The following is a 57,671-nucleotide window of genomic DNA, read 5'->3' on the forward strand; positions in this document are numbered from 1 at the left end:
AAAAACAACCTAATCTGTCGATTTTCTTAAACCGTTCTTGTCGGCTCCAGAAAGGAGGTGTTCCAGCCACACCTTCCGGTACGGCTACCTTGTTACGACTTAACCCCAGTCACTAGTTTTACCCTAGGCCGCTCCTCTCGGTAACAGACTTCAGGCACCCCCAGCTTCCATGGTTTGACGGGCGGTGTGTACAAGGCCCGGGAACGTATTCACCGCGCCATGGCTGATGCGCGATTACTAGCGAATCCAGCTTCACGGAGTCGAGTTGCAGACTCCGATCCGAACTGAGACCAGTTTTAGAGATTAGCATCCTGTCGCCAGGTAGCTGCCCTTTGTACTGACCATTGTAACACGTGTGTAGCCCTGGACATAAGGGCCGTGCTGATTTGACGTCATCCCCACCTTCCTCTCACCTTACGGTGGCAGTCTCTCTAGAGTCCTCAGCTTAACCTGTTAGCAACTAAAGATAAGGGTTGCGCTCGTTATGGGACTTAACCCGACACCTCACGGCACGAGCTGACGACAACCATGCAGCACCTTGTACGTCGTCCGAAGAAAGGTCTATCTCTAGACCGGTCGCCGTACATTTAAGCCCAGGTAAGGTTCCTCGCGTATCATCGAATTAAACCACATGTTCCTCCGCTTGTGCGGGCCCCCGTCAATTCCTTTGAGTTTCAATCTTGCGATCGTACTCCCCAGGTGGATTACTTAAAACTTTCGCTTAGCCACTGACTGTGTATCGCCAACAGCGAGTAATCATCGTTTACGGCGTGGACTACCAGGGTATCTAATCCTGTTCGCTCCCCACGCTTTCGTACATCAGCGTCAGTTATACCTTAGTAAGCTGCCTTCGCAATCGGTGTTCTGAGTAATATCTAAGCATTTCACCGCTACACTACTCATTCCGCCTACCTCAAGTATACTCAAGTAATACAGTTTCAATGGCAGTTCTACAGTTGAGCTGCAGGATTTCACCACTGACTTATATTACCGCCTACGTACCCTTTAAACCCAATAAATCCGGATAACGCTTACACCCTCCGTATTACCGCGGCTGCTGGCACGGAGTTAGCCGGTGTTTATTCATATGCTACCTTCAGCTACTTTCACGAAAGTAGGTTTATTTGCATATAAAAGAAGTTTACAACCCATAGGGCAGTCATCCTTCACGCGGGATGGCTGGTTCAGACTTGCGTCCATTGACCAATATTCCTCACTGCTGCCTCCCGTAGGAGTCTGGTCCGTGTCTCAGTACCAGTGTGGGGGATCATCCTCTCAGAACCCCTAGACATCGTTGCCTTGGTAAGCCGTTACCTTACCAACTAGCTAATGTCACGCATGTTCATCTTGTACCGCCGGAGCTTTAATTATCGAGCCAGGCGACTCAATAATACTATGAGGTATTAATCCAAATTTCTCTGGGCTATCCCTCTGTACAAGGCAGATTACATACGCGTTACTCACCCGTGCGCCGGTCGTCGTCTGGTAGCAAGCTACCTCCGTTACCCCTCGACTTGCATGTGTTAGGCCTCCCGCTAGCGTTCATCCTGAGCCAGGATCAAACTCTTCGTTGTATAAAAAGTTAATTAATTTAGCTCAACAAAAACTCAAAAATCTATTGATTGACGGTTGCTTTTTTGTACTTGTCATTATCAAAAAAATATCTTCAAAGAACGTTTTGTTCATAAAAAAAATCAACTCAAGTGAATTGATCTTTCATTAAAAGGGCGGCGACCTACTCTCCCACATCTCTGCAGTACCATCGGCGCGATAGGGCTTAACTTCTCTGTTCGGAATGGGAAGAGGTGGAACCCCTATGCAATAACCACCTTAAATTGTTAATACGGTGATTTATACGTGACTAATAATTTTAATAATATTAATCAATATACATAGTTCAATATGATTTTGACATTTCTCCTGGAAGAAGGAATCCTAGAATACAACATACTTTATTCTAATGAAAGTTTCGGGTAATTAGTACTGCTCGGCTTTGGTCTCGCAACCTTTACACCTGCAGCCTATCAACGTCGTAGTCTCCAACGACCCTCTAAGGAAACCTCATCTTGAGTGGAGCTTCGTGCTTAGATGCTTTCAGCACTTATCTCTTCCAAACGTAGCTACTCAGCAATGCACCTGGCGGCACAACTGATACACCAGAGGTTTGTCCACCGCGGTCCTCTCGTACTAGCAGCAGCTTCTCTCAAGTTTCCTGCGCCCACAACAGATAGGGACCGAACTGTCTCACGACGTTCTGAACCCAGCTCGCGTGCCACTTTAATGGGCGAACAGCCCAACCCTTGGGACCTTCTCCAGCCCCAGGATGTGACGAGCCGACATCGAGGTGCCAAACCGCTCCGTCGATATGAGCTCTTGGGAGCGATCAGCCTGTTATCCCCGGAGTACCTTTTATCCTTTGAGCGATGGCCCTTCCATACGGAACCACCGGATCACTATGCTCTACTTTCGTACCTGATCGACTTGTTGGTCTCACAGTCAAGCACCCTTGTGCCATTACACTCTACAGACGGTTACCAATCGTCTTGAGGGTACCTTTAGAAGCCTCCGTTACTCTTTTGGAGGCGACCACCCCAGTCAAACTACCCACCACACAATGTCCTCATCGCTGAGTTAGGTTCCAAACAGGCAAAGGGTCGTATTTCAAGGACGACTCCACAACACCTTGCGATGCCGCTTCATTGTCTCCGACCTATCCTACACATTACATGCCCAGAATCAATGTGAAGTTGCAGTAAAGGTTCACGGGGTCTTTCCGTCCCGTTGCGGGTAATCGGCATCTTCACCGATACTTCAATTTCACCGAGCTCATGGCTGAGACAGTGCCCAGATCGTTGCACCATTCGTGCAGGTCGGAACTTACCCGACAAGGAATTTCGCTACCTTAGGACCGTTATAGTTACGGCCGCCGTTTACCGGGGCTTCATTTCAGCGCTTCTCCGAAGATAACGCCCCCACTTAACCTTCCGGCACCGGGCAGGTGTCAGGCCTTATACATCATCTTTCGATTTAGCAAAGCCCTGTGTTTTTGATAAACAGTCGCCTGGGCCTTTTCACTGCGGCTCCCCTTACGAGGAGCGATCCTTCTCCCGAAGTTACGGATCGATTTTGCCTAGTTCCTTAGCCATGAATCACTCGAGCGCCTCAGGATTCTCTCCTTGACTACCTGTGTCGGTTTGCGGTACGGGTCTGTATAATCTACGTTTAGAGGTTTTTCTTGGAAGCCCTTAGGCACACTATCCAATTGTCCGAAGACGCTTGGTACTATCAGGTTTCAGCTCAATGTGCGGATTTGCCTACACATATCATAACCTAAGCCCTTCAACGTACTATTCCGTCAGTACGCGGTGCTTTCATCACTCCGTCGCCCCATCACAATTATACAAAGTACAGGAATATTAACCTGTTGTCCATCGAGTTCGCCGTTCGGCTTTCCCTTAGGTCCCGACTAACCCTGATCCGATTAGCGTTGATCAGGAAACCTTAGTCTATCGGCGGGGGGGTTTCTCGCCCCCCTTATCGTTACTTATGCCTACATTTGCTTTTCTAACCGCTCCAGCACACCTCACAGTATGCATTCAACGCTGGTTAGAATGCTCCCCTACCACTTAATGGTAGTCCATTAAATCCATAGCTTCGGTGATATGTTTAATGCCCGATTATTATCCATGCCCGATCGCTCGACTAGTGAGCTGTTACGCACTCTTTAAATGAATGGCTGCTTCCAAGCCAACATCCTAGCTGTCTATGCAATCAGACCTCGTTTGTTCAACTTAACATATACTTGGGGACCTTAGCTGATGGTCCGGGTTCTTTCCCTTTCGGACATGGACCTTAGCACCCATGCCCTCACTCCTGGTAATCATATTACAGCATTCGGAGTTTGTCTGGAGTTGATAGGCGGTGAAGCCCTCGCATCCAATCAGTAGCTCTACCTCTGCAATACTATATCCAAGGCTGCACCTAAATGCATTTCGGGGAGTACGAGCTATTTCCGAGTTTGATTGGCCTTTCACCCCTACCCACAGGTCATCCAAGAGCTTTTCAACGCTCCCTGGTTCGGTCCTCCATCTTGTGTTACCAAGACTTCAACCTGCCCATGGGTAGATCACACGGTTTCGCGTCTACCCCCACTGACTTTAGCGCCCTATTCAGACTCGCTTTCGCTTCGGCTCCTAGCCTTAAACTATTAACCTTGCCAGTGAGGAGTAACTCGTAGGCTCATTATGCAAAAGGCACGCCGTCACATGTTAACATGCTCCGACCGCTTGTAAGTGTATGGTTTCAGGTACTTTTTCACTCCCCTGTTCGGGGTACTTTTCACCTTTCCCTCACGGTACTGGTTCACTATCGGTCTCTTAGGAGTATTTAGCCTTACCAGATGGTCCTGGCAGATTCAGACAGGGTTTCACGTGCCCCGCCCTACTCAGGATACTGCTAGATCATATTTGCTTACGTGTACAGGACTTTCACCATCTTTGGTGTAACTTTCCAGTTACTTCCACTTCACGCATAATCTCATATTGCAGTCCTACAACCCCAATTACGCCGAAACGTAATTGGTTTGGGCTAATCCGCGTTCGATCGCCACTACTAACGGAATCACTTTTGTTTTCTCTTCCTCCGGGTACTTAGATGTTTCAGTTCTCCGGGTTTGCCTCTGATATAATCAGATAACCAATAAATTGGCTGGGTTGCCCCATTCAGAAATCTTCGGATCATAGGTTGTTTGCACCTCCCCAAAGCTTATCGCAGCTTATCACGTCTTTCATCGCCTCTAAGAGCCAAGGCATCCACCATACACCCTTACTTACTTTCTATTACATTAACCTTTTCGTTAATCTAAAATATTACTGTTGTATTCTTTTTACAGATTACTTCTTCCAGAATGTCAAAGAACTTATATACACTAATTAGTTAATCAGTATAAATGTGTGGAGAATATCGGAGTCGAACCGATGACCTCCTGCGTGCAAGGCAGGCGCTCTAGCCAACTGAGCTAATCCCCCCAATAACCTGCGTTATCTTAAATGTAGTCCCGCCCAGACTTGAACTGGGGACCTCTACATTATCAGTGTAGCGCTCTAACCAGCTGAGCTACGGGACTATGCTATAAAAACATAACCACCTTAGTATTTCAGCATATCGCTATCACCACGTTGGTCATGTGGGTATATAAGGTTTTTTTGATATGACAAGAAAAAACAACCTAATCTGTCGATTTTCTTAAACCGTTCTTGTCGGCTCCAGAAAGGAGGTGTTCCAGCCACACCTTCCGGTACGGCTACCTTGTTACGACTTAACCCCAGTCACTAGTTTTACCCTAGGCCGCTCCTCTCGGTAACAGACTTCAGGCACCCCCAGCTTCCATGGTTTGACGGGCGGTGTGTACAAGGCCCGGGAACGTATTCACCGCGCCATGGCTGATGCGCGATTACTAGCGAATCCAGCTTCACGGAGTCGAGTTGCAGACTCCGATCCGAACTGAGACCAGTTTTAGAGATTAGCATCCTGTCGCCAGGTAGCTGCCCTTTGTACTGACCATTGTAACACGTGTGTAGCCCTGGACATAAGGGCCGTGCTGATTTGACGTCATCCCCACCTTCCTCTCACCTTACGGTGGCAGTCTCTCTAGAGTCCTCAGCTTAACCTGTTAGCAACTAAAGATAAGGGTTGCGCTCGTTATGGGACTTAACCCGACACCTCACGGCACGAGCTGACGACAACCATGCAGCACCTTGTACGTCGTCCGAAGAAAGGTCTATCTCTAGACCGGTCGCCGTACATTTAAGCCCAGGTAAGGTTCCTCGCGTATCATCGAATTAAACCACATGTTCCTCCGCTTGTGCGGGCCCCCGTCAATTCCTTTGAGTTTCAATCTTGCGATCGTACTCCCCAGGTGGATTACTTAAAACTTTCGCTTAGCCACTGACTGTGTATCGCCAACAGCGAGTAATCATCGTTTACGGCGTGGACTACCAGGGTATCTAATCCTGTTCGCTCCCCACGCTTTCGTACATCAGCGTCAGTTATACCTTAGTAAGCTGCCTTCGCAATCGGTGTTCTGAGTAATATCTAAGCATTTCACCGCTACACTACTCATTCCGCCTACCTCAAGTATACTCAAGTAATACAGTTTCAATGGCAGTTCTACAGTTGAGCTGCAGGATTTCACCACTGACTTATATTACCGCCTACGTACCCTTTAAACCCAATAAATCCGGATAACGCTTACACCCTCCGTATTACCGCGGCTGCTGGCACGGAGTTAGCCGGTGTTTATTCATATGCTACCTTCAGCTACTTTCACGAAAGTAGGTTTATTTGCATATAAAAGAAGTTTACAACCCATAGGGCAGTCATCCTTCACGCGGGATGGCTGGTTCAGACTTGCGTCCATTGACCAATATTCCTCACTGCTGCCTCCCGTAGGAGTCTGGTCCGTGTCTCAGTACCAGTGTGGGGGATCATCCTCTCAGAACCCCTAGACATCGTTGCCTTGGTAAGCCGTTACCTTACCAACTAGCTAATGTCACGCATGTTCATCTTGTACCGCCGGAGCTTTAATTATCGAGCCAGGCGACTCAATAATACTATGAGGTATTAATCCAAATTTCTCTGGGCTATCCCTCTGTACAAGGCAGATTACATACGCGTTACTCACCCGTGCGCCGGTCGTCGTCTGGTAGCAAGCTACCTCCGTTACCCCTCGACTTGCATGTGTTAGGCCTCCCGCTAGCGTTCATCCTGAGCCAGGATCAAACTCTTCGTTGTATAAAAAGTTAATTAATTTAGCTCAACAAAAACTCAAAAATCTATTGATTGACGGTTGCTTTTTTGTACTTGTCATTATCAAAAAAATATCTTCAAAGAACTTATTTCTTATTCATCCATCGTCGCCGTTGCGCCGATGTTTTTGCGGTTGCAAAGATAAATCATTTTATCTTTAAACTCCAAATGTTTTTTCATTTATTTTTCGTCTCCGAAAAACTAAAAAACAATGTTCGCTTTTTTAGAACGTGAGTGCAAAGATAACACTTTACATTTTTAAGATCCAAATAAAAATTGATTTATTTTTTTTCACTTAAAATCACACTCTCAATTATTTCAAAATCTAAAACCTTGTCAATCTTCTGCTCTTCTATCAGCTTCTTATGTCCTCTCTTTCTCATCTCGCTAGAATCAATGGAGTCACACAGCGGAAGGGATAATATTCAGAATCTCTCAATGTTGTCTTAGAACGAAGTGCTTTTGTTGTTAAAAGCGATGCAAAGAAACATCTTTTTAATCCATAATTCCAAATAAAAAGCTAACTTTTTTACAACCAAGAAACACAACGATCTGACTAACAGTAAATAAAATATTAAAAAAGGCATTAATTCCATATAATTAGGAATAAATGCCTTTTTTAATAAAAGTAACAAAGGTAGATAACTACTTCGTTGAAATTACTTCAATCGCCTGATCTAAAGTCTCATCTAACTCTCGAATAATTGGATAAAAACCTTTTTCACCAAGAATATTCCTTGATGTATAGGCCCAAAGTTGGACCTTAAGAATATTACCAGACACTTTCAAATCTTTCGATTTAACTTTCACTCCTTCCTTTCTACAATAGTCTAAGAAAAGCTTAAACTCATGATGGTCAACTAAATAGTTTTTCAATTCTGTCGCCTCTTCAATTTTCTTTAATTCTTCACGATGAGTGTCTGCAAAATCAAAAGAAAATTTAAACAGAAGTCCTTTAGAGAGAACATCGACATAAAGATCTGAGAAACCAGTAGTGTCTGCAGGAACAAAAATATCAGGCATTATACCACCTCCACCATGAACAATTCGACCTGCTTTGGTATAGTATTTTATAGTATCCGTTACAGCAATACTATCTTTTACTTCTAGCTCACCATGTTGTATCCGATTATAAATATCTTTATTATACTCATCAACCCCTTTGTCATAAGGTTTTTGAATACAACGTCCAGATGGGGTATAATAACGTGCAACAGTTAATCTTAAAGCAGAACCATCGCTGAAAGGGACTTGCTCTTGCACTAATCCTTTTCCAAAAGATCTACGTCCAATTATTATAGCTCTGTCGTTATCTTGCATCGCTCCAGCAAAAATCTCACTTGCTGATGCAGAATACTCATCTATCAACACAACCAACTTTTGATCAACATACTTACCATCACGTTTAGCAGTAAACTCTTGATTTGGTTGAGAACGACCTTTGGTATAAACAATCATATCTCCTTTATGAAGAAATTCATTTGCCATTTCTGCAACAATACCAAGTATACCTCCGGGATTTCCTCTTAAATCTACAATAAACTTTTTTGCTCCATCCTCTTTCAATTCATCCAATCCCTTCATAAACTCTTGAAAGGTTGTAATTGCAAATCGACCAACTTTAATATAGCCAGTTGTATCATTCAACATATATGATACATCAACACTATATAGAGGAATTTCTCCTCTTGTTATATCAAAATTAATAGGCTTAGGAACACCCATTCTTTTAATTCCGACCTTAACTTTTGTGCCAATCTTTCCTTTTAACAGTTTCATCACCACCTCATTGGTCACTCCATTTCCTGCAATCGTCGAATCATTCACTGACACGATACGATCTCCACCAAGCACACCCAACTTTTGAGAAGGACCACCTGAGACAACATCTACAATCATCACAGTATCATTCTCAATACGAAACTGCACTCCAACCCCACCAAAGTTACCTTTCATCTCTTCATTGACATTCTTAAAGTCATCTTTCGGAAAATAAGCACAATGAGGATCAAGTTCTTTTAAAATCTGTGGAATAACCTCGTCTTCTAACGTCTTATTATTGACAGTATCCACATACCTTAATTGTATCATATTCATAATAAGTCCCACTTTATTCGGCTTAAGAAGAGGAGACTCATTGGAGGAGGACGGAATTGTCAAAGTCGCATTCTGATATTTCGTTTTATAATAAATATTAAAAAATTCAGCGACAGCAAAAAGCCCTAAAAAAATGAGAAGTATATTAATCTTTTTCATACAAAATAAATAAGTTCAATTACAATAAGAAAAGGCAGGGGACTATAAAATTACTTCATCAAGTGATTCATGCTGCTCCACAGAGATTTTAGCCTTTTCGAGGAGTTCTACACCATCATTTACACGATAAGACTCAAAAAAAACAACTCGATCTATTCCTGCCTGAATAATTAGCTTAGCACATTCAATGCAAGGAGAAGAAGTAACATACATCGTTGCCCCTTCACTACTATTACTCGTTCTTGCAATTTTAGAAATAGCATTTGCCTCAGCATGAAGAACAAATGGTTTAGATTTATTTTGATCATCCTCACAGATGTTTTCAAAACCAGATGGTGTTCCATTGTAACCATCAGATATAATCATCTTATTTTTCACCAATAAAGCGCCTACTTTTCTTCTTTTACAATAAGAATTTTCAGCCCAGATTAGAGCCATCCTTAGATATCTTTTATCTAGACGTATTTGTTTCTCCTTTTGGTCCATTTGGTAGATATTGAAATGAATGTCTATAATAACTATAACTACAAGTGTACAACATTTTTAATAAAAAAGAACAACACAAGGTAAAATCAGATTCTTAAAATATTAATTAAATAACAACAATGTCATAGAACTAATAGTAATAAAAGTACGCATTACTGTTTTTAAACAAACGATAGTATTCCAATAGATCCCTTTTTAAGGGCCAATTCATTCAATGTGTAAAACAGTTAAACTAAACATAAATCGATAATATTAATCCAAATACTTTTTTAAATATGTTGATTTTAAATAAAGTTGAAAGTGAAATTTACGTCCATTAAGAACTAAGGCTAAAGATAAATTATGAATCATGTATACCTGCAATTTGATGCCTTTTAGAACACACAAGCAACCCATAAAAGGATTAAAATTAACACAAAATGCTTGAAAAAATAAAATTATTTTTTCAAGCATAAAAAAACCTTCACATCAAGCACACAGCAACTTTTAAATGGGAAACAACAGTTGTTTTCAAATTATAGATAAAGACTATAAATCCCACAATTAAACATATCTAAATATATAAAAGACAAGCTAAGACATTACATAATATGAACAAATAAAAACATTAATTGTTCTCCTAATACTTTGAACAGCAAACACCCTTACATAAATATGAAAGATATTTTCTTTAACAAGAGACCTTCTTATGCAGAAGTATTAATTAGAGTAACAATTCTAATTTCTATCTTATTTCCTTCATTAGTCTATGGACAGATTCACTGTATAGACTCAAGTAACCCTAATGAAATTACACTTGAAGTAATTGCCAAAGCAGACAAGAAAAAGAGCTTACCTGATCAGGCAAAAAAGGATGCACTAAGAGCGGTGCTAATATTTGGTTGTGATGGTTATCATTCTGCACACCCCTTAACTACTTCTGAAAGTCGGAAGAAAAGGCAGGATCATGTAAACAAAATGATCGAAAGTCGTTTTAATGCATTTGTTTCAAGAATTACAGAACAGACCACTCCTCGAAAGGAGTCTGGTCAATACACATCTTCGTTTCAAGTATCTCTTTATTCAGGAAGTATAATCAGAGAACTTAAAGCATACGATCTTTATGCTGAAACAAACAGGAGTAAAAGAGAAAAAAAGCAAGAAGAGATACAAAACAGACAATTAATGCCAACAATAGCAGTAGTCCCTTACCTTAAAAAAGGAGAAACTTATGCACAGGTATATGAACGTCCAGGTATTAAACCAACCCTTTCTGTCATTACTGGAGAATTTGTAAATGCGAACATCGAAACTCGTAACATATTAGCTACAGCCAAAGCTGCACAAAGAGTTCAACAATATGAGGAGACGGCAACAACATCCATTGACAGAGAGATGCTAATGAGTTCAGGAATGGATGTATATGTGGAAGTCTCACTTGAAATTGAAAAAGAGGGGGATAAAACACGTGCAGGCTTAACTCTCAGTGCTTATGAGACAGCAACAGCAATACAATTAGGATCCGTTCAAGGATGGTCTGGAGCATATCAAACAGACAATATTGGAAGATTAAGTAGCATGATTGCTCAAAGAGAAGTTGAAAAGCTCTTAGATCAAGTCACAAATAGGTGGAATAAGAATATCAGTGATGGGACCTCTGCGATATTGTCGATTACATTCGATGAGATGTCAATGTATGATTCTGATAGTGAGGTTGGTGAAAATGAATACCCTTTAAGAGATGCTATCAGAATATGGGTCAAAGAACATGCTCACCAAGGCATATATCACTCCAAAGGAGTTGTTGGAGAAGCCATAATATATGATAAGGTCATGGTAAGTCCTACGGATTCGAATGGCAATTCGTATGGAATCAATGACTTTGGATTTGACTTTTGGCGATTTCTTAAAAAAGATCTACAGCTTGACTGTTCAAGGAAAATAGAGGGTAATAAACTAATGATCATGATAAAATGAGAAAAAGACTTCTATATATTCTAATGTTCTTTATTACGGGAACGTTATTCGCACAAAAGCCTTATTGGTTAGAGAAAAGGCCTCAAGGAGGAGATCGATTCATTTACGGTATTGGTAGTTCTCCTATTCATGAAAAAGACTATGAAGGAATAGCCAAAAAGCAAGCATTAGTCGATCTAGCATCTCAAATTGAGATAAAACTAAACTCTTCATCCGTTAGTGAATTATTAGCGGAAAATGATGATATCAAGCGAAACTTTAATCAAAATATAAAAACTCAAATTAGTCTTTCGTTATATGGACAGCAACTTATTGGAAGTTACAAAGATGGAAATACTTACTATGTATGCTTTGAATTAAACAAGCAGGAATACTTAAAAGAAAGAAAAAGAAGAATTGAAGAGATAAAAAGAACCACCTATACTCTTTATGAAAAAGGGGTAATGATGGAGAACCAAGGTCGTATAATGGCAGCCGTAGAACAATACATTCGATGTATAAAAAAACTAACTCCGATATTAGACACAGACATGCAATACCAAGGGGAAGATCTATTTGAAAATATCTATAGTAGTCTACGAAATATATGGAATGGTATTGAAATTGGCGTAACTCCTAACGAGTTAACATATAAAGCATATACAACAAGCCGACAAAAAGTATCTATCCAAATATTAAGGAGAGGATCGGCAATTCAGGACATTCCGCTATCTACTCGTTTCGCAAAAGGGACAGGAGAGATAACCACACCAACAAAAACGAATAGCAATGGGCTAAGTTCTTTTGATGTGCTAAGAGTAACAGGAAAAGAGCAAGAAATGTCTTTAACTGTTCAAGTGGCATCAGAATCGCTTCCTTATAAGTCGATGCCTAAATGGTTAAGTAGATCAATTCATAGAGTATGGAGTATTCCAAACACACAACTTCCAATACATGTCGCACCATCCCAAATAAAAGTTTTTATTAAGAACGACACTGGAGTAGATGCGGTAAAACAATTTGTTCGTTCAATGATTTCTCAGAACTATTTTGATCAAGTAGAGGATAAAAGTGATGCTCAAGTAGAGATACGTATAGAGGGCAAAATCGACAAAGGAGAACTCGTTGAAGGTGGTAGCTATAACCTCCAATCTTATTACACAACAGGAAGCATTGAACTATATGATCGATATCACGAAAAGACAATTACCTCTGTATCGCAACAAGGGGTCAAAACACTTCTAAAACAGAATACTCCAAAGTCCAAAGTAGATATTACTGCATGGAAAGGAGTACTAAAGAGACTTAAACCACAGTTCAAGAAAGCCCTTTCTGCTATTGATATTGAAGAAGTTTCAGATGATGCGTTAACTCAACACAATGAAGAGAAGAAACAAGAAGCTTCTATCCCATCAACAGATACAAGTACAGCGAATAAAAGTCCCCAAAACAAAACTCCTAGTAATATCAATATTAGCAGTGGATTGGTAGGTTTTTACTCCTTTGACCAAGAAACGACAGCTAACCTTAAGGGCAAAGAGAACAGTGATGCTGTACCTGCATCAAAGAATACACCAGAACTAAGCAAAGACACTCCTAGCGGCAAGGGGTACTCCCTAAAATTAAATGGAGAAGATTATTTAAAAATACCAAGACTACCCATTCAAGCAGGGCATGATTACAGTGTCTCTGTATGGGTAAAAACAAGCCATGGTGGATCTATTATTGGAGTAGAACAACCAGAAAACAACTTGATAACTCCTGCCATTGGCAGTATAACAGGAGGTAAGTTTTATGTTTTCGCACGAAACGACATATATCTAAGATATCCAACCCTTGATTTCAACCCTAAATTATTACTACTAGATGGTCAATGGCATCATCTAGTAGTCACCTTTGCAATGACAGATGAACGCAATGGCATTGGCAAATTTTATATGGATGGGAAGTTAATGGACACTGAAAAAGGGAGATCTAAGGGGTTGGAATATATCGCAGGATATATAGGTCATACAAAAGGAATTGAGTTAGACTATATAGGATTAATCGACCAGATAAAATTCTATAATAAAACCATTACTCATCAACAAATAACCAATTTATTTAAATCGAAAAATTAGAAATTATGAAAAGACTAATTTATTTAGCAATTACCCTATTTATGGTAGGATGTTCTGCACCAAAACAAGTTGTTCAACAACCCACAACACCAGCTAATGGCATGACCGAAGTGGTTAGTTATTGTAGTGGTTCTAAATACCAATCTTCAGAAGGAATTTTTAGAGCTAGTGGTGATTTTACCAGTAAAGATAGAATGTATGCCGAAACGATGGCTCTACAATCAGCCCAAACAAATCTAGCATCGGAGATTGAAGTGACCGTTAAAAAAGCTATGGAAGCTTATATGGGAGTACATAGTAATGCTGATAATGAAGATGTAATCAGAAGAACACAAGACCTAGTAAAAAACAATATTAACCAAACTCTTCGTGGTGTTGTTACCATTTGTAAGAAAACAATGATGAACAACAATACAGGAAAATACACCTGTTATATTGCTGTAGAGCTAAATGGTGATAACGTACTCAAAGAACTTAACAAAGGTCTTAGTAGTGATGACAAGATGAGAATGGACTACGACTATCAAAAGTTTCGCAAACAAGTTTCATCAGAGATGAGCAATAATAAATAGATCATGAGACACTTTCTTTTTTTGTTAATACTTCTTTTTGGTTGTAGTGTCTATGGACAAGTAACAGATGAAAGTTATGAATCATTTGTCAAAAGATACAATGTGGGAATAGATAGTCTCAAAAATGAGCAGGAAGAGTTTATTAAGAACTATAAAAAAGAGCTTAATGAATTTAGTAAGTCTTATGGAGTATACTTAGATGGAGAAATTCAAACGGACTCTATCATGCTTACAGATGATAAAGAGACAGTTATCCCTAAAGAGATACAGGAAAAGAAAATGTCGAATACTATTGACATAAAGAAAAAAATAAACGAGGATAAAGGCATAAAAAACTGGATTAAAGATACACCCGACTCCATTGTGGTATCCAAGATTTTAGGAATTCCTAATGATGTAAGTAATAAAGAGAAATTAAAACTTCTTCAAATAGTAAACGAAACCGTAGATAACAATAAAAAAGATAAAAGCTTGAAGCAGGAGGAAACTCCGATATCGGAGAAACTTGCGAATAGAGGGTTTAAATTACATCTTGAAGAGGCTACGAATTCTAAAGAGAGAGGCACCAAGCTATCTATTTCATCAGAACTGATAAGTAAGTCGAAATCTGAAATCAGTAAATCTCAAACGACTAAAAAGGACCGCGCAACAAAACTCACGGTTGAGAAAACTCCAGATAAAGGGGTTATCACATCTAAAAAGTCGAATGATATAAAAAGTCGAATGATACCATCTGGCTGTCCTTTACATAGTAAATACAGAGTCTCTTCCCCTTTTGGACCAAGAGTACATCCAGTATATGGAAGTAGAAAACCACACAAAGGCATTGATCTTGCAGCACCTAGAGGCACAAAGATTTATGCACCTATGGATTGTAAGGTTAGCTATGCTGGTCGTGCAAGAGGTTATGGCAACTACATTAAACTAGATGCTCTAAATGGTTATAAATGTGGTTTTGGTCATTTGAATAGGATCCTAGTCAAAAGTGGACAACGTATTAAAAAGGGTGATATCATAGCAGAAGTAGGTAGTACTGGTGTTAGTACAGGGCCACATTTACATTACGAAGTAATTCTTAAAAACCACTTTATCAATCCCGCTCCAACATTTAATGATTAACTAAATAATTAAAACCAAACTTATTATGAGAAAAAATGTAATATTTTCAATCTGTATGACGTTAATAGCTTTTATGGGCTTCGCACAATCACCCCAAAAGACAACAATATTGATTGAGAAAATGCAACTCCCAACAAAGATCGGAGAGAATGCGATTGGTTCAATTAGAACGAATATATTAGAAAGTTTCTCTAAACAAAATCGATTTAAAGTTGTCGACATCACCACCTTAGATTCTTGGAAAAAAGAGATTGAAAGACAAGGATCTAGCGATGCAATGAGTTTATCTAATGACAGCAGAATTAGTGTTGCCACACAGGCTGGAGCTGACTATATTCTTATTCCCAATATCAACTCCGTGACGACAGAGTACAAAAGGGTCGAAAAAGGAGACAACTACTATAGTGGTTCTTTAGATTATTCTCTACAATTAATGTCTGTTATAGATGGAGAGGTTATTTCTGGTAATTATAAAATTGGAGGATTTACCTCAACAGTAGGGTCGACAAAAGAGAAAGCAATTACTCAAATGGCAAAACAAATTGAGTTGCAAGTCACCAAGTTTATCATTACCAATCTTCCAGTTGCATGTAATATCCAAGAACTTATCCCTGACAAGAGAGGAAAATTGACAATGGTAATGCTTGAAGTAGGAAAAGAGATGGGAATCAAGAAATCAGGACGTTTTGAAGCATTTAAAGTGTCAAAATCATCTAAGGGAAGACCTATAAAAAGATCTATATGCAAATTCTCAGTTCAATCTGTTGGAGAAGGTTATTGTGAATGCAAATCACTTAAAAAGAAAGAGATGTCTAAAATAATATCTGCATTTAATCAAGATCCTGCCTCAATAGAGATGAAATATATTGGAGACTCAGGAATCAAAATTTTAGGTAAAGGTACAGCAGGTAATTTATTCTAACACCTCTCCTTTTAAGATGAGTATTTCGGTATCGGAAATACTCATCTTATCTCAATTATGATCAAATTTAAAAATCCGATCAAAGATAACACGATAAACAATAACTCTTAACTATTTGACAAACGAGGTTTTTAAGTTAGGAATCAAAGAACTTCCCCTCCCTTAAACATACTTCTTGGGGAATCATATTATTCCACTGACACTTAGAACCCAAAGTTGATATAAAAACCTAAGTTTAATAATTAGGCAAAACAACCCCAACACAAAAACCAAGTAAAATGGTAGAGGAAAGAAATAACAGAATCACTAGAATTCAGAAAATACTAGACTCTATTGATGCATCATGGAGTGGTCATTTTCAAGGTAATGATGGAGCAGATAAGATTTATCCTAAAGGATATCTAGAGATTCGTAAAAGTTTAAATCGTCTTCTAAAAGCAAAAAGGTTAGGAGCAAATAAGATAGAAGAGACCAAAGACAACTATCAAGAGCTTGTCTGTGTTACGTTATATCACAAGCGATACAAACTTATCCCTCTAACAAAAACCATTCTCTCCATATTAGGATTTATAATACTGTTTTCTCTATTTTTCTATATGAATAGTTATAATCATAAAGAATACACGGTTTCCAATACTTCTGAAGAGGATCTTATAACCATTGTCCCTACCACATTATATCATAGTGATGCACTTTATTCAGGGAGTAAATTCAATCGAATAGTACAAAAGAAAATTGCTGTAGGAACTAAAGTGCTCCCTATTGCGATATCAGGAACGTCTCAGGTTCAAGTAAAAACTCCAGATGGAGATATTGGTTTTATTCCAATAAAAAACTTATCGGGATCAAGGAGTCTTACTCTAGATAAGAAAGTACTCCTATATGCTACCTGGGCTTGTACTACTCCACGTGACACCTTGAAAAAAGGTGAATTTCTTGAGGTTATCAAATGGAATAAGTCAGGACAAACTCTTAAAGTTAGAACAACTACAGGCGAGGAGGGATACTTAAATAGACTTGATATCCGATTTAACTTTATATCAAACCTCCCCCAACTTCAACTAGGCTACAAACTATTTACAGAAGAGCAGAAAGTTAGAAAGAAAGATCTAGGGGTAAAACTTGAAACATTAGAGCAAAGGTATGGACACTGCAGTTCTATTATCACAAACAGAAGTGGAAAATATCTCCATTTTAACCAATTAAAAGCATCTGGTGATTCCTGTATTTATGATCAAGTGTTTTACAAATTAAATACAAATAATATTACAACAGAGGTACTATTTAATCATCCACACGAGGAGAAGATATTTGATAAATTCCCTTTCACGTCAACACTCAGAAAATATAGTAGTTCAATACATCATATCATTCCTTTTTATGGACTAAAGAGTCGTTTTAGCTATGTACACCTTAAAAATAGACCGATACATTGGATAAAGAAAGTGGTTATCGTATTACTTTATTCATATGCACTACTATGGTTTTATTTCCTAATAGGATCTGCACCAATGATACTTCTCGGCCCTATATTAGTTTTAATGAACTATGAAAGGTGGGAAGATAGCTCATTTATTAAGACACTACGTGTACTATTACTTTTTGTTTTCATGTATTCCTATTTTATCCTACTTGCCCCATACATCAATAGTAGTATTGCAACAGTCATTATTATTTCCATCCCTCTAATATATTGGATTCGGAAGTATAGGTTAATTGACACGGATACTGAACTTTCTTGAATTAAAGTATTAAAAAAATCATTTCGTTTAACACAATCAAAGTCCATTCAATAAGAAATGAAGGATGACTTAGTACACTCATACAATCATTCAAAATTTAACAATGTGATATTACAAAGAGTAATCAATTGAAAGAATAGACCTTTGGAGATATGAGATTATTCAATGAATATAGATTAGATAATGGGGGCCAAAAACCAACATCTTCCATTGTATTATCCACTTGCAGAAGGATTAATAGAAATAAATACAATAACCTAGATGTTTTTAACTTAAGAACTCGTATACTTTTCAACCATTGGATACGAGCTCTTAAATTATTAGCCCCCACACTATCACAGGCTAGAATAAGCATCTTGTTACTCTATTCTATACATGCTAGCATAATCAATTGAAGTAAATAAGATTTGCTTATTCCTTTTTTAGTGTGTTTACCTCCTTGCTGGTGCTATTTATAGTTGCAGGCCTAGAGTCTTGAACGGGATTGACATTTATTACATTATCTCCAGATGGTATATAAAAATCTTGTTGCTCAATATCTACTAAAACAGAATCTTTAAAAGTCAATATTGTTGTCAGTACATATCGATTGAAAGTATCATCAACCGGTTCTTTATAATATATTTTAGTTATATGAATATTATCTTGACGATAAATATCACTTTTAAAGGGGTTCCCATATTTTTCAATAACTGAACCGATACTATCACCCAATGTTAATGAACCTAGGGTAAATATTGTTTCCTGGTGAGTAAGGAAACAAGAGGTACACAAACTACAAAATAGTAGGATAACTAATAAGTTTTTCATTTGATCTCAATTATTTTCTTCGAATTCAACATTTCTTTCGATATTCTCATTCTTCGAACAGATCCTCCATTTAAAGGGGTGAGTGTAAGATTCGCATCTGATTCCTCAACATCCACACCGCTCCAAATTCCCTTTATTTCAATTATTTTCCCAGAAGTAAGTCCTCGACAGGTCGCTGTATAGTCTACATCCATATTATATTTAAAGAAAGTTAAGGAAAGATCTGCTCTATAATTGGCAGGTACTTTTACAGGGTAGCTTCGATTAAATAATTCATAAGTCCTTGTTTTAGCGTTAGAATAATATATTGCTTAAAATTAGAAATTATAATTATATGATAAACACAAAACAACTCACTAAATGTTAAATAGTTACATTGCCACAACACAACACTCTCCATATTGTATTATAAGGTTGTTATTGCAAGAAGTACGCAATAACTTAATACTTTTACTTCAATCTTGTCTATTTTTTAATGAAGTAGAATTATTTATTTTATAGTATGCTCCATTTATGGGTCACATTCACGCCTTTCTACTTACGTTGTATGGAGATTATTCCAAATAAGGACTTGTTCTTTTAGAACAAAACCAAAATAATCGTAACATCATACCACCAATGGATACCCCTCTAAGAAATATTACGGATCAGGTGATACTTTAGGAGGACTGATCGGAATATAGATTGCTGAGCCCTTCGAAAAGCTCAGGGACCACTATTCGAAGCACAGGAATCTGACTGAAACAAAGGATCACAGACGTTGTCACAACAAAATTCGACGACATATATACATCAAAAATATGGTATAAACCTATATATTTCAGACATGTTGCTGCAACTGAAGAAACTTAATTTGTCGACTACAAATATCGTAATAACATAGTTAATAAATCATGGCAAACGGTCCAGTCATTATTTTATCAATTTGACTAATCCCCCTAAGATAATGCTTCATCCGATATTACCTGATCAATTAAACGATGTATAAAAGAACTAGTGCAAAACGAAAAAAGCTTCTTCGAATAAATTCGAAGAAGCTTTTGTACCCGGGGCGGGAATCGAACCCGCACGGCATTACTACCACTGGATTTTGAATCCAGCGCGTCTACCAATTCCGCCACCCGGGCGTGCATCGCAGCTATGCTGTTTTCTTGATTGCGATGCAAATATAATAGAATAAATAGGATGTTTGCAATAAAACACGAAAAAAATATTGCAAATAATACCGATACAACCGTAACCATATCATTCTCAATAAGTGAAGTTATGTCACTTTTTTTAGAGGAATGATTGTCTATCTCTACAATGCAATGGATTACCAAATTCCTTCCACAACCGTAGACAATTTGGTTTGAAAATCTGAAGTATATTTTCTAGATACTGGTATCGTTATGTTGGTGTCACATAATTTCAGTTGATACCCATTGGTATTACCTTTGACAGATTTAACAGATTGTAGTATCACCACAATAAATCTATTACTTTAATACACAACCTCCACTTCTAATATGAATTAAAACACAAACAGCAATAAAAACATAAGGCAAAAACCCTTTGTTTAACATTTATGGTTCTTTCCGAAACTTAGTGGGTAAATTAATAGTTATCCTATTATAAAAACATATCTATCATGAAAGATTTATTCACAGCCGCCTTGCATATTGAAAGTCCATTTTATATTGATTATTTAGATTTTGACACAGCCAATAAACGACTAGATGTTCATGTTTCTTTTACAAGAGGATCTAAATTCTGTTATGATGGTGAATGTGATCTAAGTGTACATGATACAAGAGAGAAACGTTGGCAGCATTTGAATTTCTTTGAAAATGAATGTTTCATAATAGCTAAAGTACCAAGAGTAATAACAAGATCTGGTAGAGTTGTCACCTTACCTATGAGCTGGGAGGGAACAGTGAGTGGTTTTACACTACTATTTGAGGCGCTTTTATTACCACTACTTAGTAATATGCCAGTACATAAAGTATCGAAGCTTACAGGTATCTATGATGATAAATTATGGACATTACTGACTAAATATGTTGAGAAATCTAGGTCTACTGAAGATTTTTCTGACCTAGAAGTGGTTGGTATTGACGAGACTTCATGTAAAAAGGGCCATAATTACGTAACACTATTTGTCGATTTAAAGGAACGAAGAACTGTACATGTCTCGGAAGGAAAAGGGTCTGACACGATTGCATCATTTTGTGAGATTATCCCTCATAAGAAAGAAGAGGACATGCCAATAGAATCAGATTGTATCAAACAAGTTAGTTGTGATATGTCACCCTCCTTTATTAGCGGGGTACAAAAGCATCTACCTAAAGCATCTATTACATTTGATAAATTTCATATTATGAAACTTATCAATGAAGCAGTGGATAGTGTTCGACGCACTGAATGTAAGGAAGAAGAGTGTTTAAAAGGTCACCGATATTTGTTTTTAAGTAATCAAGACAATTACACAAAAAAGCAAGAGGAGTCTTTTAATGATCTAAAGATATCTCATAGTAAATTAAAAAGTTTTAGAGCATTACGCATAAGAGAAAGTTTCCAAGATATTTATTCCTATGCTAATACGATTGAAGAGTTCGAATGCTTATTGAAACAATGGTATTATTGGGCAACACACTCAAGATTAGAACCCATTAAGAAGGTGGCTAAAACAATAAAAAATCATTGGAATGGAATCGTTAAGTGGATGGATACTAAACTTAACAATGGAATTTTAGAAGGCCTTAATTCTATTGTCCAATCCGCAAAAAGAAGAGCACGTGGGTTTAGAAAAACAGAGAATTTCATTACGATGATATACTTGATCACAGGCAAATTAGATTTTAGAAAAATCAACAAACATTATCGCTCTTTTTAGGATTACCCACCAAAGTTTGGAAAGAGCCACATTTATTCATACATTTACTAATAATCTAAAATTTAAATCCGAACACATAATCACTAGAAAACTCCTATCAAAGTTGAAACACCACATTTATGGCTATCATATTGAAGCCGACTTATGTTATATTAAAAGGATATTGAGTGTTCTAGAAAAGAAAAAATTATGAATAAAACCACCCTAACCAAACTATTGATTAGTATCCTATTTCTTATGCCCTCCTCTTTGCTCGCGCAATCCATGCTTCAAGGAACCATTACAAGTGAAGAGAAAATAGATGGCTTCAATGCGATTCTCCTCAGCCAAAGAGACAGTGCTATTGTAAAAGGAGGCTTCTTTATGGATAATAAATATCAGATCAGTTGTAAGGAAGGAGCTTATCTGATAAACATAAGTTCTTTTGGGTATCAAGATACCATCGTACCAATACTTATTGATAAACCTAATGTTACAGCTCCTACTATTTCATTAAGGAGATCGTCGATACAACTATCCGAAGTCTCTGTTGTTTCACATCGAAAACTCTACAGTCAAGAGGGAGATCGATATATAATGAATGTAGAAGGAAGTCCTCTTTCGAATACTGGTAGTGCTATTGATGTACTTAATAGATCCGTGAAATTAACGACCGATACCGACAATAACATTCGGGTCTTAGGTAAAGGCAATGCTACGGTTTATCTCAATGGACGCAAAATCCCTTCAAATGAAATTCTATCGATGATCTCTTCGGAAGAGATTCAGAAAGTAGAGATCATAGAAAATCCATCTTCTGAATTTAAAGGCAATGCTGAAGTCGTTGTAAACATTATCACATCAAAAAAGCATGTCTCAAAATCGGCATTGAAGGTTATTAACAGTCTCTATAAACGCACCTATTTTGAGAATAAATCCGCCATTCAGTTTTCCAACAACTCTCCCAAGAATAGTCTTTTTGCAAGCTACTCATTTCAAAATAAGAGACGTCAATACGATAACGAGTATATTCGAACCACAAAAAAGAACGAGTCTCCTGTTGTGGTGATCAACAATGTAGAAAAGCATCTAGACTTAAAGCAAAACCATTATGTACGAATCGCAGATCAATATTCCTTCTCGAAAAATCATAGCATTGATCTTTCATTGAATGGAGGATACTACGATGGATATTACAATAATATTAATAGTAATAGAGTATTTAAAGGCAACGACAAACAACCAATTAGCGATCAGTTTAACTCCTCTTCCAATAGCCCAACTTCAAGAAGTTATTTGAATGGTATTATTCAATATAATTTCACTCCAGAGCCGAATAAGCCATCATTTCAACTTAGTGCAGAGAGTTACTACAACGATAGTAAAAAGAATGATCTAATTGATGAAGGACCCAACAATACGAAAAAGAATGATGTCTCTAATATATTCGATATAAAAGCGTATGATGCTACATTCAAGATACCTTTCACTAAAAAGCTATATATGAAGGGTAGTATCCGATCCACCACGAGTATTAATGATGGAACAAACCTCTTCTCATCGAACCATGTAACCACAGAGAAGGTCTACTACAGCAAAGAGAATGAGCTCTCCACTTATGCATTATTAAAATACAAAACATCACGTTATAAGGTGGGGATAGGTATGAGATGGGAATATTTCAAAAGAGATGCTACTACCAACGACAAAAAGTTGGTAGACACGTCACTCGACTATTGGTTGCCGAGTGTGGACTTCTCCTATAATTTAAGCAAAAATCTTGCGTTTGGTGCAGGTTTCAACAAAAAGCTAAGAAAACCTACTTTCCAAGATCTGAACCCTTCCATATCCTATATCGACTCCTTATCGTACATGACGGGAAATCCAGATCTATTAAATGAAGAGAGCACTAACTGCTATGCCAAATTCAGCTATATGAGATATGCGACGCTATCATTTGGATATAAGCGTGTGGATAATCCAATGGTCTGGTATGTCGATTCACCGCCTAATAGGCCTGATGTATCGATTGCTACACAAAAGAATGTAGACAAGATAGAGATGTATAATGCAGACCTAGTTTTACCCTATCAAACAAAGATGTACACCGTTTATGTGGCATCAGGAGTAAAACAAACCTACAATAGCGATCCTGACTTTTCAGATCTAGATATGCTATGGTGGTATGCAAGTTCGGGACTCGATATCAGAATACCGAAAGGGTGGAGTGCAAATGTCAATGGACTGATATATTCTGATGGAGTAAGTGGTATCTGGAGCTATCAAGGATTGTGGAAGGTCAATGCAAGTATTCAAAAATCATTTAAAAAGGATCGATTTACAGTAGGATTCTTCGTAAATGATATCTTTCGTTCGTCTACCATGAGCACACAAATAGATCTCAACGACAAGAGAATTAAGTATGACTCCAATTACGATAATTTTAGCATGACACTGCGTTTAAGTTATCGTTTCAAAACAGTAAAAAATAATGCGTCGAGCAATTCAATATTAAGAAATAGTAGTAACAGAATAAAATCACAGTTAAAATAAGTATATAGTCAAGAATATTAGCAACAAGAGAGGAAGTACATAAGCAATCCCTCTTGTTGTGAATAAACATATGTTTAAATAAATATTGCTTCTAATTATTTATCAATCAATCTGTGGTTCAACTTTCTGTGCTAAAATAAATTGCATATCCACCACTCATCTATATATTTTATTTTCAACATTACTTTCTATCTTAAGTTATTTGACCAATCTCTTCAACCTTGCTTGATAATACTGTAAATAACTCCTTTTTGTTTTATCACTTAAAAAAGATGCTCTAATTAACTGTTCTACCTTGTTTGAGTTTCCTGTCAATGATCCAAATATCTTATTAACCTGTTCTTCATTTAGATCAGCTTGATTTGCTAGTATATAAAATTGCTTTATTACTGTTCCTTGAGCAAGATTCCTAGGTAACAAACCATCCTCAAGAGCAAAATCGGTATCTGCAACATGAATTCTACTGTTCAGTAAATCATACGCAGGACTCATACGAAAGTCTCCCATGGGAGTTTCCAATAATGAGAAATTCTTAAGATGTGCATCTCCATTAGAAAAAAGATAATTAAACATCAAAAGTTTGAATAATTTCAATGCTTCAATCGGGTAGGCCGGAACGTATTTCTTCATCAAAACAAATAGATCGAGGTAATTTCCTGTGTATTTGTATTGCGAACCGTCAGTTTGAGGTGTTTTTTCTGCTAGTGAAGCAAAATCTTCTTGTGCCCACTTGCTGCCATCATCTTTGATATCAAACCTTTTGGTAATATAAGCTGGCTCTCCATTTTCAAAAAACACTAAAGCATTTTCAGCTATATCAATACCAAATGCTTGACGAGCAATTTGCATTGTCAAATGTTCATTAGCAGGCATTTGATCCACTTTATTTCCATAAGATGGTATAGGTTTTAAAATATAATTCCCTCTCTCCCCCTCATTAGCTAATCGGAGTTTATTCTTCTCAAGTATCACAGAATATTTTTCCTGTACTCCTGAAATTGATATATGTTTTCTACTATCATCAAATAAAGCATCTGAATCCATATTACTAGAAGGAGAACAATACGGTAAGATATGACTCACCTTTCTCCCATTAAAAACCTTTTTCAAACAAGTAATACTATAAGTATCAAAACCCTCTGCCAAAGTTCCAGGGCAATATTTTATTTCAGGTAAACTCATATTTATTAATTAATTCTAATCACTCTTATTGCCCCTATAGTATCATTTCCAGCTGAAGCTAATAACAAACCAAAATCATCCTTATGATCAATCTTTTTCGAACTACATAAAATTTGCTTATTCGCTCCTTCTGGTAACATATTATAAAAAAAGGCAAATAAATATTTCGAATGATATTCCATCTGTTCTTTTGAAAAGGTCAAACTAATTGCGGGTTTTGATTCATTATCGAACCATGTCTTATGATAATGAAAAGAAAAACTCCCATCATCAAACTGAGTTAATACACCAGCTTCTTCGTCCTTGTATAATACATTTGCTCTTCTCATATATTAAAAGATCTTTTTTACTTGTAAAGTAATCTCCAACCCTAATGCTTCAGTTAATTTCATCAATGTTTTCAATGTAGGATTTCCTTTACCACTTTCGAATTGCTTTACCGTTCTAAGAGCTACTCCAGAGATATCAGAAAGCATTTCTTGAGAAACCTGCATTTGTTGTCGTCTTTCTTTAATCAAGTAAATTAATCCATCTAGGTGCATCATAATACTCTTTTTAATACAAATATATGATTTTCTCATAAATATTCATCAAATAGAGCATTATTATGCACTTTTATGTGCTTTTTTAGATTCTTGTCTCCAATCACCTCAATAAAGTGCATCTTATTGCACTTTTAGGCGCCAAAGTATTATCCATATTTTATTCTTTCATTTAATTATAGATATCGATAAAATGGAACTTTAAAATATTGAGTGTGGAACATCCCTAATAGAACCATTATAGAACAACACTTTACAATAAGGTGAATTTAATTTGGCATATAGTCCTTACACTCTTTTCAGGGCGATGCCTACACTCTTTTTCTGACAGTACCCACTCTTTTTCTATACACTCCTTTATTGGATATTTGAAGAGGCTTCAAAGGAATATCGTTTACCAATTGTATAGGGATTCTATACTATTTGGTTACCCAATCGATGGAGAATGGGTAACTGAAGGGTAAAGGAAGGGTATCTGAAGGGTATCTGAAGGGTAAAGGAAATAGGGAGGTGATAAGACAATGAAGTATGCTCAAAAAGGGAGGTGGTGGAGCAGTTTTTAGGGCATAAAAAAAGCTTCTTTGAATAAATCAAAGAAGCTTTGTACCCGGGGCGGGAATCGAACCCGCACGGCATTACTACCACTGGATTTTGAATCCAGCGCGTCTACCAATTCCGCCACCCGGGCGTGCATCGCAGCTATGCTGTTTTCATGATTGCGATGCAAATATAGATGCTTTTTACTAGTATGCAAACAAAAATGTCTCAAAATTCATACTTAAAGACAAATTTGCAACTCTTCATCTACTATTTTTTGGCATCCATTCGTCTCGTTACGATACCATAAATGACTAATAGAATAGCAGATACCGCAGCAATTGCAACAAAAACATACCAGATATAATGAGCATGATCGTATGCAGTTAACTTTTCAGTTTCTGTCAATAAAGAAGGATCTGGACAATATTTTCCAAGAAGGTATCCAGATAGACCAAACCCTAGTATCGAAGAGATAAAAGAGTGAAGATGGCTAAAACCAAGATACATTCCCTCTTCTCCTTTTGGTGCTTGAAGAGAGAAATACTCTAAAAAGCGAGGTGAAATAAATGCTTCTGCCAAACCTTGAAAAACGATACCCACAATCATCATAAATGCAACAGGATGCATTCCTAAAATAGGAGCAGATCCCATTAAATTTCCTGAAGCCATACAGAAAGCAGAAATTGGCATAATAAACATACCCACAGTCATCGAAGTCAGAGCTGATTTGTTTTTCATTAAGGCAGTTATAGCTCCAACAGTAAGGAATACGACAAGAGGATTTACATTGGCATACCAAGACGGAGAAGCCCCCTCTCCTGCCATACGTAGCACATATTTAGGCATGGTTGCATAAAGCTGGTGTTGTACCATCCAAAATCCTGTGATAATAAGAATCAAAGTAATCAAGCGTCCATTGGTTAACACATTCACTAATGCTCTTGAAATCTCTCTTATCGATTTTCCTTCGCCCTCCTTATGAGAGGAATCAAACATGAAATAGACAAGAACAATAGCCAAACAAGTTGCTGCAGCAGAGAAGAAATTTAGATATACAAGACCTTCATCTCCCATAGACTCTCTAAGAGGTTTCACAATAGTCTTACCAGAGAAAGCCCCAATATTTACCATTGCATAAAAGATAGAAAATCCTTTCGCTCTATTCTCCACGGTAGTCTCTTTTGAAACAGTGGCAGTAATTACCGATTTAATGAAAGAACCTCCTATGATAATAAGAGAGACAATAGGAATAATCGCCCATTTCACATTACTCTCGCGTAAACCTGTAAAGTGTGTATGTTGACCATAGTCGACCAAACCTATAGACTCAAGGATGGTAGGAAGTGCCCCTAGACCAAAATATCCAAGCGTCAAAAGTGAGAATGCTAACATTAGGGCTTTCTTAAACCCAATTTTATCAGCATAAGCACCACTGAAAGTAGGAAGAAAATATAGTAATCCCGAGAAAACACCAGCTATGGAGGCTGCTTGCATATCTGTAAATCCTAAAATACGTGATAGGTATAGAGTGATAACAATAAATACCCCATAATAGGCAGCTCTTTCAAGAAGTTCGACCGTATTGGCAACCCAAAAGGCGCGAGTAAAAGCGGATTGTTGTTTCATAAAAAAAGAAATAACATTGGTTTATATTAATAAATAGTTGTGAATAAACTGTTTCCCATATATATCTCAAAAATAGTAGATTTTAAAAATAATAGCCCATTATCGTATCAAAAAAATATTTTTTATGATATTGAATTAAGTCAGCTCTATCCCATTGTTCAAATTAAAAGAGATATTTCACACATAAAAGACAGAAATCATTCTAGGGTTCAAACTGTTACACAGCACAACTCCATAATATTTTTATGTAAAAATTCGTATAAAACAGCTTTAAATTCCTACATTTAAGAAACCCCCCTTATAGAACGTGATCTGATTATGAAACGAACAATGATTTCCTCATTTTTTAAATTTCCAAAAGTTCCAATAGCCTCTTTACAAGTTGTCTTCTATGAAAATTTTCAGGACTACTACAGTTACGCATATTCCAAGTGTTACAGTGTTCAAATGTCATGTGATATCATCACCCAACTTTTTCTACAGGTAAGTATAAACCATAAGGATATCATTAATTATTGGAAAGATAAAAAAAGCATTTATTTCCAAATTGATGAGCGAATTCAAAAATTAGAACGGATACACAAAGAGATTGATTTAGATCAAATCGAACATCTTGAATATAAAAGAAAAGCACAACTAAAAAGAATCATAACAGTTCTTACACCAAAACAAAAGAAGGTTATCATCTCTTATCAAAATATGCACACAAACCGATGGTATAAAGTAAAGAAGCTTCGATCTTTTTATTGTGAATTTGGAAAAATACTTCAACTATTAGATAGTCTCCCGACTCCACAATTAAAGATTAAGCCCCATATGGAAATTAGTAAAGAGAACATATAACAATACAAGAGATGACACAAAAGAACAACGATCAGAACGATTCGAACTATTGGGAATTGTTAAGTAAATATATTTATGAAGGAATTCATGTAGATGCGATACCTCAAAAGCACAAGCACCACTTATACCCCCAATTCACAAAACACAAAGAAGGATTTGAACAACTATGTACTGAATTTAGGGAAGATCAAGATATGGGAAAGAAAGCATGGAGAAATATTGAGGAGGAGCTATTAACTAGTGGAAAACGAAGGTCCAAAAAGATTACTATATTCTGTATCGTATGCCTCTTTTGGTCTATCCTTATTGTCTTTGTTTTATACCTTTTATTGAGATAAACATGCTATGTAACAACTTTTGACTGTCACTTTTATGTAAACAATACTGAATAAAAGATGTTCTATACATAGCCATTTTATTCATACTTATAATTCTTGTTTATATGAAGTTACATGAATACCAAGCAAAAGAGATATTTAGAAATTTTCTCATTCACACCCCAAAGGAGAAACTATGTCTCAACACCAAAGAAGCAATTATTGCATTTAGAGAGATAAATAAAAAGGTTGTCGTCAAAGCACAAGTGCACACAGGAGGACGAGGGAAAGCAGGTGGAATAAAACTTGCATCCAACGAGAAAGAGCTCCAAATGGCAACCAACACGATTCTCGGCATGGATATCAAAGGACACACTGTAGAGAAATTACTTATCTCTGAAGCAGTAGACATACAGAAAGAGTATTATGTCGGGATTACAATTGATCGTAGCAGTCACTCTATCCTACTAATGATAAGCGCCGAGGGGGGTGTAGAGATTGAAGAGGTTGCAGCTAAGACCCCTGAGAAGATTCATAAGTATCATCTTCCTATCACACCGACCCTTCCCTCATATAGGGCTAGAGAAATTGCATTTGATTTCTTTCAAGACATCTCTCTCGTAAGACAGTTTGCGGACACGATTGAGAAGATGTATTTGGTTTTTGTAGAAAAGGATGCCTCTCTAGTAGAGATTAACCCTCTTGTTATCACAAGTAAGGATCGTATGATCGCATTGGATGCAAAGATGAGTATTGACGAAAATGCGATGTATCGACACCATGAACTTGAGAGCTATCGGGATAGTGATGAGAACGAACAGCTAGAACAAGAGGCAAAACAACATGGGTTAAGCTACATCAAACTAGACGGTAGCATAGGCTGTATGGTGAATGGAGCTGGTCTAGCTATGGCCACCATGGATATGATTAAATTGTATGGAGGAACCCCAGCTAATTTCCTAGACATTGGAGGTAGTTCGAATCCGAATAAGGTGAAGCAAGCCATGCACTATTTGACTCAAGATCCGAATGTGAAAGCGATTATGATTAACATCTTTGGAGGAATTACAAGATGTGATGATGTGGCCCATGGGCTATTACAAGCATTTGAAGAGATTGAGGTGAACCTACCCATAGTGGTTCGACTATCCGGAACGAATGCCAAAGAGGGGTTAGCAATCTTGTCTTCATCCACCAAGATAGATACAGTGTCCTCTATGAGTGAAGCGGCAAAACGTGCAATATCCTATCTTTCTTAACCCTAAAGTTTTATCAAAAAAATCGGATTATGAGTATTTTAATAGATAAAAAGACACGAGTAATCGTTCAGGGGATCACTGGACGAGATGGTGCTTTCCATACCCAAAAGATGCGCAGTTATGGGACCAATATTGTTGCTGGAGTTTCCCCAGGGAAAGGAGGAACAGAGGTAGATGGAATCCCTGTTTTCAACACAATGAAGGAGGCTGTGAAAGAGACCTCTGCAGATACCTCTATCATATTTGTTCCTGCACGGTTTGCTCCTGACGCCATGATTGAAGCTTCTGAAGCAGGAATTAAATTAGTTATTGCCATCTCGGAAGGAGTTCCTGTTATCGATATGCTAAGAGTAAAAAAAGCACTTAAAAAGAATGACACCCATTTGATTGGACCAAACTGTCCAGGATTGATCTCACCAGGTAGATCGATGATAGGGATTTTGCCAACCAACATATTTAAAGAGGGGCGCGTTGGTCTTATCAGTCGTAGTGGAACACTTACTTATGAGATGGTAGATCAACTTACAAGAAATGATATTGGTCAGAGTACCTGTATTGGTATCGGAGGAGACCCTATTGCAGGTCTCTATTATGAAGAACTGCTAGAGATGTTTGAGAAAGACCCAGAGACCGATCTTGTCGTACTTATAGGTGAGATTGGAGGGGATGCAGAAGAGCGTGCTGCTAGTTATATCAAATCGAATATGACGAAACCAGTGGTTGCCTTCTTTGCTGGACAGACAGCACCTGTAGGGAAACAGATGGGACATGCTGGAGCGATTATTTCGAGTGGAAGTGGAACGGCACAAGATAAGATCAAATGTTTTGAAAAGCATCTTATCCCCGTAGCCAAAGAGCCAGAAGAGATACCAATGTTGGTAAAGAAGATATTACAATCATAAACAGATATAAAGATCGCCGAATGTTATTCATTCGGCGATTTTATTTTCTAAAATTCCACCATAATACCGATGGTTGGAATCATGTTTCCAGAAGAGGTATCTAGGTATTTAAGTTGGTATCGAGTAGGATCGTTTGGATCTGTCAAAGGGACTCCATTTTCATCCGTACTTTGAACTAAAACCTCTGGGGTATCTGTAGCAGAGGCTAAAACATTCTGGATATCAACGTATAACATTAAAGTCCATTTATTATAGTACCAAGCCTTATCCACACGTAGGTCTAACTGAGAAAATGCATCTAATCTATTAGTGTTGAATGCAGCATAATCTAAGTACCCTTGCCCTTGTACATCCCAAGCCTCCTTTAACGAAGATTTTTGCAAGTTGTATGGGGTATAAGGAGCCCCGCCTTGATAACGATATTTCATACCAATAGACCACTCTTTGGGAAGATTCTTTAACACAGTTAAAGCGAGAATATGTCTCACATCCCAAGAGGATGCTATATAATCTAACTTATAGTCTTGAAATTCGGAATAGAAGAATGTATAGGAAGCAGTCACATTAAATCCAAAGAGATCGCTATTACGATAAAGAGCTTCCATTCCATAGGCACGACCTTTAGAGTCAGAGGTGACCTCTTCTGTTCCGACCACACCATAATCTCCTCCTTGGCTGGCAGTGGATATGGAATCTTCTACTGAAAATGGGTATTTGTCGTAATACTTAAGGAACCCTTCTAATGAAAAGAGGGTATTTTCATCGGGACGTACAACAATACCTGCACCGATCTGGTCAGAATGGATATATTGTATCTTATTCTCTCTATTCACTAAATTGTCATCTAGATCTTTATAACCTAGGGTAGTGTTTACAGGGAGCATATATAGTCGAGACAAATATCCATTCAAACTCCATTTATCGGAAACATTATATTTTACAGCGAACCTCGGAGCAAACTGTTTCAATGGATTGTTCATATAGGATGCATAGGTAGATCCATCTATACGCAAACCTAAAGACAGCTCTAACTGTTGGTCAAAAAACTTATCATTTAACTGAGCAAAGAGGCCATATTTCCAATAATTTAGATTGGTCTTATAGACATAGTCTACCACTTGGTCACCCAAATATTCTCTTTGAAAAGAATCATTATAGTAATCGACGTTCTCTAAAGAGACTCCTGTTACAAGCTTCATATTGTTGTGAAAGAGATGGTTCTCATATCGAAAACGAGTATTCATCTCATAAGAGTCATAATCTAGATTTAGATTCTCTGGGGTTTCGATATTATCGAGATATTTATCGGCATGGTTGTTTAATCGATCATTGCTTAAGATAAAAGCACTAAAACCATAATCAGTAAAGTGCTTATATACCGCTCCAACAGTGTAGCTCCACTGTTTATTGGTAGGAATGTTACCAAGGATATATCTCTGCTCTTCGGTTTCATTTGCTTCTTCATTTAACACCAAATCATCATAAGCACCAATTCCTATTAGAGTCAATTCATTTTTACTATCGAATTTATGTTTTAGCTTAAATTGAATATCATTATATGTGGGAAGGAATGGCAGTTCGAGTAGCTGAAAGAGAAATTGAAGATAGGAACGACGTGCAGAAACAACCAAAGTGGTTTTATCGCTTATAGGACCATCGGCAGTTAAAGCGAGATCAGAAGCACCAATGGTTGCACGATATTTCATTTTATCTGTGTTTCCATCTTTTTGTTCAAATGATAAAACCGAACTTAATGGCATCCCTAAATTTGCGGGATAAGACCCTGAAAAGAAGTTCACCTCCCGAATAAAATCCACATTTAGAATTCCTGTAGGTCCACCAGAAGCGCCCTGTGTCGTAAAGTGATTAATGGTAGGGATTTCTACTCCATCTAGGTAGAACCGATTCTCTGACGGACCTCCTCCCCTGACAATCAGATCGTTTCTATAAGAAACTGAAGCTCCAACACCAGGATAGGACTGAATCACTTTAGAAATGTCTCTATTTCCACCTGGATTTCTTTCAATCTCCTCTATGGGTATAGAACGAAAGGCAATAGGAGCTTCGGGTTTCTCTTTGAATAGAGAAGGACGCACCACCACCTCATCCACCCCGACTAAAGTAGGATATAAAGAGACATCCAAAAAGGTGGCTCTTGCATTGGTCACAAGAAGTGCATCGGATATAAAAGTTTTATATCCGAGAATGCTCACCTTTATTGCATGATAGCCTGGAGATATATTCTTGATTAAAAATACTCCATCTTCATTGGTTACATCCCCATTGTTGGTGTCAACAATTTGAACCGAAGCAAATGAAAGAGGCTGATTTGTCTTCACATCGACAACTCGTCCTTTAAAGACTCCATTGTTTGTTTGAGCTGTGAGGTTGTAAGAGTAAAGTAAAAAAGAGAGAAAGAGAGTTAGTAAAGATAGTTTCATGATTGATCCTTGTTTTTAGTATTCTAAAATTACAACAATCAATCATAACTATTGTTGTTAAGATCTCTTTTCAACAGGCCATTGGAATAGAATAGACAATAATGCAGAAGCACCCATTAAATATGGATAGTAAAGATATTGCATTAAATCTAACGGTGTGACACGCTCTAATCCCACTAAAGTTACTGCAGCCAATATCTGTGCTCCATACGGAAGAAGTCCTTGAACAAAACATGAGAATGTATCCATAATAGATGCTGCACGCTTAGGAGAGATATCATATGCGGATGCAATATCCTTCACAATAGGCCCAGACATGATAATCGCAATGGTGTTGTTCGCAGTGAAGACATTGACTAGACTTACAAGAAGAGCAATGCCCAACTCAGCTCCTTTTTTCCCATTCGCTCTTTTCCCAATGGTTTCTAGAAGAAATTCAATACCTCCATTTATTCGTATTATCTCAACAATACCCCCGACAATCATTGAAATGATAATAATCTCTGACATTCCTAAGGCTCCATCACTCATTGTTTTAAGCCACAACCAGATATCTAACTTACCATAAGCAAGTCCCATAACACCCGCAAAAACAGTTCCCAATAAGAGTACAAATATCACATTCATCCCAGCTAGTGCAGAGACAAGAACGAATAGGTAAGGAAGAACCAATCCTAATTGCTTAAAGGTAAAAGTGGTTGGAGCAATCTCTGAAGTAACATTACAACAAGCATAAATTATAATAGATATGATCGCTGCAGGAACTACAATCTTGAAGTTCATACGAAACTTATCTTTCATTCGACAACCTTGTGTTCTCGATGCAGCAATGGTTGTGTCGGATATTAGGGATAGATTATCTCCAAACATGGCACCACCAACAATAGCACCTAAAGCAAGAGCTATCGCAATACCTCCTTTTTCGGATAATGAGACGGCCATTGGGGCAAGAGCTAATATCGTACCTAAAGAGGTTCCAACAGAGAGAGCAATAAAGCATGAGATGATAAATACCCCAGCAAGCATAATGTTCGGAGGAAGAAAATGCAGACCAACATTTACCGTAGCGTCCACTGCTCCCACCGCCTTTGCTGTTGCAGCAAAACAACCTGCCAATAGAAAGATAAACACCATCATCATGATGTTCTTATCTCCCATCCCTTTTACAAAAGACTCGATTTTCTCTTCGATAGATCTCTTTCGATTCATTGCAATCGCACAAAAGGCTGCGACTAAAAAAGAGATGATTAGTGGCATCTTATAGAAATCTCCAGATACTAAAGATGACGTTAGATATAGTATTAAGAATAATATGATAGGTAAAAGAGCCCATCTATTAGATTTAAATGTGTTATTCATATGCACACTCCTTGTTTCAGTTTACTGCAAAGATGCCCCTATAACCTTTAGATAAAAAATTATTAGGTATATTTTTATTGTTTTCATAACAATAACTAAAAGAGATAGCAATCATTCACATAACTATTCTCTTCAGACTCAAACGATAGACAGAAATAAGGCCGACTAAATAACAATAAGTAAGGATGGTATTTGTAGGATACAAGGGGAACAAAAAAGCAAGGAGAAGTGTGAAACGGTTTAAGATCTCAATCAACCAACGATCTTCGTTGGCTGATAAAGACCTTTTTTGCAAACACTACTTAGTAAATTCGGCAAAAGTTCCAGGAAGTTGCTTGACCTCTTTAGCCAAAAGAGCCTTCATCTCCTTTAGTTTGGCAACATACGTAGGATCTTTCGCTAGGTTGTGCTGTTCTGTGGAATCTTCAGATAGATTATATAATTGATCCGCATCATAATAATTTGGGTAAAATTTAATTGCTGGAGACTCCCCTCCACGGCCTCCAGGTTGATCACAAGTATGGGTAAAAGGCGCATTGGGATCGATTCCTTTTTTTGCGAGTCCAACTCTTTGCTCATGGGTAATATTTTGGACCCATTGGGGCTTTCTGAAAGCAATATATTTCCAATGGTCTTTAAGAATAGCACGGGTAGCACCAACTTCATGATATAGATGGTCATGGATCGTTACATCTTTTCCATCCAAAATAGGCTTGATACTTTTCCCATTTATATGAGCACTTCTATCTAATGGCACTTTACAGAGATCTAGTATCGTTGGAGCAAAATCTACATTGGAGGTCAATACACTTAGTTTTCGATGCCCTTTGAAGAATTTAGGACCATAATAGAATGACGCAGTCTTCGTTCCTCCTTCGTAACATGTAAATTTTCCATGTTCCACTCCATGATCTGTTAGAAATACTATGATCGTATTGTCTAGTTCTCCCATCTTTTCAATTTTAGAGACCAATGCATTTACTGCATCATCAAGCCACAATGCATCGGTAGATACTTTACGAACATGTGCATCTTGCACTCTTTTCTTAATACTCTCCTGAGAAGGCAAAACATCAACGGGTTTATCTAACCAGCCTTTAGCAGAAGCTCTCCTATCCCCGATATATTTTGTTCCATATTTGGCAGGACCATGCGATACTGTTGTGGCAAAATAGAGAAAGAACGGCTCATCCCCATGTTCTTTTTCCGCCATGTCTAAGAAATCAAGTGCTCCTTTTACAATCCAATCCGTATTGTGAAAAAGAAGTTCCTTGGGCAAGAAGCCAGGAAGATTACCAGGGTATATAGATGCTGCATAATCAAATCCGACCTCCTTATAAACTGCAATTTGATCTTTGTATATGTTTTCAAGAATTTCATTCTGTTTTTTATACCCCTTCTTGGGAATACGATGTCGGGCATGTTTTCTCGATTCATCCCCTTGAATCACATGATTTTTACCTACCCCACCAGTATAGTAGCCAGCATCATTAAGTGCTTTCGAAATATTGTAATCATTGTTTGTAATTCCAATATTGAAAGTTACATTGGCTTGCTTCTTCTTCTCTAGCAAACGTTTAAAACCGATATTTTGAGCTGTTGAAGGATAACGTCCAGTTAAAATTGAGAATCTAGAAGGGGTACAAATAGCACCAACGACATGCTGCTGGTTAAATATGACACCCTCATTAGCCAATCTGTCAATAGTTGGAGAGAGACTCTTCTTACTTCCATCATTATTTCTACCCTCTTTCAAGAAATTGAACTCTTCTCGATGTTGATCATCCGTTAAAATAAAAAGTACATTAGGGCGTTTTGTTGCTTTTTTAAAGCTTGCCATAGAAGCAGTTGCTGAAAATGCAAAAAACACACCTAAAGCAGCAAATGTTTGCATTTTCATAGTCTTTGCTTTAATATCTATTATCTAAAATTTCCAATCCAAAACTACATATATCAACATATTACAAAAGCATAGGATTGCACAAAGACTAACACTTTTATTTCGGAGCAATTATGGCACTATTGGGATAGTCTAAAAGAGTAATAAAGGTGTTATCTTTGTCATTAAAGAATAAGAACTTAAATATTTTTTGCTTTGTATTTAAATATAAACCGTCGCAATTATTGCGTTGAAGAGTATGGTGAAGGAGAAGTACTTCTTTTACTTCACGGGTATATGGAATCGAAAAAAGCTTTTTCTAGTATTAAAGATAAACTAGGATTGCAATATAGGGTCATTGCAGTGGACCTACCAGGGCATGGTGATGCAGGCGAAGTAGACACCCCATTTAGTTTCGATGAGCTTGCTGCAGATATGGTCATGCTATTAGATTACCTCAAGATTGAAGGGAGAGTTCATTTTGCAGGACACTCTATGGGAGGATATGTTGGACAAGCAATGGCTGCCTTCTACCCAAATACTTTGAAATCTCTGAATCTTATCCATAGCGCAACATGGGCTGCTAGCAATGAATACAAGAAACTGAAAGAACGAGAGAAAAAGTTTGTCTTAAAAGGAAAAGCTTCTAGCATCGCACGAATATCAATTCCTGAAAGTTTTGCCCCAAACAACAGAGAACGACTAAGGCCAATAATTGATGCAATGATCGATGATTCAAAAATAATGTCACAAACATCATTGGTACATATTATCGATGCAATGAAAGAGAGACAATCTTGGTTTCATTTAGTAAATTGTTATCCTATTCCAGTACATATTATCGCAGGAAAATATGATCAGGTGGCACCACTAAACAAGTTAAAGGAGGACCTTCCAAACTGGCGAAATAGTCATATGACAGTTCTTGAAAACTCAGGACATCATGGATTCATTGAAGAACCAGAAGTCTTTTTATATCAACTAAACCAATTTACGACGCAAATTGATGCCCATTGGAAAGAGCGTCAAAAAGCAAAAGAGGGTAAAAAAGGGATGTCGAATGACAGTATAAAGACCGATGAATAATACCAATGTATCAAATAATACAGCCCCAAAAACGTTTCTAAATTCATAATCAGTAAATTAGCTTAAAAATACTGTATTTTTAGAAACATTTTAAATTATATATTAAAAGAACCTATCTATTGATCTATTTCGGATTGGGTTCTACATTTGTGGAGATTTAAAAGAAATCAAATAAATAAAGATTCAAATATCTTAAATAGAGACTTATGAGCAGTTTTATGAAATCTTCCATTGGGAAGAAATTCTTTATGAGTGTTACTGGGTTGTTCCTAATAACATTCATTTGTGTTCACCTGAGTTTGAACTTACTGTTGATTGTTGACGACAGTGGCGACTTATTTAACATGGCAGCACATTTCATGGCTACCAACCCGTTAATTAAGATCATGGAGCCAGTATTGGCACTAGGATTCTTAGTTCACATCATTTGGTCGTTTGTGATAACTTTGGAGAACAAAAAAGCACGTCCTGTAACGTACAATTCAGGAGACAAAGTGTTAAGTCCAATAGCTCCATCGAAGAACATGTTGATTCTTGGAGGAATGGTTCTTGTATTCTTGGTAATGCACATTGCAAATTTTTGGTGGAAATTTAAGATTTCTCACGAAGGACTTACTGCAGTACATGTAATGCAAGCAGGAGTAAATGTTGAGATGGAAAATGCATACGCATTGGTTGCTGGATTTTTTAAGGCATCATCACTATATTGCATTATCTACATGGTAGGGGCAGTACTTCTAGGTCTTCACATTTCACACGGATTTTGGTCAGCTTTCCAAACAATCGGATGGAATAACAAGATATGGCTAAAACGATTGGAAGTGATTGCACGCATTTTTGCATGGTTGATTGCATTAGGCTTTGCAATTATCCCATTATACTTCATGATTAAATTCTAAGAACCTTTAAGGATTTTACAGATGAGCATTTTAGATTCGAAAACACCAGCTGGGCCTTTGGCCGAGAAATGGTCTAAACATAAAGCAAGTATTAAAGTTGTTTCACCTGCGAACAAGCGTAAACTTGACATAATCGTAGTTGGAACAGGTCTTGCGGGTGCGTCTGCAGCTGCTTCTTTGGGAGAGCTAGGATACAACGTCAAGGCATTCTGTTACCAAGATTCACCACGTCGTGCACACTCTATTGCAGCACAGGGAGGAATCAACGCAGCAAAAAACTACCAAAACGATAACGACTCTATCTATCGTCTTTTCTACGATACAATCAAAGGAGGAGACTATAGAGCAAGAGAATCAAACGTTTATCGTTTGGCAGAAGTTTCACCACTTATCATAGACCAATGTGTTGCACAAGGTGTACCTTTTGCACGTGAATATGGTGGATCACTATCTAACCGTTCTTTTGGTGGTGTACTTGTTAGTCGTACGTTCTATGCAAGAGGACAAACTGGACAGCAGTTGTTATTGGGTGCATACTCAGCATTAAACCGTCAAATCAACGAAGGAACAGTGAAGATGTACAACCGTACAGAGATGCTAGACCTAGTAGTGGTAGATGGTAAAGCAAGAGGTATCATCACTCGTGATATGATTACTGGAGAAGTACAGAGACACGGAGCACATGCAGTATGTATCTGTACAGGAGGTTATGGAAACGTATTCTTCCTTTCAACAAATGCAATGGGATGTTCTGGATCGGCAGCGGCACAGATCTATCGTCGTGGAGCTTTCATGTCGAACCCAGCATTCGTTCAAATTCACCCTACTTGTATTCCTGTTCATGGATCACAGCAATCGAAATTGACATTAATGTCAGAGTCGCTACGTAATGATGGTCGTGTATGGGTACCTAAGAAGAAAGAGGATGCAGTAAAACTTCAAAAAGGAGAGATCTCTGCAAATGATATCAAAGATGAGGATCGTGACTTCTACCTAGAGCGTCGTTACCCATCATATGGTAACCTTGTCCCTCGTGATGTGGCATCTCGTGCTGCAAAAGAGCGTTGTGATGCAGGTTTCGGAGTAAATACAGAAGGTAAAGCAGTATTCCTTGACTTCAAATATGCTATCGACCGTTTAGGGCGTGATACTATTGAGAAGCGTTACGGTAACCTTTTCCAGATGTATGAAAAGATTACAGACGTAGATCCTTATAGCAATCCTATGCAGATCTATCCTGCGATTCACTATACAATGGGTGGTATTTGGGTTGATTATAACCTGATGACAAATATTCCTGGTCTATATGCATTGGGAGAAGCAAACTTCTCTGATCATGGTGCAAACCGTCTTGGTGCATCTGCATTGATGCAAGGATTGGCAGATGGATATTTTGTTCTTCCTTATACTATCGGTGATTATCTTGCTGACGAGATTATGGTACCACGAATTGACACCAATCAATCTGCATTCGAAGAAGCAGAGAAGACTGTACAAGATCGTCTGAACCAACTTTTTAATGCAAAAGGTAACGAGCCTGTTGATTATTTCCACAAGAAATTGGGTATGATCATGTGGGATTACGTTGGGATGTCTCGTAACGAAGAAGGTCTTAAGAAAGCTGTTTCAGGGATCCGATCTCTTCGTAAAGAGTACTATTCAAACGTACTCATTCCAGGTGAATTGGATAACTTAAATCCTGAACTTGAAAAAGCAGTTCGTGTTGCAGATTCATTCGATATTGCTGAGCTTATGGCACTAGATGCACTTGAGCGTAACGAATCATGTGGAGGACACTTCCGTGAAGAGTCAGCGACAGAAGAAGGAGAAGCAAAACGTAATGACGAAACAGGGTGTTATGCTTCAGCTTGGGAATATAAAGGAGCAGGTGAAGAGCCTGTAATGCATAGAGAAGAACTTGTATTCGAGAATGTGAAACTTGTTCAACGTAGCTATAAATAATAAGGTAGATAATCCACATTACGATGGCAGATAAGATTTTAAACAAGCTATATATCAAAGTTTGGAGACAGAAAAACTCCAAATCACAAGGAGCATTTGAAACTTACGAGTTGACAAATGTTTCACAAGGAAGTTCATTCCTAGAGATGCTCGATATCCTAAACGATCAATTGATTCGTGAAGGAAATGACCCAGTTGCTTTTGATCACGATTGTCGTGAGGGTATCTGTGGAATGTGTTCTCTTTACATCAACGGTAAAGCACACGGACCAGATACAGAGATCACAACATGTCAGCTTCATATGCGTAAATTCGACGAAGGTCAAACAATTACGATTGAGCCATGGAGAGCTGGAGCATTTCCAGTAATCAAAGATTTGATCGTAAACCGTAACGCATTCGAAGAGATTCAACAAGCTGGTGGATATGTATCTGTAGGTACGGGTGGTGTTCCTGATGGAAATGCTATCCCTATTGGACAGGACGATGCAGAGGAAGCAATGGATGCTGCTGCATGTATTGGATGTGGTGCTTGTGTTGCTACATGTAAGAACTCTTCAGCAATGCTTTTCGTTTCTGCGAAAGTTTCTCAATTTGCGAAACTTCCACAAGGAAAAGTAGAAGGTAAGCGTAGAGCAAAATCAATGGTAGCGAAAATGGATGAATTAGGATTTGGTGGATGTACTAACACTGGTGCATGTGAAATCGCTTGTCCTAAAGCAATCTCTATTTCGAACATTGCTCGACTTAACAGAGAATATTTATGTGCTAAGCTTTCTGATTAATCAGATCTAAGCCCAAAGTATACTTAAAGAGCATCACAATTTGTGGTGCTCTTTTTTTGTAATAAAATCGTATGTATTAAAGAAAAATTAAGCGGAGTCCAACTAAACAGATAAAATATGTTGTGTAACTCTTAATGAATCTTAATAATGACATAAGTCATATTTTTAATATATACATTGCTATATATTCATTATTTAACGGTAAAAAACATAAATTGGATATGCGCCATATTTTTACACCACCTACAAAGAAGAAGAATCAAAAGAAAAAAAATCATTATCGGTGGTTATTGGCATTTGCAATTATAGTTCCATGGGCAATTATATCCTCTATTTTCACAGTACTTATATCAATATTATCTTCTATTGTGTTTGATGTTCCAGTAATAGAAACACAGACAGATGTATCCCAAAATATTTCTTTTGTATTTGCAATGTTACTGGGAACAATCACCACTACCTATCTTTTCACTAAGTTCATTGAGAGGAAAAAGTATAAAGTTATCGGTTTATCGATAAAAAATCGAACATCAGATATTATTACAGGACTGATCATAGGGGCACTTTGTATGCTTATTGGTTATATACTTCTGATTTCTTCGAACCAGATTAATTTCATTCGAATATACTTTAATGCAAAAGAGATCAGTATCTCTATTATCTACTTCTTTGTTGTTGCATTATCAGAAGAGATTCTATTTCGTGGTTATATTTTGAGAGTCCTCATGGATCGTTTCAGTAAATTCCATGCTTTAATAATTTCGGCTTTAGTCTTTATGTTACTTCATATATTTAATCCAAATTTGAGTTCCATCGCTTGGATCAATATTTTTCTTCTAGGGATATCATTTGGTATCACTTATATATATACGAATAATTTATGGCTACCGATATCATTCCATTTTAGTTGGAATCTATTTCAAACTCTCTTTGGTTTTAGCGTTAGTGGCGTAAGAAGTTATTCCGTTATATCGACAAAAATAGTAAGTCCAAATATCTTTAATGGAGGAGAATTTGGTTTCGAAGGATCTGCTCTAGCAATGATTTTTATTATTTGTATTACAGGTGGCTTATATAGTTTATACAGAAACGATACACTAAGCACTTTTTAACATTCAGACTTTATATAGAGGCAGGGAAATTGCATTTAAGTAATTAATAAATATTGTTATCTTTGCTACACTAGTTATGGCATATTCTGCCTTTTAGATTCTGTATTATTATTCAAGGGAGATGTCCCTTTCTAAAAAAAACATGAGTGAAGCAATAGTAAATAATTATGATAACAAGTTTGCTCTTTATTTCCTTCCATTAGAAGATCCTCGAAGAATACAAAAAGGCAATTTTATCTACCCACTTATAGAAGTTCTATTTCTTTCATTGTCAGCTATATTAAGTGGTTTTAAAACCAATGAAGATATTGCACAATTTGGAGAGCTTAAAATCGATTGGCTCAGAAAATTTTATCCGTACGCATCAGGGATTCCATCACACGATACCATTGGTCGAGTATTTAGACATTTAGATTCTTCTCTCTTTAACGAGTGTTTTATCAAGTGGTCTTCAAGCTTAACAAAGCTTACATCTAATCAAGTAATAGGTATTGATGGAAAGACCATTAAGGGATCTGCTAATGCAAAGAAGAATGCAATTCATGTTGTCTCTGCCTTTGCCTCAGATAATGGTCTATGTTTAGGACAGGTTACCACCAATAAAAAGAGTAATGAAATAACAGCCATTCCAGAATTGTTAGATCTTATTACTATCAAAGGCATGGTTGTTACAACAGATGCAATGGGCTGTCAAACTGAAATTGCAAATAAAATACTAGAAAAAGAAGGTGACTATATTCTACAAGTAAAAGGTAATCAGAAGAAAACTAAAGAGGAACTTGATATTCAGTTTAATACAGATATTGTTTGTGATTCTAATATAACAGAAGACTTTGGTCATGGAAGAATTGAAACTCGTATTTGTGATGTAATAAATGACTTTGAAGATGCTCCTATGTTGACCAAATGGAGAGGTATCCATAGTTTAATTAGAATAACAACCCAGACATTAGAATCTTCAACAAATAAAGAACGAAGTGATGTGAGGTATTACATATCCTCTTTAGATACAACAGCTGAGAGGTTTAATAAACTTATACGTTCACACTGGGCAATCGAAAATAATCTTCATTGGACACTCGATGTAAGCTTCAATGAAGATAAACAGCAGCGAAAAAAAGATCATGCAGCTGAAAATATGAATATGCTTTGTAAAATGGCTCTTAACATCTTAAAGTTGGATACGGAGAACAAAAAAACATTGAAATGGAAGAAAAATAGAGCCATATATGTCGATGAATATAGAGAAAAGCTTATCACTCGTTCACAGACTTGTTAATTCTATCTAATATCCAATCAGTTATAAATGCAATTTCCCTGTATATAGAGGTGATAAAAAACAGAATTATTATTTTATTTGTTTTTTCAAACAATTTCAATTTAATTTCGTTTCTAATATACTAGACATAACAAATAACCACTTTTCACAATGCAGTTATGTCGATAAAGTTAGTTAAAATAGAGCACCCCTTTTGAACTATATATTATGCCATATCGTAGGTTACCCAACACTGATAAAGCGAGGCTACGAGCAATTCGTAATGCTATCGATACAGCAGACAAGGAAAGTATTAACAATATACCATTCGACACAACACTCCTGTCTAAGCTACAGACATTTTATCCTTTATTTGAAACAGCCACTTTAAATCAAAAGCAGGCAATAAAAGATCAAAATAACAATAGTAAAAAATATATAAAGGCAGTAGATAACGCGAAGCTCTACCTGCAACATTTCATCCAAGTTTACAACTTTGCAGTCATTCGACATGAAATAAAGCCTGTAACTAGATCTCTTTATGGCTTAGATCAGACCAATACTAAGCTACCATCAATAAACAGTGACAAAGATCTATTGTATTGGGGAGAGAAATACATTGAAGGAGAACAACAAAGAATTGCTCAAAGAGGGAATCCAATATATTCACCATCCATTGCGGTTGTAAAAGTAAGGTTTGAGCTTTTTAAAGATCTATACTTTAGTCATAACACTTACAAAAAGAACACCCTACGTTTTTCGGAGGAAGTTTTACGATTGAGAGGGGAGGCCGATCAATATATCTTAAGGTTGTGGAATGATATCGAGGGGTACTTTTCGAAACTTTCAGCAGATCGAAAAAGAGAAAGAGCAAGTCTTTATGGAGTAGTTTATGTATATCGTCCCAACGAAAGAGCCAAAATTGAATCAAACAAGAAACAATGTAAGCTTAATATTCTAGACGAAAGTGTAATGGTTGACGTGTAATCAACCATTACTTACTTAAAATATGATAAGTACTATTCATTAAAATTCTCATCTAGAGATAAATCTTGATTTTTATTATCAATCACTTTTCTTTTAGCATAAAAAGAACGACAAGCAGGAACAAAAAGAACCACAGCCATCATCATGTATCCACTAAGCTGGGCTAAAGGAAAATCACTCTCTAGAATATCAATATTAAAAACACCAATAGTACCAAAGTATGTAAAGATAGCAATGGTTGCATTATTAATAAAATGGGCCCAAATAGAACACCATAAGCTTCCTGTATAGAAATAGATATATCCTAACATTGCTCCGAGGAAAATTCGAGGGAGTAACCCAGATAGCTCAAAATGTAACACACTAAAGATGATAGCAGCTATCCAGACCGAACGATGTATTTTATGTGATTTATTGTAGACAAGGCGTTGTATTATTCCTCTGAAAACAAGCTCCTCTCCGAATGCAGGAATCAAAGCAATCACCACCACATTGACCAACATCGATCCAAAACTTGTCACATATAACATCTTCTTCATCAAAGCCATATTGTCAGCTTCCATCTTTTCACTCCACTCTATTAGGCTCGACATAAAATCTGGAAAAGGAATCGCTTGATACAGTTCTCCAAGATAAATAGAGATTGGCATTGCCAAAAGAGCCATAAAGAAAATTAAACGGAAATATTTTGAAATATCTTTTTTAGTACCAAAAGAGAAGCCATTTATTCCCTCTTTCATGGAGGTCAATGAAAAAAACCAAGCAGAACCAACAAAGGTTGCTAATGAAGTAATCGAAATAACGAGCAACAGCTTAACTCTTGAAATTGCCTCTACATCACCACCAAAACGCATAACAACAGCAACAATCCCTGAAGCAAATTGAAATAAAAGAGCTCCCACTAATAATAAAACCACAGAGGTCGTTATACTCTTCTTTAGTTTAATATCATACATATCTATGTTCTTATATAAGATTTAATCAATCGAAGATACATATTTCGATAATACTAAAATAGAGAGCTCAAAGATTTCTATACGAATAAATTACACTGCTCCATACTTAATGAACGTTGCAAGTACTTAACACTGGGAATTAAGGAGTTAAAAATCTTTTTTATATATTTGCGTCCTAAATAAAATTTGGAAATCGTGAATATTGGAAATATAGAATTAGGCTCAATACCATTATTTTTAGCACCGATGGAAGATGTTACATATAAATCGTTCCGATATATGTGTAAGAAATATGGTGCAGATATGATGTATACTGAGTTTGTTTCATCAGAGGCACTTATTAGAGATATAGAAAAGACAAAAAGAAAGATGACTCTTTTTGAGTTTGATCGTCCTGTTGGAATCCAGATTTTTGGTCATAATATCGAATCCATGGTAGAGGCGGCCAAGATAGCAGAAGAATCAAATCCAGACATTATTGACATCAACTTTGGTTGTCCAATGAAGAAGATCGTGAATAAGGGAGCTGGTTCAGGAATGTTCCAAGACGTTCCTAAAATGATCGAGATGACAAGCCAAATAGTCAAGGCAGTCAACAAGCCAGTAACTGTAAAAACAAGACTAGGTTGGGACGAAAACAGCAAGGTAATTGTAGAAGTAGCGGAACAGTTACAAGACACCGGAATTGCTGCATTGACCTTACATGGAAGAACAAGAAAACAATTATATACAGGAGAAGCTGATTGGGATTGGATTGCTAAAGTCAAAAACAACCCCCGTATGCATATTCCTATCATTGGCAATGGAGATATCAATGGCCCTCTGAAAGCAAAAGAGTGTTTAGATAAATCAGGAGTAGATGGATTGATGATTGGAAGAGGTGCAATTGGTAGACCATGGATCTTTCAAGAGGTAAGACATTACTTAGAGACAGGAGAACTTCTTCCCCCTCCTCTTGTTCCAGAGATTGTTGAAAATGTAAAAGATCAGTTAACCCAATCCATCAATTGGAAAGACTCTCCTGAAAGAGCAGTAAAAGAGATGCGAAGACACTTTGCAAAATACTTTCCTAGTTTAAATAATTTTAGAGAGCTACGTATTAAACTTCTAAGAGCAGATGAAATTGATGAAGTTGTAATATTACTTGATGAGATTGCAGAACGCTATTCAGACACGAGGGTTGATTACACCAATATTAGCCTGAAATAAAATCATTATACAGAGAAGGTTTTTTACAATAATAAAATAGTAAAGAACCTTTCTTTTTTCATGTAAAATATTGTAAAACAAAAAAAGGATGTCCTACCGGACATCCTCAAACCTAACCTAACCTAAAATTCCTATGAAAAAATTTGCTTTTCCCTTACAATGCAAATATGCGTAATAATTTAGTTATGAGCACAAATAATTAAGTTAATCAATGTTAAACATGATTATTTTTACTATTATTAATAGTTATTGAGTTAAACGATATAAAGACTTACACGTATTTTATTAAATTCACACTCACATCGAACAATAACAAATGCACCATGATTTATTCGGCTATTATCACCTGTTTAGGAACTTTAATTTTTAATATTCCATTTGGTTACTACCGTACATACACGAAGAAATTTTCATTCTATTGGTTTGTAACCATCCATCTACCTGTTCCATTCGTCATCTGGTTTAGATCGTTAAATGGCATATCTCTTACATGGGCTCTTGCACCTTTTCTTTTTGGTTCTTACTTTCTAGGACAATATATCGGGAAAAAAATCAATCTTCGACGCATGAAGCTAAAGCAAGAAGAAGAGATTTAATATGCTTTTCTAACTTTTGCTTTACTTCCGTGATGTCCACTTCATAACCTAATTCCTTTTGAAGAGAAGTAACCCCTCTATCCTGAAATCCACAAGGGTTGATTAAATTAAAATAGTTTAGATCTGTATTTACATTAAGAGCAAAGCCATGCATCGATACAAATCGTGAAGCTCGCACACCGATTGCACAGATTTTTCTCATCTTCAATGGAATATCTGTATCTAACCACACCCCTGTTGCCTTGCTATCTCTATTCCCAACAATTCCATATTCTGCAATCGTTTTAATTACAGCCTCTTCTATCAGTTCTATATATCCTCTCAAACCCAAATTAAAGTTTTCCAAGTCTAAGATTGGGTATCCAACAATTTGTCCTGGACCATGATAAGTAATATCTCCTCCCCGATTGGTTTTAACAAATTCCGCATGCTTTGCTTGAAGCTGGATATAATTTACCAAAAGATTATGCTCATCGCCACTTTTACCGAGAGTAAATACATGAGGATGTTCTACAAATATTAGACGATTGGGAGTATCCACTGGTTCGTCCTTTTTATGCTTTTTAAGTGCCAACACCTCTTGAAAATACTTTTCTTGAATATCCCAGACCTCTTGATAGGCACCTAAACCTAGGTCGATTACCTCAACTTCTCTATTCATATCATACGATGTTATAAAATACTCAATATAAATTATTTACGGATGTGATTCTCTGCGTGATATGAAGAGCGAACCATTGGAGCACTTTCGACCACACGAAAGCCCTTTTCAAGCCCAATCTTTTTCATTTCGGCGAAGAAATCAGGATGAAGATACTCTTTAACCTCCCAGTGTTTCTTAGTAGGTTGCAAGTATTGTCCCAAAGTAAGAATCTCCACACCACAAGCTCGTAGGTCATCCATTGCCTCCATAATCTCCTCTTTGGTCTCACCCAACCCAAGCATTAATGCGGTTTTGGTAGCCACACCAGCATCGGCAATATATTTCAAGACCGATAAGCTAAGATCATACTTTGCTCGACTTCGAACCAATGGGGTAATTCGTCTTACAGTCTCCAAGTTGTGAGATATAATTTCTGGCTTTGCCTGAATCACTGTTTCCACACAATCCATATCCCCATTAAAGTCAGGAATTAACACTTCCATGGTTGTATTTGGATTCACACGCTTCACCTCTTTAATGGTATTTGCCCATATTTGAGATCCACCATCTTCCATATCATCTCTATCTACCGAAGTGACAACACAATGTTTCAGACCCATTAGTTTAACTGAGTTTGCAACTCTAGTAGGTTCATTTGAATCAGCAGGAAGAGGGCGTCCACTTTTTGTTGCACAGAACTTGCAAGACCGTGTACATATTTCTCCTAAAATCATGAATGTAGCAGTTCCATTACCCCAGCACTCCGCCATGTTAGGACACTTACCTGACGTACAGATGGTGTGTAGCTTATGCTCTTTTACAATACCTCTTAAGTTCTGATATGTTTTACCTTCTGGAAGACGTATCTTAAGCCAGTCTGGTTTTCTTCTTCTATTCTCCATAAACAATAGTAAATTTAGTCTCTTTTTAAGGTTTCTCTCTCATCAATAATTCAGAGTGGGATTCCAATGTATAAAAAAGAGTTCAAAGTACGAAATTGATACTCCCTAAATACAAAATAGCATAAAAACCATTCAAGAGGCTATGAGAAACCTCATTGAACAAATGCATTATAAAAGTCAAAACAGAAGATATATATGTAAGACTTTTTTACACATCATGATTGCAGAGTCTCAATTATAACATAATGACACGATTATCTTCCATACGATTATAATATGAAAGATGTCAAGTGACAATTCAATTTATTGCATATTTTTTTTCTTACTTTTGTGATTCTACAATACAAATACCATATAATAAGATGGTAGTGTTGTCTATCATCATAAAATCAAAATCATTTAATTAGAATACACGATGTCAATAACAAAAGTATTTTCGAAGTTTCCTAGAACATTCTGGGTTGCCAATACGATTGAGCTTTTCGAAAGATGGGCTTGGTACGGATTCTTTGCTCTCTTTGCGAACTACCTAACAGGGTCATCTGACCAAGGAGGTTTAGAGTTAACCCAAACAGACAAGGGATATATTATGGGGGTAGGTACTGCCATTTTATACTTTCTTCCTGTAATTACAGGTGCTATTGCAGATCGTTTAGGATATCGAAAAACACTTTTTATATCATTCATTGTATACATCACCGCATTTCTTCTTTTCCCTCATGTAGACAGTTTTTACGGAGTATTCATGGTATATCTGTATCTTGCTTTAGGTGCAGCACTATTTAAACCAGTCATTTCTGCTACGGTAGCCAAAGTAAGTACCAAAGAGACTAGCTCTATTGCATTTGGCATCTTCTATATGATGGTGAATATTGGAGCATTCATTGGTCCTCTATTGACTCTTACTACAAAATCAGAGCCAAACAATATCTTCTATATTTCTGCTTTTATTATCAGTTTAAACTTCATCCTTCTCTACTTTTTCCACGAACCAAAAACAGAAGACAAAGGCCCCAAAGGGACTATTGGTCAATCGATCATTCATATCTTTAAGAATATTGGAGAGGTCGTAAAAGACTATAAGTTTGTTGCTTTTCTATTGATAGTAGCAGGGTTCTGGACGATGTACAACCAGCTTTTCTTCACCCTACCTGTGTTTATCACACAATGGGTTGACACCACTCCATTGTACCATTGGTTTAGTGAACATATTCCAGCAATTAGTTCAATGTATGGTGAAGCCGAAACACAAACGATGCAAGCCGAATTTATCGTTAATTCAGATGCGCTGTTTATCATCCTTTTCCAGATTGTCATCTCTTCTATCGTAATGAAATGGAAAGCTTTAAATGCCATGATGAGCGGATTCGTTGTTTGTGCAACAGGAATGGCACTATCGCTATACACTCAGAATGTCTATTTCACCATATTTGCAATCTTTATCTTTGCGGTTGGAGAGATGTCTTCTTCTCCGAAAATTTCAGAATATATCGGGATGATTGCACCTTCTGATAAGAAAGCCCTTTATATGGGATACTCTTTTATTCCTGTGTTCCTAGGAAACCTTTTCGCAGGTTTCATTGCGGGAGATCTATATGGTAAATGGTCAGATAAAGCAGCGATAGTAAAAGATTTTGCACAAGAGAAAGGCTTCGCAATCTCTAACGAGTTATCACAAAATGAGTATTTCCATTCCGTAGCGCAGAAGATGAACATGTCAGATCATCAACTTACGGATCTTCTTTGGAATCAATATAACCCATCTAAGATTTGGGTTCTTATTTATGCAGTTGGTATTTTTTCGGTAGTGGCTCTATTCCTTTACAACCGTTTTATCCTGAATAAAAAATAGAATCAATATATAATCATTGACAAAAAAAGCCATTTCCTCATTTGGAAATGGCTTTTTTTGTATAAACAGAATCTTACTTATTGAACTCGTACAAAACAAATATCCTGAACCAAAGCTTGGTTAACCAAAATATTCATATTGCGATCTTCGTCTTCAAAACGAACCTCTACCTCTGTCACATTACTCTTTGCAACAAATGAGATAATATTAGAATTTCCTATTGCACCCCACTCATTCACCCCTCTTTGAGGCATAACTAATGGGTCGACATAAACACCGTCGATATATATAGAGCGAATAGCACACTTATTATCCGTGTTCCAAGGTCCATTACCATTGGCATAAGTCATCCACAACTGATACTTTTGTCCTTTGACTGTGGGAATTTTGGCACGAACAATTTTATTTATCTTATCTCCATTCAGTTCAATCATCTCAGACGAAGCTCCTTTAATTGTCACCTTCTTGCTCTTAGCAAATCTCTTCAATAAGACTTTTGACTCTCCTTTAGGAGCAATTAATATCGGTTCTGAGAGGTATGAGTTTAATAGATCTGAAGCGGAAGATTTAGACATTACAGCATAACGAGAAGAAGAAGCTCCCTTAGGTAATTTATACTGTAGTTTTGACGTTTCAGTCACCACTTTGTTATCACAGTAGATAATATAAGCATCTGCCCCCTCAACCCTATTCCAAATAAGATCTTCCCCTTTCACTTCAACCGAAGGCATCTCAAGTTGGAATCTATTTTCTACCAAATGGGTCTTTTGTCCTTGACCAAAAGATTTATTATCTAATACAACTTTAATCTGGTAGTTCGCTTTTCTATTCAGGTCAATTCCCTTATCTTCTTTCTTTCCATTCACATAGATTTCAGAGATCTGATTTCCAAAACCACTCATCTCAATATCGAGTGTCGCATTTCTTAATCGAAGATTCGACAACCTTTTCTTCCCTTTATACACTTCTGGCACAACAGGGTTTAGATGAAGCAACCCTTTTTGATCTATCTGGATTCCGAAGAACACTTTGTATATCATACTCAAATTACCACTAATACTCCAAAGCATTTGACTAGAGTTCAGTGCAGTAACAAAGTCTCCATTATCAGCCACCATATTCTCTTTGTTTGTCAAGAATAATGCAGCAGCCCTGTATATCGAAGCCAAACCGGCATTTAGGGCTTTTTCATTACCTACCTTTGCTGCCGCAAGATTATAGAACGATTGAACAAAAGGCCAAATACCATTATTGTGATAAGGACGAATATTCGGAATTTGAGGGAACACACAAGGGGCACCATAAGGCACAGTAGGCATATTAGCAATAACGGATTGTGCTCTCTCTTCATTTGCCACATCAAAAAGAACCGTAAATGCCTCACCTAATGTTTCAGATTTTGGAGACAAAACATCTGTACCACGACCATATAGGTATTGACCATAGAAACCCTTTGAAGCTTGCCACAAATGTTTATTTATTGCTTCTTTCAATAGCTCAGCACGGTGCTTGTATACCTCCATCATTGAGTTGTCCCCTAAAAGAGAAGCCATTTGTTGAAGAATTTGATATACTTCATAATGTGCCGCATTGGTCCCTAAGTTTTTTGAACTATAGATATCCACATTATCCATCCATCGAGGATAAGTTTGTTTTCTCCAATCCAGAAAAGAGGACTCTCCTCTCATTAATCCAGTCTTTGGATCATGAACAATCTTCCAATCATCCTCCACAGATTTCGAAATCACACTATAGGCCTCTTTTAACCAACTACTATCCCCATTGATTTTGTAAACCTCCCACGCTGCAAGCGTCCAAACCACTCTATCAGAAGAAACAGGCCAAGCTCCTCCAGAACCTGTATCTTGAACAATACGGCCTCCGCGAACTTTCTTTCTCAAAGAAGTTAACGACCTATTAGGATCAATCATACCAACTCCTAATATCGTAGAATAACTCACATCACGAGTCCAAACGCCACCCCATTTCTGTCCTGTACGCCATGTACCATCTTTTTCACTATCCGCTTTCGCTTCTTCCAACGCCATGCGATACAATGCATTCAATAGAGGAATATCGGATGTAAACTGTGGATATTTTGAGATATCTTCTTTCAACGACCATTCATGTGCGACATGACGATCTGGATTGAATGTATTAAAAACATACTTTTTTTCATAGATACCATCTCCATCAGAATCTTCCATTCTCTGATAATCACCAAAGTTTTCGAAATCCCATGAAAGAGGTGGTACTCCACCCGCAATATAAACCCCATTAAAATCTTTCTCTACTATTTTCTCCCCATGAATATCGATATAATAGCCCTTCTCTTTGAAAGATTTTAATACATCACGAAGATCTAATCGAAACACTACTGTCGTTTTAGATTCCAAAGGATCTTTTACATCATCCACCACAGCAGTATCAGCATCAAAAATACCAAATTTAGCAATTGGTGTATGGTAGCTTCCATTTGTTGGTCGCACAATCACTCTTCTATTTACATTAACAGGAAGATCATTATCTTTTCTATTGATACTATATTTAAATTCTACAGCTCTACTAAAGACACTATTCAAGGGACTCTCATAATTGGAAGTCATCTCTGTATTTGACAATACTTTCGCAGTGTATTCTCCCTGCGTTACATGATCTCTATAGACAGAAAACTCCTCACTTTTATAAAGCGCTTGGTCATTCGAACATGATACTAAAGCAGCTACAATACCTAAAGATAGGACAACACACCTTAGAGCCCTACCAAACTTATTCCACAGCAACATATTTCAATTATTTCTAGTAATGATTAACATAGTTTCTACACAAGAATACAAAGGATTTATGATATGTACACACATTAACTACATGATTTTCAAAAGCAAAACACCGCAAACGTTTTCGGAAGATTAAAAAAGGCATGTAAATGAATAATCCTTTAAAAAAAGAGACTACGAATTTTGAAAACAACCTAAATAGATTGAGTCAAATACCTCTTTTGTAGCAATGTCAAAAATAGCGTATCTCCGATAAAGAGATAGGTGTAAATGAAACGGAACATCATAAAATGAATCTGGAATAGTAGCAAAACAGTTTTCTTCAATAATCTCTAAATCGCTAATAAAAATATCGTTCCCTGTATCATCTAGGAAAATTGCAAAACCTCCATTAAAATTATTCAGTATATAGGGTTTGTCTATGTCTATCTGTAAAAGTTCCCGATTTATGATCGTGGTAGAAAAATCACGTAATTGAAAACCAGGGATACGCTTCGACAGCATAACACGAGCTGGATTTAGATACCAACGGTTCTCTCTCCATCTAAAAGCATGATGCATATTATAAGAGAAGCAGTCGTGATAAAAGCCTCGATCAGTAGGTTGATGAAATCCTCCTTTCCACACTACTTTTGTCTTCTTCAAAAGATGGGAGCACTGTCTAAACTTATCTCTTGATATGATCTGTTTATCTGTAACACGACATCGCTTCTGAGTGCAGTGTGTAACGACAGTATCCTTATATGATGTTTTCTCTTTTTGCGAACTATTATTTTTAATCTCCCCTAATGTCTTCACCATAATGTTACAATCTCATTATTGACTAAACTTATTCACAAGTAAAACAAACAAGCACAACAGTTGGTTCAGAGACTTAAAGAAATACCCCATAAGAGAACTTTGAGATAGAGGCCTAATCATTCTATGTCTATCATGAAGGATTCGTTGCTAAAAGAGATCGACATAACTCGAATAAAGAGGTACTCTTAGATACCCTTTAGATACCCTTTAGATACCCTTTGGTTACTTCTAGAGTAAACGAAGGGTAAACGAAGGGTAAACGAAGGGTAAAGGAAAGCAGGCTCAAACATGAAGATATAAAATGAAAGAGAGGAGCTAAATATCAATATCATTATACTAAATGAATGATATCCAGCCATTTTAAGAACAACAAGGCAACATTTCATGTAATATTTAATTCGTGTAATTCCGCAAATCAGATACTAGGATGAATACAAGATATAAAGACTCACGTATTTTGTAGAAAACATAAATAACAAAGAGGTGAAATATACTGAAAGAGCCAGAAATAAATCTCTTTCATATTGAAATACAGCAAAAAAGAATTATCTTTGCGGCTCAATTACCATCCTTACTTGTGAACTGTAGTCTTGAATATGCTTAGGAGTGTGGTTGTTAGCATCAACCATTTCAAATTATGTATATCCGAAGATGATGAGTTTTAAAGACAAAACGTAATTGTTAATTTTTATAATTATTTAAATTAAAAAGAAGCAAGTGGATACTTTAAGCTACAAAACCGTATCAGCGAATAACGCTACGGTAACAAAAGAGTGGGTTGTTGTAGATGCTACAGACCAAACACTAGGGCGTCTTTCCAGTAAAGTTGCAAAGATTTTGCGTGGAAAAAACAAACCATCATTTACTCCTCATGTTGATTGTGGAGACAACGTAATCGTAATCAACGCAGAGAAGATTCGTTTGACTGGAAACAAATTGACTAAGAAAGAATATCTTCGTCACACTGGATATCCAGGAGGACAGCGTTCAATGACTGCAGAAGACATTCTTGCAAAATACCCAGAGCGTTTGATCGAAAAAGCGGTAAAAGGTATGTTACCTAAAAACCGTCTAGGTCGTAAGATCTATACAAACCTAAAAGTTTATGTAGGTGGTGAGCATAACCAAGAGGCTCAACAACCTAAAGTTATTAACCTAGATGACATTAAATAAGGAGTATGGAGACTATAAACGCATTAGGTAGAAGAAAAGCAGCAGTTGCACGTGTTTACGTGAAAGAAGGTGCTGGAAAAATCACGGTTAACAAGCGTGACATCGCAACTTATTTCCCTTCAGATATACTTCAGTATATCGTAAAACAACCTTTACTTCTTCTTGAAGTAGCTGAGAAGTATGATATCAACATCAACCTTGATGGTGGTGGATTCAAAGGACAAGCAGAAGCTGCTCGTCTTGGTATTTCTCGTGCATTGGTAATGATCGACGAGGCAGTTAAATCTGACCTACGTCAAGCTGGATTCATGACTCGTGACCCACGTCAAGTTGAGCGTAAGAAACCAGGTCAACCAAAAGCACGTAAACAATTCCAATTCTCGAAGCGTTAATATCATTTTTATTAAAAAGAATTTTTGTTTAGTATCTAAACCTCGAAGATTTCCTGTTTGGAACTACTTTGAGGTTGCTTAAACAGAAAGTAAACATTTATTATTATGCCTAGAACTGATTTCAAGCAATTGCTAGAAGCAGGTGTACACTTTGGTCACCTTAAAAGAAAATGGAACCCAAACATGGCTCCATATATCTTCATGGAGAAAAACGGTATTCATATTATCGATCTTCAGAAGACTGTAGTTAAAATCGACGAATCAGCTGCTGCTCTTAAGCAAATTGCGAAGTCTGGACGTAAAATTCTTTTCGTAGCTACAAAGAAACAAGCGAAAACTATCGTTGCAGAAAAGATTAGTGAGATCAACATGCCTTATATCGCTGAGCGTTGGGCTGGTGGTATGCTTACAAACTTCCCTACTATCCGTAAGGCAGTGAAGAAGATGACTTCTATCGATAAGATGATGAAGGATGAAAGCAGCTGGTCAAACTTGTCTAAGCGTGAGAAACTTCAAATCACTCGTCAACGTGCGAAACTTGAAAAAGTATTGGGTTCTATCTCAGACTTGTCTCGTCTTCCAGCAGCATTGTTTGTTGTAGACGTGATGAAAGAGAAGATCGCTGTACGTGAAGCGAAACGTCTTGGTATCCCTGTTTTCGGTATGGTTGACACAAACTCAAATCCAGAAGGAATTGACTTTGTAATCCCTGCAAACGATGATGCTTCTCAATCTATCGAGCTTATTCTTTCTATCATGGCTGACGCTATTAAAGAAGGTTTGACTGAGCGCAAAGTAGAGCGTGAGAAGGATACAAAAGAAAAAGAAGCTCCTAAAAAAGAGGCAGCTAAAGAAGATAAATAATTTTCAACCTAATAATTTCTGACCCATGTCTGTAAATGCAAAAGATGTAATGAAGTTGCGTAAAGCAACAGGCGCTGGTATGATGGATTGTAAGAAAGCTTTGTCTGAAGCTGAAGGTGATTACGACAAAGCAGTTGAAATCATTCGTAAGCGTGGTAAAGCTATCGCAAACAAGCGTGCTGATCGTGAAGCAACTGAAGGAGTTTGTATTACTAAAACTTCTGCTGACAAATCATTTGGAGCAATGCTTGTTCTAAACTGTGAAACTGATTTCGTAGCGAAAAACGAGAGCTTCGTAGCTCTTGCTACTAAAATTTTAGACGCAGCGATTGAAAACAAAGTGGCAGATCT

Annotated in this window: 42 protein-coding genes, 4 tRNA genes and 4 rRNA genes (1 of these 50 only partly in view); 26 read left to right on the plus strand and 24 right to left on the minus strand. The window is 37.1% G+C overall.

Annotation, left to right across the window (positions count from 1 at the left end; translation table 11 throughout):
- Window positions 1-50 precede the first annotated feature (50 nt).
- From K4L44_14840 to K4L44_14875, 8 genes are all read right to left on the minus strand, one after another.
- Window positions 51-1,574 (minus strand): 16S ribosomal RNA (locus tag K4L44_14840).
- Window positions 1,575-1,722: 148 nt separating this feature from the next.
- Window positions 1,723-1,833: ribosomal RNA gene (rrf, locus tag K4L44_14845) — 5S ribosomal RNA — on the minus strand.
- Window positions 1,834-1,958: 125 nt separating this feature from the next.
- Window positions 1,959-4,838, minus strand: a 23S ribosomal RNA gene (locus K4L44_14850).
- A gap of 115 nt (window positions 4,839-4,953) precedes the next feature.
- Window positions 4,954-5,027 (minus strand) — tRNA-Ala (locus K4L44_14855).
- 24 nt (window positions 5,028-5,051) lie between these two features.
- Window positions 5,052-5,125 (minus strand) — tRNA-Ile (locus K4L44_14860).
- 143 nt (window positions 5,126-5,268) lie between these two features.
- Window positions 5,269-6,792: ribosomal RNA gene (locus tag K4L44_14865) — 16S ribosomal RNA — on the minus strand.
- The 16S, 23S and 5S rRNA genes sit together here with 2 tRNA genes alongside, the layout of an rRNA operon.
- A gap of 660 nt (window positions 6,793-7,452) precedes the next feature.
- Window positions 7,453-9,063, minus strand: a complete 1,611-nt coding sequence (locus K4L44_14870) for a S41 family peptidase (GenBank protein QZE13813.1) — start codon at window positions 9,061-9,063, stop codon at window positions 7,453-7,455.
- Window positions 9,064-9,105: 42 nt separating this feature from the next.
- Window positions 9,106-9,549, minus strand: coding sequence for a dCMP deaminase family protein (locus K4L44_14875; protein QZE13814.1), 444 nt, complete (start codon window positions 9,547-9,549; stop codon window positions 9,106-9,108).
- Between the two features lie 654 nt (window positions 9,550-10,203).
- On the opposite strand from K4L44_14875, the gene K4L44_14880 reads away from it, so the two are divergent.
- The 6 genes from K4L44_14880 (at window position 10,204) to K4L44_14905 (ending at window position 17,959) form a co-directional block, all read left to right on the plus strand.
- Complete coding sequence (locus tag K4L44_14880) at window positions 10,204-11,505, plus strand: hypothetical protein (protein QZE13815.1); 1,302 nt, start codon at window positions 10,204-10,206, stop codon at window positions 11,503-11,505.
- A complete protein-coding gene (locus K4L44_14885) occupies window positions 11,502-13,604 on the plus strand; it encodes a hypothetical protein (protein QZE13816.1) in 2,103 nt (700 codons plus the stop codon). Before K4L44_14880 ends, K4L44_14885 begins: the two co-directional genes overlap by 4 nt.
- Before the next feature lie 5 nt (window positions 13,605-13,609).
- On the plus strand, window positions 13,610-14,176 hold the full coding sequence (locus K4L44_14890; protein ID QZE13817.1) for a hypothetical protein: 567 nt from the start codon (window positions 13,610-13,612) through the stop codon (window positions 14,174-14,176).
- A 3-nt stretch (window positions 14,177-14,179) separates the two neighbouring features.
- Window positions 14,180-15,295 carry a peptidoglycan DD-metalloendopeptidase family protein gene (locus K4L44_14895; GenBank protein QZE13818.1) on the plus strand — a complete coding sequence of 372 codons (1,116 nt, stop codon included), beginning with the start codon at window positions 14,180-14,182 and terminating at the stop codon, window positions 15,293-15,295.
- A 25-nt stretch (window positions 15,296-15,320) separates the two neighbouring features.
- Window positions 15,321-16,217 (plus strand): penicillin-binding protein activator LpoB, encoded by an 897-nt coding sequence (locus K4L44_14900; GenBank protein QZE13819.1) that lies wholly within the window; start codon window positions 15,321-15,323, stop codon window positions 16,215-16,217.
- A gap of 278 nt (window positions 16,218-16,495) precedes the next feature.
- The gene (locus tag K4L44_14905) at window positions 16,496-17,959 is read left to right on the plus strand and encodes a hypothetical protein (protein QZE13820.1); all 1,464 of its coding nucleotides are present in this window, start codon (window positions 16,496-16,498) and stop codon (window positions 17,957-17,959) included.
- Window positions 17,960-18,370: 411 nt separating this feature from the next.
- Here the strand turns inward: K4L44_14905 and K4L44_14910 are convergent, their stop codons facing one another.
- The 3 genes from K4L44_14910 to K4L44_14920 all read right to left on the minus strand — a co-directional run bounded on the left by K4L44_14910 (window position 18,371) and on the right by K4L44_14920 (window position 19,896).
- Window positions 18,371-18,769 (minus strand): hypothetical protein, encoded by a 399-nt coding sequence (locus tag K4L44_14910; GenBank protein ID QZE13821.1) that lies wholly within the window; start codon window positions 18,767-18,769, stop codon window positions 18,371-18,373.
- A complete protein-coding gene (locus K4L44_14915) occupies window positions 18,766-18,963 on the minus strand; it encodes a hypothetical protein (protein QZE13822.1) in 198 nt (65 codons plus the stop codon). The genes K4L44_14910 and K4L44_14915 overlap by 4 nt, the downstream gene beginning before the upstream one ends.
- A gap of 849 nt (window positions 18,964-19,812) precedes the next feature.
- Window positions 19,813-19,896, minus strand: a tRNA-Leu gene (locus tag K4L44_14920).
- A 503-nt stretch (window positions 19,897-20,399) separates the two neighbouring features.
- Between K4L44_14920 and K4L44_14925 the strand changes: the two genes are divergently transcribed.
- Window positions 20,400-21,644, plus strand: a complete 1,245-nt coding sequence (locus tag K4L44_14925) for an ISL3 family transposase (protein QZE13823.1) — start codon at window positions 20,400-20,402, stop codon at window positions 21,642-21,644.
- 189 nt (window positions 21,645-21,833) lie between these two features.
- The gene (locus tag K4L44_14930) at window positions 21,834-24,176 is read left to right on the plus strand and encodes an outer membrane beta-barrel family protein (protein QZE13824.1); all 2,343 of its coding nucleotides are present in this window, start codon (window positions 21,834-21,836) and stop codon (window positions 24,174-24,176) included.
- A gap of 198 nt (window positions 24,177-24,374) precedes the next feature.
- Here K4L44_14930 and K4L44_14935 read toward each other — a convergent pair whose 3' ends face one another.
- From K4L44_14935 to K4L44_14955, 5 genes are all read right to left on the minus strand, one after another.
- Window positions 24,375-25,358: a HipA domain-containing protein gene (locus K4L44_14935; GenBank protein ID QZE13825.1), complete on the minus strand. Its 984-nt coding sequence runs from the start codon at window positions 25,356-25,358 to the stop codon at window positions 24,375-24,377.
- A gap of 5 nt (window positions 25,359-25,363) precedes the next feature.
- On the minus strand, window positions 25,364-25,687 hold the full coding sequence (locus tag K4L44_14940; GenBank protein QZE13826.1) for a HipA N-terminal domain-containing protein: 324 nt from the start codon (window positions 25,685-25,687) through the stop codon (window positions 25,364-25,366).
- A 3-nt stretch (window positions 25,688-25,690) separates the two neighbouring features.
- Window positions 25,691-25,900, minus strand: coding sequence for a helix-turn-helix domain-containing protein (locus K4L44_14945; GenBank protein QZE16018.1), 210 nt, complete (start codon window positions 25,898-25,900; stop codon window positions 25,691-25,693).
- 604 nt (window positions 25,901-26,504) lie between these two features.
- Window positions 26,505-26,588: transfer RNA gene (locus K4L44_14950), tRNA-Leu, on the minus strand.
- A 119-nt stretch (window positions 26,589-26,707) separates the two neighbouring features.
- Window positions 26,708-28,066 carry an MFS transporter gene (locus tag K4L44_14955; protein ID QZE13827.1) on the minus strand — a complete coding sequence of 453 codons (1,359 nt, stop codon included), beginning with the start codon at window positions 28,064-28,066 and terminating at the stop codon, window positions 26,708-26,710.
- A 318-nt stretch (window positions 28,067-28,384) separates the two neighbouring features.
- Between K4L44_14955 and K4L44_14960 the strand changes: the two genes are divergently transcribed.
- The 4 genes from K4L44_14960 (at window position 28,385) to sucD (ending at window position 31,387) form a co-directional block, all read left to right on the plus strand.
- Window positions 28,385-28,909, plus strand: coding sequence for a hypothetical protein (locus K4L44_14960; GenBank protein ID QZE13828.1), 525 nt, complete (start codon window positions 28,385-28,387; stop codon window positions 28,907-28,909).
- Window positions 28,910-28,920: 11 nt separating this feature from the next.
- The gene (locus K4L44_14965) at window positions 28,921-29,247 is read left to right on the plus strand and encodes a hypothetical protein (protein ID QZE13829.1); all 327 of its coding nucleotides are present in this window, start codon (window positions 28,921-28,923) and stop codon (window positions 29,245-29,247) included.
- Between the two features lie 104 nt (window positions 29,248-29,351).
- Window positions 29,352-30,485 (plus strand): ADP-forming succinate--CoA ligase subunit beta, encoded by a 1,134-nt coding sequence (gene sucC / locus K4L44_14970; GenBank protein ID QZE13830.1) that lies wholly within the window; start codon window positions 29,352-29,354, stop codon window positions 30,483-30,485.
- A 29-nt stretch (window positions 30,486-30,514) separates the two neighbouring features.
- Window positions 30,515-31,387: a succinate--CoA ligase subunit alpha gene (gene sucD / locus K4L44_14975; GenBank protein QZE13831.1), complete on the plus strand. Its 873-nt coding sequence runs from the start codon at window positions 30,515-30,517 to the stop codon at window positions 31,385-31,387.
- Between the two features lie 47 nt (window positions 31,388-31,434).
- Here the strand turns inward: sucD and K4L44_14980 are convergent, their stop codons facing one another.
- The 3 genes from K4L44_14980 to K4L44_14990 form a co-directional block, all read right to left on the minus strand.
- Complete coding sequence (locus tag K4L44_14980) at window positions 31,435-33,828, minus strand: TonB-dependent receptor (GenBank protein QZE13832.1); 2,394 nt, start codon at window positions 33,826-33,828, stop codon at window positions 31,435-31,437.
- A gap of 57 nt (window positions 33,829-33,885) precedes the next feature.
- Window positions 33,886-35,187 (minus strand): Na+/H+ antiporter NhaC family protein, encoded by a 1,302-nt coding sequence (locus K4L44_14985; GenBank protein ID QZE13833.1) that lies wholly within the window; start codon window positions 35,185-35,187, stop codon window positions 33,886-33,888.
- Between the two features lie 298 nt (window positions 35,188-35,485).
- The gene (locus tag K4L44_14990; GenBank protein ID QZE13834.1) at window positions 35,486-37,087 is read right to left on the minus strand and encodes a sulfatase-like hydrolase/transferase; all 1,602 of its coding nucleotides are present in this window, start codon (window positions 37,085-37,087) and stop codon (window positions 35,486-35,488) included.
- Between the two features lie 195 nt (window positions 37,088-37,282).
- Here K4L44_14990 and K4L44_14995 point away from each other — a divergent pair, with 195 nt between their 5' ends.
- From K4L44_14995 to K4L44_15025, 7 genes are all read left to right on the plus strand, one after another.
- Window positions 37,283-38,152: an alpha/beta hydrolase gene (locus tag K4L44_14995; protein ID QZE13835.1), complete on the plus strand. Its 870-nt coding sequence runs from the start codon at window positions 37,283-37,285 to the stop codon at window positions 38,150-38,152.
- Window positions 38,153-38,358: 206 nt separating this feature from the next.
- Window positions 38,359-39,051: a succinate dehydrogenase cytochrome b subunit gene (locus K4L44_15000; protein ID QZE13836.1), complete on the plus strand. Its 693-nt coding sequence runs from the start codon at window positions 38,359-38,361 to the stop codon at window positions 39,049-39,051.
- A 21-nt stretch (window positions 39,052-39,072) separates the two neighbouring features.
- The gene (locus tag K4L44_15005; protein QZE13837.1) at window positions 39,073-41,013 is read left to right on the plus strand and encodes a fumarate reductase/succinate dehydrogenase flavoprotein subunit; all 1,941 of its coding nucleotides are present in this window, start codon (window positions 39,073-39,075) and stop codon (window positions 41,011-41,013) included.
- Between the two features lie 23 nt (window positions 41,014-41,036).
- On the plus strand, window positions 41,037-41,798 hold the full coding sequence (locus K4L44_15010) for a succinate dehydrogenase/fumarate reductase iron-sulfur subunit (GenBank protein ID QZE13838.1): 762 nt from the start codon (window positions 41,037-41,039) through the stop codon (window positions 41,796-41,798).
- A 221-nt stretch (window positions 41,799-42,019) separates the two neighbouring features.
- The gene (locus tag K4L44_15015) at window positions 42,020-42,910 is read left to right on the plus strand and encodes a CPBP family intramembrane metalloprotease (protein ID QZE13839.1); all 891 of its coding nucleotides are present in this window, start codon (window positions 42,020-42,022) and stop codon (window positions 42,908-42,910) included.
- A gap of 142 nt (window positions 42,911-43,052) precedes the next feature.
- Complete coding sequence (locus K4L44_15020) at window positions 43,053-44,189, plus strand: ISAs1 family transposase (GenBank protein ID QZE13840.1); 1,137 nt, start codon at window positions 43,053-43,055, stop codon at window positions 44,187-44,189.
- 207 nt (window positions 44,190-44,396) lie between these two features.
- A complete protein-coding gene (locus K4L44_15025) occupies window positions 44,397-45,155 on the plus strand; it encodes a hypothetical protein (protein ID QZE13841.1) in 759 nt (252 codons plus the stop codon).
- A 32-nt stretch (window positions 45,156-45,187) separates the two neighbouring features.
- Here the strand turns inward: K4L44_15025 and K4L44_15030 are convergent, their stop codons facing one another.
- Complete coding sequence (locus K4L44_15030) at window positions 45,188-46,111, minus strand: CPBP family intramembrane metalloprotease (GenBank protein QZE13842.1); 924 nt, start codon at window positions 46,109-46,111, stop codon at window positions 45,188-45,190.
- Window positions 46,112-46,306: 195 nt separating this feature from the next.
- Between K4L44_15030 and dusB the strand changes: the two genes are divergently transcribed.
- Both dusB and K4L44_15040 read left to right on the plus strand, forming a co-directional pair.
- Window positions 46,307-47,320, plus strand: coding sequence for a tRNA dihydrouridine synthase DusB (gene dusB, locus K4L44_15035; protein QZE13843.1), 1,014 nt, complete (start codon window positions 46,307-46,309; stop codon window positions 47,318-47,320).
- A gap of 323 nt (window positions 47,321-47,643) precedes the next feature.
- Entirely contained in the window at window positions 47,644-47,916 is a 273-nt protein-coding gene (locus K4L44_15040) for a hypothetical protein (GenBank protein ID QZE13844.1), read from the plus strand.
- On the opposite strand, the gene lipB is transcribed toward K4L44_15040, so the two are convergent.
- Both lipB and lipA read right to left on the minus strand, forming a co-directional pair.
- On the minus strand, window positions 47,873-48,577 hold the full coding sequence (lipB, locus tag K4L44_15045) for a lipoyl(octanoyl) transferase LipB (GenBank protein QZE13845.1): 705 nt from the start codon (window positions 48,575-48,577) through the stop codon (window positions 47,873-47,875). The two genes, K4L44_15040 and lipB, sit on opposite strands and share 44 nt — an antisense overlap.
- Before the next feature lie 32 nt (window positions 48,578-48,609).
- Window positions 48,610-49,461 (minus strand): lipoyl synthase, encoded by an 852-nt coding sequence (gene lipA / locus K4L44_15050; GenBank protein QZE13846.1) that lies wholly within the window; start codon window positions 49,459-49,461, stop codon window positions 48,610-48,612.
- Window positions 49,462-49,876: 415 nt separating this feature from the next.
- On the opposite strand from lipA, the gene K4L44_15055 reads away from it, so the two are divergent.
- Window positions 49,877-51,313, plus strand: a complete 1,437-nt coding sequence (locus tag K4L44_15055; protein ID QZE13847.1) for an MFS transporter — start codon at window positions 49,877-49,879, stop codon at window positions 51,311-51,313.
- A gap of 77 nt (window positions 51,314-51,390) precedes the next feature.
- On the opposite strand, the gene K4L44_15060 is transcribed toward K4L44_15055, so the two are convergent.
- The gene (locus K4L44_15060) at window positions 51,391-54,099 is read right to left on the minus strand and encodes a hypothetical protein (GenBank protein ID QZE13848.1); all 2,709 of its coding nucleotides are present in this window, start codon (window positions 54,097-54,099) and stop codon (window positions 51,391-51,393) included.
- A gap of 165 nt (window positions 54,100-54,264) precedes the next feature.
- Complete coding sequence (locus tag K4L44_15065; protein ID QZE13849.1) at window positions 54,265-54,891, minus strand: hypothetical protein; 627 nt, start codon at window positions 54,889-54,891, stop codon at window positions 54,265-54,267.
- Between the two features lie 717 nt (window positions 54,892-55,608).
- Between K4L44_15065 and rplM the strand changes: the two genes are divergently transcribed.
- From rplM to tsf, 4 genes are all read left to right on the plus strand, one after another.
- Window positions 55,609-56,064, plus strand: a complete 456-nt coding sequence (gene rplM, locus K4L44_15070) for a 50S ribosomal protein L13 (protein QZE13850.1) — start codon at window positions 55,609-55,611, stop codon at window positions 56,062-56,064.
- Window positions 56,065-56,069: 5 nt separating this feature from the next.
- Window positions 56,070-56,456 (plus strand): 30S ribosomal protein S9, encoded by a 387-nt coding sequence (rpsI, locus tag K4L44_15075; GenBank protein QZE13851.1) that lies wholly within the window; start codon window positions 56,070-56,072, stop codon window positions 56,454-56,456.
- Between the two features lie 105 nt (window positions 56,457-56,561).
- The gene (gene rpsB, locus K4L44_15080) at window positions 56,562-57,320 is read left to right on the plus strand and encodes a 30S ribosomal protein S2 (protein QZE13852.1); all 759 of its coding nucleotides are present in this window, start codon (window positions 56,562-56,564) and stop codon (window positions 57,318-57,320) included.
- Between the two features lie 25 nt (window positions 57,321-57,345).
- Window positions 57,346-57,671, plus strand: partial view of a translation elongation factor Ts gene (gene tsf / locus K4L44_15085; GenBank protein QZE13853.1) — the 5' portion only. 499 nt of this gene lie beyond the right edge of the window; 326 of the gene's 825 nt are visible here — the first part of the coding sequence; it begins with the start codon at window positions 57,346-57,348; the stop codon falls past the right edge of the window.

The sequence above is a fragment of the Prolixibacteraceae bacterium genome, from assembly GCA_019720755.1.
GTDB classification, from domain to species: Bacteria; Bacteroidota; Bacteroidia; order Bacteroidales; family Prolixibacteraceae; genus Halosquirtibacter; species Halosquirtibacter laminarini.

Coding starts and splice junctions, on each gene's coding strand:
- K4L44_14870 (QZE13813.1), bottom strand. CDS start 9,063: ATGAAAAAGATTAATATACTTCTCATTTTTTTAGGGCTTTTTGCTGTC.
- K4L44_14875 (QZE13814.1), bottom strand. CDS start 9,549: ATGGACCAAAAGGAGAAACAAATACGTCTAGATAAAAGATATCTAAGG.
- K4L44_14880 (QZE13815.1), top strand. CDS start 10,204: ATGAAAGATATTTTCTTTAACAAGAGACCTTCTTATGCAGAAGTATTA.
- K4L44_14885 (QZE13816.1), top strand. CDS start 11,502: ATGAGAAAAAGACTTCTATATATTCTAATGTTCTTTATTACGGGAACG.
- K4L44_14890 (QZE13817.1), top strand. CDS start 13,610: ATGAAAAGACTAATTTATTTAGCAATTACCCTATTTATGGTAGGATGT.
- K4L44_14895 (QZE13818.1), top strand. CDS start 14,180: ATGAGACACTTTCTTTTTTTGTTAATACTTCTTTTTGGTTGTAGTGTC.
- K4L44_14900 (QZE13819.1), top strand. CDS start 15,321: ATGAGAAAAAATGTAATATTTTCAATCTGTATGACGTTAATAGCTTTT.
- K4L44_14905 (QZE13820.1), top strand. CDS start 16,496: ATGGTAGAGGAAAGAAATAACAGAATCACTAGAATTCAGAAAATACTA.
- K4L44_14910 (QZE13821.1), bottom strand. CDS start 18,769: ATGAAAAACTTATTAGTTATCCTACTATTTTGTAGTTTGTGTACCTCT.
- K4L44_14915 (QZE13822.1), bottom strand. CDS start 18,963: ATGGATGTAGACTATACAGCGACCTGTCGAGGACTTACTTCTGGGAAA.
- K4L44_14925 (QZE13823.1), top strand. CDS start 20,400: ATGAAAGATTTATTCACAGCCGCCTTGCATATTGAAAGTCCATTTTAT.
- K4L44_14930 (QZE13824.1), top strand. CDS start 21,834: ATGAATAAAACCACCCTAACCAAACTATTGATTAGTATCCTATTTCTT.
- K4L44_14935 (QZE13825.1), bottom strand. CDS start 25,358: ATGAGTTTACCTGAAATAAAATATTGCCCTGGAACTTTGGCAGAGGGT.
- K4L44_14940 (QZE13826.1), bottom strand. CDS start 25,687: ATGAGAAGAGCAAATGTATTATACAAGGACGAAGAAGCTGGTGTATTA.
- K4L44_14945 (QZE16018.1), bottom strand. CDS start 25,900: ATGCACCTAGATGGATTAATTTACTTGATTAAAGAAAGACGACAACAA.
- K4L44_14955 (QZE13827.1), bottom strand. CDS start 28,066: ATGAAACAACAATCCGCTTTTACTCGCGCCTTTTGGGTTGCCAATACG.
- K4L44_14960 (QZE13828.1), top strand. CDS start 28,385: ATGAAACGAACAATGATTTCCTCATTTTTTAAATTTCCAAAAGTTCCA.
- K4L44_14965 (QZE13829.1), top strand. CDS start 28,921: ATGACACAAAAGAACAACGATCAGAACGATTCGAACTATTGGGAATTG.
- sucC (QZE13830.1), top strand. CDS start 29,352: ATGAAGTTACATGAATACCAAGCAAAAGAGATATTTAGAAATTTTCTC.
- sucD (QZE13831.1), top strand. CDS start 30,515: ATGAGTATTTTAATAGATAAAAAGACACGAGTAATCGTTCAGGGGATC.
- K4L44_14980 (QZE13832.1), bottom strand. CDS start 33,828: ATGAAACTATCTTTACTAACTCTCTTTCTCTCTTTTTTACTTTACTCT.
- K4L44_14985 (QZE13833.1), bottom strand. CDS start 35,187: ATGAATAACACATTTAAATCTAATAGATGGGCTCTTTTACCTATCATA.
- K4L44_14990 (QZE13834.1), bottom strand. CDS start 37,087: ATGAAAATGCAAACATTTGCTGCTTTAGGTGTGTTTTTTGCATTTTCA.
- K4L44_15000 (QZE13836.1), top strand. CDS start 38,359: ATGAGCAGTTTTATGAAATCTTCCATTGGGAAGAAATTCTTTATGAGT.
- K4L44_15005 (QZE13837.1), top strand. CDS start 39,073: ATGAGCATTTTAGATTCGAAAACACCAGCTGGGCCTTTGGCCGAGAAA.
- K4L44_15010 (QZE13838.1), top strand. CDS start 41,037: ATGGCAGATAAGATTTTAAACAAGCTATATATCAAAGTTTGGAGACAG.
- K4L44_15015 (QZE13839.1), top strand. CDS start 42,020: ATGCGCCATATTTTTACACCACCTACAAAGAAGAAGAATCAAAAGAAA.
- K4L44_15020 (QZE13840.1), top strand. CDS start 43,053: ATGAGTGAAGCAATAGTAAATAATTATGATAACAAGTTTGCTCTTTAT.
- K4L44_15025 (QZE13841.1), top strand. CDS start 44,397: ATGCCATATCGTAGGTTACCCAACACTGATAAAGCGAGGCTACGAGCA.
- K4L44_15030 (QZE13842.1), bottom strand. CDS start 46,111: ATGTATGATATTAAACTAAAGAAGAGTATAACGACCTCTGTGGTTTTA.
- K4L44_15040 (QZE13844.1), top strand. CDS start 47,644: ATGATTTATTCGGCTATTATCACCTGTTTAGGAACTTTAATTTTTAAT.
- lipB (QZE13845.1), bottom strand. CDS start 48,577: ATGAATAGAGAAGTTGAGGTAATCGACCTAGGTTTAGGTGCCTATCAA.
- lipA (QZE13846.1), bottom strand. CDS start 49,461: ATGGAGAATAGAAGAAGAAAACCAGACTGGCTTAAGATACGTCTTCCA.
- K4L44_15055 (QZE13847.1), top strand. CDS start 49,877: ATGTCAATAACAAAAGTATTTTCGAAGTTTCCTAGAACATTCTGGGTT.
- K4L44_15060 (QZE13848.1), bottom strand. CDS start 54,099: ATGTTGCTGTGGAATAAGTTTGGTAGGGCTCTAAGGTGTGTTGTCCTA.
- K4L44_15065 (QZE13849.1), bottom strand. CDS start 54,891: ATGGTGAAGACATTAGGGGAGATTAAAAATAATAGTTCGCAAAAAGAG.
- rpsI (QZE13851.1), top strand. CDS start 56,070: ATGGAGACTATAAACGCATTAGGTAGAAGAAAAGCAGCAGTTGCACGT.
- rpsB (QZE13852.1), top strand. CDS start 56,562: ATGCCTAGAACTGATTTCAAGCAATTGCTAGAAGCAGGTGTACACTTT.